Source organism: Paenibacillus sp. MZ04-78.2 (genome assembly GCF_024213375.1).
Classification (GTDB): Bacteria; Bacillota; Bacilli; order Paenibacillales; family NBRC-103111; genus Paenibacillus_G.
Genome location: NZ_JANAVJ010000005.1, coordinates 170578 through 214121 on the forward strand (window position 1 = coordinate 170578; position 43544 = coordinate 214121).

A 43544-nucleotide genomic window follows, 5' to 3' on the forward strand; every position below is an offset into this window, starting at 1 on the left:
GATCTATCATTACGATACGGCGCATCATCGTCTCGCGCTGCTGCGCCTTGGCGATTTTGACGCTTATTTGACCCGGGGGCTGGGAGACCGCTGCGACCTTTCGGCTTGCTTCGGCGCCGTGTTCGTGTCAACCGTATTCTGGAAAAACTTCTATAAATACAATAACTTCGGTTATCGTCTGCAAGGCCTTGACGCCGGCGCGCTCATCGGACAACTGCTGGAAACAGCCAAACGCTTCGGATATCATACGGGCGTGTACTTCCGTTTCCTCGACCGGGCCGTTAACCATTTGCTTGGCCTTGCCGAGCAGGAAGAGAGCGTGTATGCGGTCATCCCTTTATCGCTGCAGCCTTCCGGCAGCTGGTTCTATGGCAGCGGGGCTGAAGCGGGAGTATTGACTTCCCGCCAACTGTGCGCCGCGCTGCCTGCGATTCGGCACGAGCATTACGTCCGCTCGCTTCGCACCACAGAGTACCCGATGCTGCTTCGCATGAACGAGGCTTCGTTGATGGAAACAACGCAATCGTTCGGTCCGCTCGATGCCGCGGATATCGGAGGGACGACGACCGGCGGCGGGGAGTCGGTAGCGCTGCCCCGGATGCAAAGGCTGTCCTTTGATCTGGCTTCGGTCGTCCGCAAGCGTTATTCGCCGCACCTGGATTTTGTTTTTAGCACGATTGATGCTTATCGGACCGCCGCTTTATTGCACGAGGCAACGGCCTCGTTTCCTTATACCAACGATTTGGATACGGCAGGCCACGAGCCCAGGAAGCGGGTATCCATTTACGGCTGCTTGTACGGCATTGAAGGCATTCCCGACGGCGCTTACCGTTACGATGCCTTGGCTCACGAGCTGCGGATAATCCGTCCGGGAGACTATAGGATGCTGCTGCAGGAAGGAATAGCGCTAGGCAACGTGAATCTGTTTCAGACACCGCTTTGCCTGCACGTGGCCGCGGACAGGAATCACTATGCGGATGCGCTCGGTTTCCGGGGATACCGCATTCAGCAGATGGAAGCGGGAATGCTTGTTCAGCGACTGTTGATCGCCGGGGTCGCTCTTGGGCTTAACGGGCATCCGCTCCTTAGCTTTAACCCGGCCGATTGCGACAAAATATATAAGATGGAAGCGGAGGGCGTTACCAGTCTCATCCAAGTGCCGCTGGGAGCTTGCAGACCCAGCTCCCGGCTGGAGGGCGGGTTATACTCCTGAGAGAACGGCAAAAGACAGCAGCTCGAAGTCACATTCGGGCATGCTGTCTTTTTTCTCGTTAATAGTAAGGCGAAATTAACAGGTACACAAGAACTCCGGTGGAGCTTACATACAGCCAGATGGGCATCGTCCAACGGGCGATTTTCCGGTGCGATTCGATATTCATACTGAAGCCCCGGGTTACGGTAATTAAGGCCATAGGGACGTTCACGATCGCCAGCAGCACGTGGGTGATCAGGACAAACAAGTAAACGTATTTCAGCCATAGGCTTCCTCCGAATTTCGTCGGCTCGGTCAGAAAATGGTAAATGACATACGAAACGAGGAAGAACGCCGTAGTCACAAAAGCAAGAAGCACAAAGTTCCGGTGCGCCGCGATGTTCTTCTTCTTAATGAAATAAAGCGAAAGCAGCAAGAAAGCAAAGGTAAAGCAGTTAAAGATGGCATTCAGCAGTGGGAGCACCGTCACGTCAAAGCCGACCGTACCTTCATATTTCGGCATGAAAAACAAAGCGGCGATCACTCCGATAAGAATAATGGAAAAAACCGTAATCCATACGTTAAAATTGCGTGGTTTGTTCATGTTATCTCCCCTTCTCCTGGCATTCTGCAACTATCGTCCATTTAAGGATAGACATCCTTTTCTTCAAAAACAACGGGGTTTGTCCGCGTTTTGTTACATTTTATCGAAAGCTGGGTGAGGAACGAGAAAAGCTTCAACGACCGTTTCCTGAAGCGTCAGGACGATTTTCTCCTTCCCATTCCGGCAACATTATTCTCGCTGAGATCGTATAGGGAATGTAGGATAGGACTGGAAATGATGGGGAGGAACCATGCATGATTGTGGAACTGGATGTTAACGAATATTCGAAAATAACGCCTCTGCTATCGGAGAAGGATAAGGCGAATGTCACGCTGATGAGCATTGTGGCAGGCAGCAACAAGGGCAAAATTTTCGTGGATGCTCGCGATCGCCCGAGAACGGCTATGGTCTGGGCGATCGCGAGCATCGCTTTTTTCGTAGGGGATTGCCGCAATTCCGAATTTACAACACATCTGAATTCGTACATGGATCAGAAAATAAAGCAGGATTCCTTGGATATCATCGGGGGCACCTGGTTTACCGCCGCGGTTGCGGACGAAGCTTGGGATGAGGCGGTGAATGAAGCGTTAACGGACTATGAATTGGTTGAGGGCGAAGATTTGCAATTTGAATTTGCGGCGGATCGATATTCAAAGCTCAGGCAGGCGCAGTCGGAAAGCCGCATTCAGATTACGCCGCTCGATGTCGATCTCTTACACGATCCGGCAAACGACTTCGTTCTTGAAGACTTGAGTGAATTCTGGAATTCGACCGGCGACTTTATGGACAAAGGGTTCGGCTATTGCGTGTTGAAGGACAAGACTGTGCAGAGCGTTTGCTTCTCCGGCTATGTCTACGGGAACGGACATGACCTTGTCGTTCGCACCTATGAGGAAGAGGAGCGGCAGAAGGGGCTCGGAGCGGCGGTCACCTTCGCTTATCTTGATCATTGCGTACGCAATGGCTTGGTGCCTCATTGGACGACGGACGAGGAGAATGAGGCGTCCATTGCGCTGGCCAACAAATGCGGTTTCGTGCTGAAAGAGAAGTCGAAGGTGTACGAATTCGAATTTTAGCTTATCCGTAGGGCACGTAAGAGGAAGCATCGGTAAAACCGAAAGGCTTCCTCTTTTTTTCATGTCTTCAATGGGCGAGAAGTAGGTTTTCAGTCCATACATTGGAAAAAGGAAAAGTACGAATATTGTCGAATTTACAGTGTGATGCATGACTTCACGACTAAAAACATGCCAAAGTGGCGTTTGAGATATACAAATTATTGACTTAAAGATGAATCATAGTATAATAGGAAAAAATTACAAATCTCATTTTCATAGCTCTGTTTAGCTTACAGTCTATAGGAAAGAGCTTGGCGTGAAGGAGAAGTGTCCGGACATGCTAAGTTTTTAATTTTTTTAGCAAAGGATGATGGCGGGCCGTCTTCGAAAACGGCCATTTTAACAAAACATTTGTAAGCGTTTACTGGGAAATGACATTATTGGAAATGGGGTATTATTATATGGCTGGTGCTATCGAGGAAAAGGACAACCATCTCAAGCGTTCCATGAAAAGCCGGCATATGTTTATGATTTCGCTGGGCGGGGCCATCGGTACGGGCTTGTTTGTCAGCACGGGGTATTTGATCAATCAAGCCGGGCCGGGCGGTGTCGTCTTGGCCTATTTGGCCGGCGGACTTCTGATGTATCTGGTCATGCTGTGTTTGGCCGAGCTGGCGGTCGTGATGCCGGTGACGGGTTCTTTTCAGGCCTATACGACCAAGTTTATAGGTCCGGCTACCGGGTTTACGATCGGGTGGTTGTATTGGATTAACTGGATTGTTGCCGTCGGTTCCGAATGGGTCGGCGCCGGAATTCTGATGACCCGATGGTTCCCGAACGTGCCCTCGTGGGCGTGGATCGCGCTGTTCATTGTGCTGATGTTCCTGTTAAACGCCTTTTCCGCCACTCTTTTTGCCGAATCCGAGTTTTGGTTTTCCAGCATTAAAGTGACGACGATCATGCTGTTTATCTTGTTAGGGCTGGCCGCTATCGTGGGACTGATGCCTTTCGAGGGCTTGAATGCGGCTCCGATCCGCTCGGGCTTCGCCCATGACGGGGGGCTGTTTCCCCATGGGTTTATTCCCGTATTCATGACGATGGTCGCCGTCAATTTCAGCTATCAGGGAACGGAGCTAATCGGCATTGCTGCGGGAGAGAGCGAAAATCCCGAAGAATCGGTTCCAAGAGCGACAAGAAATACGATTTGGAGAATTTTGTTTCTGTTCGTCGCATCGGTCGTTGTCCTCGGTTCGCTGATTCCATGGCGGGAGGCAGGTTTGACGGACAGTCCGTTTGTGCTTGTATTCGATAAAATGGGCATTCCTTATGCCGCCGATATTATGAACTTTGTTATTTTGACGGCTCTGCTCTCGGCGAGCAACTCCGGGCTGTATGCTTCCTCGCGGATGCTGTGGGCGCTTTCCAAAAGCAATATGGCCAGCCCTTACTTAAGCAAGCTGACCCCTCAAGGCGTGCCGTTTCGGGCGCTTATCGTCAGCGCCGTTATTGCGTCGTTAGCCTTGATTACAAGCGTCGTGGCCCCAGGCACCGTATTTCTGTGGCTGAGCGGCATATCCGGATTCGCCGGAATCATGGTATGGATGGGCGTAGCCTTATCGCAATATGTGTTCCGCCGCCGTTTTATTGCCGAAGGGAATAGTGTTCACGATCTGAAATACAGGGTCAGGCTATTTCCTTTTGTGCCGATTCTCGCGATCATCCTGTGCATCGTTGCACTGGTCGGACTAGCCTTCGATCAGCAGCAGAAAATCGCCCTTTACTACGGGATTCCGTTTACGATTATATGCTATTTGGTTCATTATCTGTTTTACCGGCACAAGCACCCGAAGCAAGAGCAGACGGGGAGAAGCATATAAAAGGAGCCCCCAAAGGCCTATGGAAGAATGCCTTCCATAGGCTGTTCGTTTTGTCAGGACTACGGTTGGTGCTAGTCTCTCGCTTTACACGAGGTCATCGGTTTGCTAGAATAGGATCGATTGTTAACCAAGAATTATTTTTTTTAGGTTAACAATTAAAAACGATAGAGGCGGTGAACGGTCATGGAAACGGCCACAACCTGCGAAGAGCTTGCGGCTTGGAATAAGGCGTACTTATGGCATCCGTTTACACAGATGAAGGACTATGTTAAAGGCGAGCCTCTCATTATCGAACGGGGCGAAGGCATTATGCTTTACGATGTTCGGGGACGCGCTTATTATGACGGGTTTTCGTCGGTTTGGCTCAATGTGCATGGACACAACGTTCCCGAGTTGAACGAAGCGGTTGCATCCCAACTGGCGAAAGTCGCTCACTCGACTCTGCTCGGCATGGCCAATGTGCCGGCGATCGAGCTGGCCGCGAACCTGGTGCGCATCGCTCCGAAACGGCTGACGAAGGTGTTCTATTCCGATGCCGGTGCGACCGGCGTGGAGATTGCGCTCAAAATGGCGTTCCAGTATTGGCACAACCGGGGCATCGGCCGCAAAACAAAATTTATTACGATGAATCAGGCTTACCACGGAGACACGCTTGGGGCTGTTAGCGTCGGTGCGATTCCGCTTTACCATAACGTCTTCCGTCCGCTGCTGTTTTCCTCCTGCGTCATTCCGTATCCTTACGCTTACCGTAGCGAAGGCGGGGCTTCCGCAGCGATGGAGGCAACGTTGTCCGCGCTGCGGGAGCTGCTGGAGTCGCAGGCGGACGAGATGGCGGCTCTCCTTGTGGAGCCTGTTGTGCAAGGAGCAAGCGGCATTATTGTCATGCCGCAAGGATGCTTGCGCGAGATTGCCGCGCTGTGCCGCAAGCACGACGTGCTGCTGATCGCCGACGAGGTGGCGACGGGCTTCGGCCGCACCGGAGCGATGTTCGCCTGCGATTTGGAGGGCGTATCGCCCGACTTGATGGTCGTCGGCAAAGGATTGACCGGCGGCTATCTGCCGCTGGCGGCGACGCTGGCAACCGACGAGATTTATGCTGCTTTTTATGCGGACTACGCGGAGCAAAAAACATTTTTTCACGGTCACTCGTACACAGGCAATCCGCTTGGCTGCGCCGTCGCGCTGGCCAGCCTCCGGCTTCTTGAGGAACGGAATAGGATACATACGGTAAATGCAATGGCTGCATTTGCGGCGAAGAAATTGGCTCCGCTTGCCGATTGGTCGCATGTCGGCGAAATCCGGCAGCAAGGTCTGATGATCGGGATCGAGCTTGTCCGGGATAAAAAGTCCCGCGAGCCTTATGCCTGGACGGATCGTGTCGGCATCCGCGTCTGCGTGCGGGCGCGAGAGCTCGGGATGCTGACCCGCCCGCTCGGCAACGTGATCGTTTTGATCCCGCCTCTTGCGAGTACGGAATCGGAGCTGGATGCGATGACGGACATTTTGGCAGCCGCGATCTACGATGTCACCGAGGAAGGCTGGGGAGCGTGACCGGGGCGTACGTAGTGTCTGCACAGGGCGGCGAGAAGCTGTGCGGCTGGAATGCGCCCGGCCGGAAGCGGTGGCGCGGAATATTCGTCACGGGCACGGATACCGGCGTCGGCAAGACGGTGATTACGGCGGCAATCGCTGCCGCACTTCGCAGCGAAGGGCGGAACGTCGGCGTCTGGAAGCCGGTCCAGAGCGGGGCGCTTCTCGGCAAGGGAATCACCGACGCCGAACGGCTGCTGCGGGGGACAGGTATCGCCGACCGCCCGGAACAGGTCGCGCCGTTTACGTTCGCAGCGCCGCTGGCTCCGGCGCTTGCCGCCAAGCAAGCCGGGGTAACTATGACGACGGCCGGGCTTCTGGCGGCAGGAGAACCATTGGCCGAAAAGTATGACGCGCTGCTGATCGAAGGAGCGGGGGGCGCTGCCGTGCCGTTAACCTCCGATACCCTCGTAGCGGATTTTATCGCCGAGCTTGGCGTTCCGGCGCTGATCGTCGCCCGCTGCGGCCTGGGCACGGTCAACCATACGCTGCTAACCGCTGCGCTGCTGCGGCAGCGGGGGATTCCGGTCGCAGGCATTGTGATGAACGAGGTCGACCTCGCGACATCGCGCGATGACCCAAGCACCGCTGTGAATGCGGAGCTGATTGAGCGCTACGGCGGCCTCCGCGTGCTTGGGCGATTCCCGTGGATAAGCGGCGAAGCTACGATGGAGAAACTCGTACGAGCCGTGAAGCGGCATATCGACATTTCGCCGGTCCGACAAATGTTGATAAACGCAAGAAGTCAATAGGAGGAGAGGGAGATGGGGATGAAGGCAAACGTGTCTGGAATACCCGTAACACCCGAAACGGCTGCGGATTGGCAGGCGTTGGCTCAAAAAGCGCTGGATGGAGAACGTTTGTCCGTCGAAGAAGGACTCGCCGTGCTGGAGGCCGATAACGACGAAGTGCTGCCGCTGCTGCAGGCCGTTTTTCGGGTACGCAAACATTTTTACGGGAAGAAAGTCAAGCTGAACATGATTATTAACGCAAAAAGTGGCCTTTGCCCCGAGGACTGCGGCTACTGCGCCCAATCTATCGTATCCTCGGCGCCAATCGCCAAGTACCCGCTGCTGGAAAAAGCCACGCTGCTGGCCGGCGCACGCGAAGCGCTGGCCCGTCAAGCGGGAACCTACTGCATCGTCGCTTCCGGCAAAGGCCCGACGGACAAAGAATTGAATCAGGTCATCGACGCGGTCAAGGAAATCCGCGCGACGATGCCGCTCAAGATTTGCGCGTGCCTCGGCCTTCTCAAGGACGATCAGGCCGAACGCCTCGCGGAAGCGGGCGTACACCGCTACAATCATAACTTGAACACAAGCAGAGCGAACTACCCTTCTATCACGACAACCCATACCTACGATCAACGGGTCGAAAGCGTCGAAAAGGTGAAGCATTACGGCCTGTCTCCTTGCTCCGGCGTAATTATCGGCATGGGCGAGACGAACCGCGAAATCGTGGAGATGGCTTACGCGCTCCGGGAGCTTGATGCCGACTCGATTCCGGTCAACTTCTTGAACGCCATTCCGGGGACTCCGCTGGAACAAGCGGGGCGTACTCTCGCGTTGAAGGCGCTCAAGGTGCTGGCGTTGTTCCGCTTGATCTGCCCGTCCAAGGAAATCCGCGTAGCGGGCGGCCGCGAGGTCAATCTCCGGACGCTGCAGCCGCTTGGCCTGTACGCCGCCAACTCGTTGTTCGTCGGCGATTATTTGACGACGAAAGGGCAGGAGGCTGCGGCGGACTATCAGATGATCGAAGATTTGGGCTTCGAGATTGAAGCCTGCGCCCTGTAAGGCGGTGGCGGCATGAAATGGATCGAAGCCGAGCTTCAGAAGCTGGAAGATCAGTCGCTCAACCGCTCGCTGCATACCAGCGCCCGTGTCCCCGGCCGCCAAGGGTATGTGCTGCGTGAACAAAAAACGATGCTTGATTTGTCCTCGAACGATTACCTTGGATTGGCATGCCATCCGGCTATTGCTGCCGCCATGAACCGCGCGCTTCTCGCCGAGGGAGCCGGTTCCGGCGCATCGCGTCTGATCACCGGCAATCTGCCTCCCTATGGCCGTCTGGAAGAGGCTCTCGCCGCTTGGCAGCAAAGCGAGGCTGCGCTTGTTTTAGCCAACGGGTATATGGCGAACCTCGGCGTCATACAGGCGCTTGCAGGCCGCGGAGATGTCGTGTTCAGCGACCGGCTGAATCACGCGAGCATTGTGGACGGCATCGGGTTAAGTCGCGCCGATCACGTCCGGTACCGCCACAATGACATGGAGCAGTTGCGTCGGTTATTGTACAAGCACCGCGATGCAAGACGAAAGCTGATCGTCACGGACGCGGTCTTCTCGATGGACGGCGACCAAGCGCTGTTGGCGGAGCTAGTTGCCCTGAAGCGGGAGTACGGAGCCATCCTCATGGTCGACGAAGCTCACAGCGGAGGCGTTTATGGAGCGCGCGGCGAAGGACTATGTCATGCGCTGGGGCTACAGAACGGCATAGACGTACACGTGGGAACCTTCAGCAAAGCGTTCGGCGTCTACGGCGCCTACGTTTCCGGCAGCCGTACGCTCATCCGTTGGCTGGTCAATAAGGCGAGGCCGGTCATCTACTCGACGGCGCTGCCTCCGTCCGTGATCGCCGGGATTGCGGAAGCTCTGCATTTGGTGCAAACGGAACGGTGGCGGCGCGAACGGCTTGCCGCGTCCAGTCGGCAGTTCCGTTCCTTACTGCGCAAGGCAGGCCTCCAAGTCGGGCCCGGAGATTCGCCGATTGTCCCAGTTATCGTCGGAGACAACGCGACAGCCCTGCGTCTCAGCTCTGCGCTGGAAGCGGAAGGCATTGCTGCAGTCGCCGTCCGTCCCCCGACGGTCCCGGACGGAACGGCGCGCATCCGCTTCTCCTTATCCGCCGCGCATACTCCGGACGACCTGGCCGATGCCGCCCGCCGCGTCGAACAGGTCGCTCATCGGCTGGGGGTGCTGGCGCGATGACGGACCCGATTCGCATCTTCGCGAACAGAGCGGCGCTCGGCGCATCGACCGGAACGCCAAAAACCACAAAGCCGCGCGGCGCCGTTATCTTATGGCTGGCCGGATGGAGTATGCCGGAAACGGTATTCGCAGAGCTTCAATCGCATCTGCCGGAGTTCATTCATGTCCCGGTACGGCTGAACTGCGCCGAAACGCCGGAGCAGATGATAGCTCAGGTTGAAGCGGCTGCCATCGCTTGGATCGCCGAGTGGGACAGTACCCACCCGCGGTTTCCGACGACCTCCCGGAGAAGCAGAAAGCTTCTGATCGCCGGCTGGTCGCTCGGCGGATTGCTTGCGCTGCGTCTCGCCGCACAGGGATTCGCGGACGCGCTAGTGCTTTTCGGCGCAACCGCGCGATTCGTCCGCTCCGGGGAAGAGTCGGACCGCGGCTGGCCGGATGCGGTTCTCCGGCACATGGCGGCGGCCATCGCCAAGGACCGTCTGGCTGTAGAAGCCCAGTTCCGCGAACGGCTGCTCTCGGATGGGGAAAAGAAAGCGGGCCTCCTCCCGCAGCTACCCCGGACAGGAAGCTGGCCGACCGCAGCGCTGCTCGCTGGCATTCAGCTTCTGCGGACCGCGAATCATGTGCCGGATCTGCCGGAGATCGCTTGTCCGACGCTTCTTGTCCACGGCAAAGAGGACAAGGTGTGCCCGTACGGTGCGGCAGAAGAACTGTACGAACGGCTGCCGCAGGCGGACATCCTGCCGGTCGAAGGCGGCGGGCATATCCCGTTTCTTGCGCGGGAGGCAGCTATCGCCGAAACGATCAGGAGGTGGTGGCATGGAGCACAGGCTGCATTCGATTCGCCGCCGGTTTGACCGCTCTGCCAAGGCATCCTATGACGCGCACGCACGCGTACAACGCGTCATGGCAGACGAGCTTGTCCGGTCATTGGCCCGCCGGAAGCAGGGAAGCGGGGAAACACGGCCGCATCTGCTGGAAATCGGCTGCGGCACCGGCCTGCTGACCGAGATGCTGCTGCGCGATTGGCCCGATGCGGTCATTACCGCGCTGGATATCGCGCCGGCCATGCTGGAAGCGGCGGAACGGCGCATCCGCTCCAAGGCTTCATCGACGGCCGCAAACCAACGGCTTCCCGTCAACTTCCGTCTGGCGGATGCCGAAGCGTGGGCCGCCCAAGCGGAGCCGTTGTCGTTCGATCTCATCGTCTCGAACGCTTGCTTTCAATGGCTGGCCAGCCCGCAGGAAACGCTGCGGCATCTGCGGCTGCTGCTGCGTCCCGGCGGTCTATTGACGTTCACGACCTTCGGTCCGGAGACGTTCCGCGAGCTGCACGAATCGTTTGCCGCCGTTTACCGCTCCCGCAGTCTGGAGCCGCAGCGGCACGGCCTTGCGTTTCCCTCTGCCGGCGAGTGGCGGACCCTCCTTCAACATGCGGGCTTTGAGGAGGCTCGGGATGAGAGCGTCATCCGGACCGAAGGCTATACCTCCGTCAGCGAATTTCTGCACTCGGTCAAAGCGACGGGAGCCAGCGCATCGGCGGCCGACGCTTCGCGCGGTCTTGGCTGGCGTTCCTTATTCGCCGGTATGTTTCGGGAGTACGAAAAACGGTTTTCAGCCCCCGAAGGGATTTCAGCCACGTACCAGCTTCTTTTGCTCCAAGCGGAAGTCCCCTCATGACAAAATTTGCTGGAAACGGTAAAATGGAAAGGAAGTTACCGGAGGTGGATGGCGATGTGCCGTTATGCGACGACGTACAAAAATATTTACGCTTGCTTTTCGTGCCGCAAAGTGTTTAAGCAAAGGCCCGATTATGAACTGGGCAAAATCGAAGCGGCGAACAGACAATACAAATGTCCGCAATGCGGCGAAGTCATGAACGATATGGGACACGACTTTCATGCCCCGAAGCAGAAAGATATTAAACAGTGGAAAAAAGTCGAGGTCCTGTATGCTCACGGCTTCAGCTATCATTCCTGCGGCTGCGACGGACCGGGGTACCGGCCGGCGAAGCTGAGCGAAGTCGAAGCGTTTCTGGAGGCGAAACAAACGTTCAAGACCGAAGGAGAGGTTCTGCTGCAGAAGCTGTCGGTCAAGGCGTAGGACTGGAAATATTAATGAACGAAAAAAAGGCCGGGGATGCTTTCCCACAGGCCTTTTTTTGATGGCTTGACGGACCTTTCGGCCATTCGAGCCACTAGGTCTTAGTGTACCGTATTTTGGAAGTCGGTAGCAAGAGAACATTTGTTCGATTACATCGACTATATGAATACTTTTTACCAAATTTGAGCAATGTATCAGTAGAACCAGAGCCACTTACTTTAAAATGCAGGTGACGAAGGATGCGTTTCTTCAAATTAAACAGAGCCGGGAAGCCATGCGCAGCAGCGGCAAGCGACTGCATATAATTCCTTGAATTGGATATCTTAATCATTCAGGATCGTCCAACTCGGAGGCTTCGCGGATGAAAAAGTATGCTTTTAACGAAATTACGACTTGGCAATATGTATTTCTCATTTTCGCCTCGGAAATTGGCATCGGCGTCCTCCCGTTTCCTGCGAGTGTGACCCGGTATGCGGGGACGGACAGCTGGATATCGGTCATCTTGGGCTGGGTTCTGATTACGGCCGCCAGCTTGGCCATCATCCAAGCCATGAAGCGTTGCCCGGACGGGACGCTGCTTGATCTGCTGACGAATTATTGGGGCAAATGGGCGGGGGGAGCCGGCGCGATCTTCGTCGCTTTCTATTTTGCTTGTTTCACATATGCCTGTTTCTCCCGGACGGTGATCTACGTCAAAGCATGGCTGCTGCCGCAAACGCCGGAGTTCATGCTCGTCGCTCTGCTGATGATTCCATTCTGGTTCATTGCCCGCAGCGGCGTCCGGGTCCATGGCAGATTTGCGGAGTTCGTTGTTTTGATCACCTGTTGGATGCCTCTGATTTTTATCGACGTGCTTAGTGACGCCGAATGGCTTCATCTGCTTCCCGTGCTTAAGGAAGGGTGGGGACGGGTGCTGAAAGGTACGCCGGAGATGGTGTTCACTTTTTTAGGCTTTGAAATGACGTTTATACTGTATCCGTTTCTGCAAAAGAAAGACCGGGCAGCCATTGGGGTGATTGCCGCCAATACGCTGGCCTTGCTTGTCTACTTGCTGCTGGACTTTACTTGCCAGGTGTTCTACAGCCCGGACGAGATCTTGCAATACAACGAACCGGTGATCAGCTTGCTGAAGGTGGTCGAATTTCCCTTCATCGAACGTTTTGAAATCGTGTTCCTCGCCTTGTATCTTTTGCTTATCTCTTTGACGTGGATACCTTTTACGTACTGCAGCGTATATGCCACGAGCTGGATGCTGGGCAAGCCCGACCATCGGCCACATCTGATCGTATTTTTGCTGCTCCTCGTTGTGTCTTACATCTTTTATCAGCCGACGTTCCGCGAGAACGACAAAATGGTCGGTTGGATGGGCAAACTCGGAACAGGCTTTGCCGTCGTGTTTCCGTTTGTGCTATGGATGCTTGTTGCGGCGGCCGGCCGGCGCCGGAGGACGTCCGTTCATTGACAATGATAATCTTTATCAATATTATAAAATGGTAAGTTTATCTAGGGGAGTGATTTCATGTTTATTGAAATGAAAACGATTATCGTCAAAGAAGGAACCTCGGACCTGGTCGTTCAGCGCTTCAGCGGAGAGGGCGCCATTGAAAAATCCGAAGGCTTTATCGATTTAAGCGTCCTTGTCAAGAAGGCGAGAAAAGGCGACGAAGAGGTCATTGTCATGATTCGCTGGGAGTCTGAGGAAGCGTGGAAGAAATGGGAGACCAGCGAGGTTCATCTCGAAGGTCACAGACAAGCAAGAGGCAAGCCGAAGCCGGAGCATATCCTCAGCTCGAGCCACGGAAACTATGAAGTGAAAACGGTCAAAGGACCGTATCGGCAGCAAGCGCAAGCGTGACGGGCCCGCACCTGTCCGTTCTATCAATTCGGAAACGAAGCCTTCGGCTTAAGCTCCTCACAGCGCCGGAGGCTTTTTTTGCTGCCCATATGCTGGAAGAAACCCCTCTGGACAATCGGGGCGGGCTCCATTAAAGTAGAAAGGAATGACTTGACAAAAGGAGTACGGCAAATGAAAAGCAAGCTCAACAAAGTATTACTGCCTGCCATAGCGCTAAGTCTGATGATCATGGCTCCCGCTATTGCGGAAGGACCGTCCCGAACGGCGGGACAGCAGCAGCCGCTGCTTGAAGAAATCGCCTTCCAACTTCCGACGAACAATTACTGCAGCGCGGAACAGTCTCTGGATTTTTCGTTCCAATTATCCAACGCCGGCAGCACGCCCGCGGATATTACGGTGTCTTTTTATCAACAGGACGGCGGCAAGTTTACGACAGAAGGCACGTCCTACCAGCAGATCGGCTCCACGATCATCCCCGGCAAGCCTTTTACGCTGAAAGGCAATGCCACAGGGCTGTACCATATTAACTTTGGCAATCATCTCAATTGCAATGATCGCATATACCTGGGAAAAATCTCCGTCAACTCGGGCAAAGCCTCGCTGCTTGCGAGAGGCTGGGTGAATATGAAAGGAGCGGTTCAAAACATCGAGGTGAACGGCAATCAGACGTTCGAGTTGGCCGCTGTGCCAACGACATCCGAAGCGGCGGCGGCCAAAGCGGAGAAATAAGTCCCATAGAGGAGCGTCGGTTCGTTCTGCAGCCGGCCTCCTTTTTTTGTAGGATGCAGGATAGACCAACAGAAGCTTGCAGGAGGGATCGTTATGCGCGTCCATTGGGACGACGAGAGTATCGCGAGGGAAGCTTTAAAGCAATTCCCGGTTCATGGGGAGCGGCTTGTTTACTTGGGGAAGAGCGATAATGTGACCTTTCAGGTGAAGACGAAGCAGGAAAACTTGAACTATCTGATGAAGCTGCATTATGCTACAAAGGGAAACCATTCCAAAAAGACGGTCGAGTCGGAGCTGCTTTGGCTCGAAGCGTTAGCTGCGGATACGACCTTGACGGTACCTTCTCCGGTTAGAACCGGGACAACGGGCTGACCGCAGAAGTAGCCGTCAACGCATTCGGGGAAAGCGTCGTCGTCACGCTGTATCAGTGGGTGAATGGCGAGCTTCTGGACAGGGAGCCGACACTCGGAGAAGCTCGAAGCCTGGCGCAGCTCATGGCCGCGCTGCATCGGCATGCGATGGAGTGGAGCGCTCCCGCAGGGTTCACCCGCCCGGCGTACGATACGGACAACGTGTTGTCGTTGCCCGGTCCGTTAAAGCGGCTGCTGGAGCTGAACGTCATTTCGGGTGAAGCGTATGCTTGCCTCGAACAAACCGCACATAAAATCGCCGCCGGTCTGCAGCGGCTAACGGTGGCCAAGTCCGCGTGGGGACTGATTCACTCGGACCTGCACGAAAGCAATTATCTTTTCGATCAGGGCAGTCCGAGGCCCATCGACTTCTCCTCGTGCGGCTACGGCTTTTACCTGTTTGACGTGGCCGAGACGTTTTTGCATCTTTCACCGGAGAACCGGCGCGAATTTTTGTCCGCCTACCGGGAGGAACGTCAGCTGTGGGAGATCGACGCGAACAGTCTGGACCTGTTTTTCGTTTGGGCGATTCTGCGAAATTTCGCTTTTCTCGCCAACAACCCTGCGGAGCATGCATCGCTCTCCGAGCTTATCCCCAAAGTGACGAAAAGCTACTTTGAAAACTATCTGAAAGACGAACCGGTTCTGTAAATCTGGAGTAGTTAAGTAATAAGGGGGATATTATGTTACTTTTTGAAGCGATCAAAAACCGTTCGATGGAGGCGCTCGAAGCCGCAGCGTTAGCAGACGATGTGAACGGGCAAGACAAGTCCGGCCGCACTCCGCTGCACTACATCATTACGCAAAAAGCGCCGCTGGAGATGTTTGCGTTTTGCTCACCAAGGGAGCCGATCCGCAACTGGAAGACAAGCTCGGCTTAACGGTACTGGAAAAAGCGATCAAGTTCGGCAATAAGCAGGCGGTGGAGCTGCTGATCGCGCATGGCATCGAACTGGACCATCCGAAGGGCATTGCACATACGCCTTGGTTTAAGGCGAGAAATCAACCGGAAATTGCCGATCTTTTGCTTGGCACAAAAGGGGCCATCCGGTTAACGCTGACGGAGGCGGAACGCGAAATTGTCGATACTTTGCTCTATACCGAGACAGAGGAGCGCATGGCCCGACTGCATCTGTTGAATATGCCGGAGCTTATGCACGCTTATGTGCTGGAATTTAACTGGGATGACGACTTGGAGCCGATCGAGGCGATTTTACGGCACCCGGAGTGCCGGGAAGCGACGGCTTACGAAGTATGCGACCTCGCCGACGGGGAATACTGGCTGGAGCACGAGGGAGAGGACGATGACGAGCGGCGGTACATCGCGTTGATCCGTTATTTGCTGAAGCGATTTCCGCAAATTGAAAGTTACCTGGAGGAGAAAGCAGAAGCATGAGAGAGAGAGTCAAAGGATGGATCGGGCGCTGGGACACGCTGCTGAAGCGCTTTGAAGCGCAGGGCGCCACGGTGTGCGAACGGGGCGTCGAGCCGGATTCCGGAGGGCGAACCGGATCGCTGTGAAATTCTCCGTTTGCTGGATAAGGCCGAACAGGAAGCCGTGCTGAAGAAGGAAAAGGTAGCGGCGCATTGGCCGATTGGCGGTAATTGATAATCATGGAAGAGCCGGATGCGTTGACCCGCACGTCCGGATCTATGAGAGGCCTATGCGCTTGCGCATAGGCCTACTCGATATGGGGATATTGCGGTATCGGCCTGGAGACGATGGAAAACCGTGCATATACTCCTCCGTTTTATGGAAAGATAAGCGGGAATAGGAGAGGAGAAAGCTTGCAATGGAAACCGCAAAGCTGACGGACGATCTTGCCGCTAATTCCCGAATGATCATGAACGTTATCGGCCATAACCATGATGTCGTTCTTCGCGAGCTTGCAATCGGCAGTCGCGGGATTAAAGCCGCTGTTATTTATATCTCAGGCCTCGTAGAAAGCCAAAAGCTCAATGAATACGTGATAAAGCCGTTGTTATTAATGGAGATATCACAGGAAGTCGCCATGACCGGCAAGCTTAAGGAAGAGATGATGACTCATGTGGTCAAGCTGGAAGACGTGGGCGAGCTCAACGATTTAAACGGCTGCATTGAAAGCATTCTCGACGGAAAATCGGTCTTGATCGCAGACGGCGTTACGGGTGGTATCGTGCTGAATACGAGCGGAGGAACAAGAAGATCAATCAATGAGCCGGTATCGGAGACATTAGTGCGAGGCCCGCGGGAAGGATTTATCGAGAGTATAGAAACGAACATCTCTCTCCTGCGGAGGAGTATCAAAGATCCCGCTTTCACCATGTTGAAGACCACATTGGGGCGGCGTACGAAAAGAAGCGTCGCAGTAGCCTTTATGGACGGAATTGTTAACGATCATATAGTAGAAACCGTGATGCTCAGACTTGGAAAAATCGATATCGACGATGTGCCGGAGTCCGGATATATCGAACAGTTCATCGAAGACAATCATTACTCCCCCTTTCCGCAATCCATGTCTACCGAACGGCCCGATAAAGTAGTCAGCGCTTTGCTGGAAGGAAGAGTCGCCATTTTGTTGGACGGCACCCCTTTCGTTTTGGTTGTACCTGTCACATTCCCCATGCTGCTTCAATCTCCGGAAGATTATTATGAACGGTGGCCCATCGGTTCCCTGGTGCGCTTATTACGGTTCGTTATCGCCTTTTTTGCACTTTTTTTGCCTTCTATATATATTGCCTGTACTTCTTATCATCCGGGTTTAATACCGACCCGCTTGGCAATGTCCATTACCGCGAGCCGGGAAGGCGTTCCTTTTCCTACCTTAGTCGAAGCGCTGATTATGGAAGTAACGATTGAAATTTTGCGCGAAGCGGGAATCCGCTTGCCTAAGCCGATCGGTCAAGCCGTAGGGATTGTCGGGGGTCTCGTTATCGGGGAAGCCGCTGTACGAGCCGGCATTGTCAGCCCCATAATGGTTATCGTCGTAGCCGTCACGGCCATTTCTTCATTTGCGCTTCCTCAGTATGGAATCAGCATTTCAATCCGGATTCTCAGATTTTTTATGATGTTTGCCGCTGCCGTATTCGGTCTTTACGGGATCATGCTTGTTTTTCTGCTTGTTTGTTCCCACGTCATGAAATTGAAAAGCTTCGGAGTCAATTACGCGGGTACGTTCGTTCATTACCGGTTGAACGATTGGAAAGACACGTTTGTCAGATTCCCGCTTCAGTTGATGAGAAAACGTCCGGAGTTTCTGAAACCGGGGGAACGTAAACGCGCCAAGCCATAAGCCAATGGAGGTACGACATGAGCGTGAGCGGACAGGAACAGATATCGACTTCCCAGACGGCCTTGAGTATTAGCTCTTATATTATCGCTGAGGGCTTCATTGTAATGCCCCGATTCGCAGCGATGGAGCTGGGAACCCCGGACGTTTGGCTTGCGATGCTGCTGGGTGGAATGATATGCCTGATTGCAGGTGGCGTAGGTGCCAAATTGAGTCAAAGATTTCCAGGTCTGACGTTTTTTCAATACACCGGTCTCATCGTCGGCAAACCGGTCGGATGGCTGATCAGCTTGGTGATGATCGCTTATTTTGTCGGCACTGCCGCTTTGGAACTCCGAATACAGGCGGAGGTCATGAATCACTACCTGCTGAATCAAACTCCGATACAGGCCATGATGATCGCATTTATGGCTGTCGGTTTGTATTTGGTCATGGGCGGAGTCAATCCGACCGTTAGGCTGATGGAACTATTTTTGCCGATAACGATTATAGCTATTGTGATCGTCTTCATCGTTGCTTCGAAAAACGTTGATCTTAATAACCTGCGTCCGGTGCTTAGCGAGGGTATAAGTCCCGTTATAAAAGTCATCAAAACGACGGCTCTGCCTTATTCGGGTTTTGAAATTATTTTGTTACTTACGGCATTTATGAACAAGCCCCAAAACGCAGTGAAGGCGGTTGCCGTAGGCATATCCATACCGCTCCTGTTGTATGTCGCGAATGCCGTCGTGGTGATCGGAACGTTCGGGATAGATGAAGTTACAACGTTAACATGGCCGACGATGGAGCTTGCCAGGAGCATTGAATTTCCCGGAGGATTTTTTGAAAATTTCGAAGCGATCTTTTTCGTTGTGTGGGTCATCGAATTTTTTACGACGTATGTGCTTCCCAGCTATTTTGCCAGCCTTGGACTCAGTCAACTGCTGAATAAAAAAATTGTCTATTTCCATTTTGGTTTGCTGCCTGTCATCTACTGGTTGGCGATATCTCCACCGGATATAAACGCGGTATTCCAATTAGGGGACAGGGTTGGAATGACGGCGATTTTTATCGCCGGAGTGATACCTTGCGTCTTGTTCCTTATCGCATTGGCAAGGAGGAGGAAATGATGATCCTGCATCGGACAATGGCTATGTTTCTCATCCTCTTGGTCATTCTATTGTCGGGATGCTGGGATCGCCGCGAGATCGAACTAATCGGTATGGTCGTCGGAATAGCCCTTGATAAGGCGGAGTCATCGTCAGAGAATGAAATCATAATGACCCAACAATTTGTCAATACGACAAAGGGAGGCAAGGAAGAAACGGTGAAAGCCTATAATAACATTACCGGCCAAGGCAAGAGCATATTCCAAATCATACGCGAAACATCGAATAGAACGGACAAGTCTCCCTACTTCATGCATCTGAAAGTCATTGTCATTAGTGACAAGCTTGCTTCCACACTGGACCTGACCGATCTTACGGATCTGTTTCTTAGGGATCATGAAGTCAGGCGTACGGTTCAAATCTTATTTGTCCCCGGGAATGCGAGAAAAGTGCTTGAAATGAAATCGGATAAAAAGGGAATACCTTCTATAGTTCTGTGGGGAACGACAAAAAATGATTATAAAACTTCGGAAATGCCGCGTTTGGTGACATTGGGCGATTTGTCCGAGAACTTGACTGCCAAAAAAAGTTTTCTGGCTCAAAAACTCATCCCGCTTCGGGAAGAGGTGAAATTGCGAGGAGCCGCTGTCATTTCAGGAAAGAAGAAAACATGCATCGGTTGGCTCAGCGCGGATGAAACTTCCGGAATCAACTGGATTCTGGGCACGAGGCACGGCAGCAGGGGAGGTATCGTGAAAATTGTCGATGAGAATAGCCGGAAAGAACTTGTTTACGAGATTGACTATATCCGGTCAAAGATCGTACCGGTTGTGAAGCGGGATCGGCTTTCATTTCGCGTTTCGATCGATTCGGAAGGATATTTGGGGGAAAACTGGACCAAAGAAAGCTCCTTCGAACAAGATTTCATTCATAAAGTGAATCAATTGACGGCAAAGCAAATCAAACATCTCGTTCTTAAAGCGCTTAACAAAACAAAGGACACGTATAAGGTCGATGTGGCCGGGTTTGCCGAGCAATTGAAAATACATAACTACAATACATGGAAACAATATAAAGACGATTGGGACGAGAAGTTCAGCGAGACTAAAGTCGACGTTGATGTCAAAGTAAGCACCCGCGGGTTCGGAACACGGGGGAGCAAAGTGACTAAAATTGAATAAAGGAAGAGTCTATCGTTTATTTTAGTTGGCCCGGCAGGTAGCGGCGCATTTGGCCGATTGGCGGTAACGGGGCGGGGCGAATGCATTGTCCCATTTGTTCGCGCCGCGCGATTAGCACTGTTGACATTTGGTCGAAACTGGTGTACAACTGTAGTAATTAAATCGCCTGTAAAATTCATTGACGAGAACGAGTACGCTAATCCCTTGTTCCCTAGAGAGTTGGCCTTGTGCTGAAAGCCAACGTTCAAGAATTAGCCGAACATCCTCTCCGAGAAGGAATGCTGAAGTTTTAGTAAGCAGCCCCGGGGTTCCGCCGTTACAAGGGACGCGTATGATGGTACGTCGTGGAGGTGCCGCGGGATCATGTTTCATGATGATCGCTGCGGAACAAGGGTGGTAGCGCGAGAACGAATCTCGTCCCTTACGGGGCGGGATTTTTTGTTTTTCAAGAAGAAAGGATGAGACCTGTGAGAAAAATTGACGTGAAAGAAAAAGCGAGAGTTCGCGAGCTTCGCGTGCTGGAGCAGTGGAAACGGGACGAAACGCACCGCAAATCGATCGAAAACCGGACCGGACGGCCGAATTTCGTATTCTACGAAGGGCCTCCTACAGCCAACGGCTCGCCGCATATCGGGCATGTGCTCGGGCGCGTTGTAAAAGATTTCATCTGCCGCTACAAAACGATGTCCGGCTACCGCGTCGTCCGCAAAGCCGGCTGGGACACGCACGGTCTTCCGGTCGAGCTGGGCGTCGAGAAGCAGCTCGGCATCTCGGGCAAGCAGGAGATCGAGAAGTACGGCGTGGCCGAATTTGTGGAACAATGCAAAAGCAGCGTGTTCGAATACGAGAAGCAGTGGCGGGAGCTGACCGAGGCGATTGCGTATTGGACGGATATGGACCATCCGTATGTCACGCTGACCAACGAATATATCGAGAGCGTCTGGCACCTTTTGTCCGTGATCCACGGCAAAGGTCTGTTGTATAAAGGCCACCGGGTCAGCCCGTACTGTCCGGACTGTCAGACGACGCTCAGCTCCCACGAAGTGGCGCAAGGCTATGAGGATGTCAAGGACTTGAGCGTAACCGTAAAATTCAAAAGCAAGCGCGGGGACGAAATCTTCCTCGCCTGGACGACTACCCCGTGGACGCTGCCGTCCAACGTGGCGCTTGTCGTGAATAAAGACATCGACTATGCGAAGGTAAAGTATAACGGCGAAGTATATGTCGTCGCAGAGAAGCTCGCCGAGAACGTGTTCAAGGCGGACTACGAAATCGTGTCGGTGCATAAGGGATCGGAGTTCGTCGGTACCCCTTACGAGCCGCCTTTCGGCTATATTCGTCCGGATAAAGGGCATATCGTCGTCGATGCCGACTACGTGAGCGATACGAGCGGGACCGGTATCGTCCATACGGCTCCCGCGCACGGGGAGGACGACTACCGTACGATCCGCAAGCACGGGCTGGATTACGTCAACCTCGTGAATCAGGCCGGCCGTTACACCGAGCAGGTGACGGCATTTGCCGGTCGCTTCGTCAAGGATTGCGACGTCGATATCGTGAAAAGCTTGTCCGAGCGCGGCCTGCTGTTTTCCAAAGAGCGCTACGAGCACAGCTACCCGTTCTGCTGGCGCTGCAAATCGCCGCTGCTGTACTATGCGATGGAAAGCTGGTTCATTCGGACGACGGCGGTCAAGGACCAATTGATCGAGAACAACCGCAGCATCAACTGGTATCCTTCCCACCTGCGCGAAGGTCGCTTCGGCAAGTTTCTCGAAGAGCTCGTCGATTGGAACATCAGCCGCAACCGCTACTGGGGGACGCCGCTGAACGTCTGGGTGTGCGGGGATTGCGGAGAAGAGCATGCGCCGGGGAGCCGGAAAGCGATGCGGGAGCGGGCGATTCAGCCGCTTGACGAGAGCTTGGAGCTGCACAAGCCGTATGTCGATGAAGTGAAGCTGCGCTGCGCCTGCGGCGGCACGATGGAGAGAACCCCGGAAGTGATCGACGTCTGGTTCGACAGCGGCTCGATGCCGTTCGCGCAGTACCATCATCCGTTCGGCGACGAACGGCAGTTCCAGGAGCAGTACCCGGCGGATATGATCTGCGAAGGGATCGATCAGACGCGGGGCTGGTTCTTCAGCCTGCTGGCCGTCTCGACGCTGTACAACGGGCAGTCACCTTATAAAGCTGTCATTTCGACCGGGCACGTGCTGGACGAGAACGGGCAGAAAATGTCCAAGAGCAAGGGCAACGGCATCGATCCATGGGAAATCATCGAGGAATTCGGCACCGACGCGTTCCGTTGGGCGCTGCTGGCGGACAGCGCGCCGTGGAACAGCAAGCGGTTCTCCAAGCAAATCGTCGCCGAAGCGAAATCGAAGGTGATCGACACGCTCCATAACGCGCATGCGTTTTATGCGCTGTATGCGGCGATCGACGGCTATAAGCCGGAGGAGCACCCGACACGGACTTCCGCGAACGAGCTGGACCGCTGGATTTTATCGCGGCTGAACAGCACCTTGTGTCAGGTCGTGAAGGGGCTGGACGACAACGACTTCCTGAATCCGGCGAAGCAGATCGAGGCGTTCGTCGACGAGCTGAGCAACTGGTATATCCGCCGCTCCCGCGACCGTTTCTGGGCCAGTGGCATGACCGAGGATAAAGTGTCTGCGTACCAGACGCTTCGCGAAGCGCTCTTGACGGTTGCCGCCATGATCGCGCCCTATGCGCCACTCATTGCCGAAGATATCTACGGCAATCTTGGCGGCGAGGGAAGCGTTCATCTCGCGGATTACCCGAAAGCGAACGATTCCGCGGTGGACCCGACGCTGGAGCGGGACATGGAAACCGCGCGGCAAATCGTCGAGCTGGCGCGCAGCGTCCGGAACGAAACCGGGATCAAAACCCGCCAGCCGCTGGCGGAGCTGATCGTTTCGCTGGACCGGGACTTCGAGCTGAACCGGTATGCGGATATCGTCAAAGAGGAGATCAACGTCAAAGACATCCGCATCGAGCAAAGCGACAGCGGGTTCGTGGACTTCAGCTTGAAGCTGAACCTGAAAGTGGCGGGCAAAAAATACGGCAAATTCGTCGGTCCGGTGCAGGGCCTTCTGAAGCAGCTGTCCGCCGCGGAAGCGAAGCAAGCCGTCACCGCGGGCTTCCTGGATGTGACGGTCGACGGAGAAACGCTTCATCTTACGCTCGACGAGCTGCTCGTGGACAAACAAGCCAAAACCGGCTTCGCCTCCGCGTCCGGCTACGGAATCACCGTTGCTTTAAATACGGCGATCACCGAGGAGCTGGAGCAGGAAGGGCTTGTCCGGGAGGTCATCCGCGCCGTGCAGGATTACCGCAAAAAGCTGGAGCTGCCGATCGAAAAGCGCGTCGCGCTCGTGCTCGACGTCGATCCGCAGCTCAAGGAAGCGCTGGAGCGGTTCGATCATGTGCTGCGGGACAATGTGCTGCTGTCCGGCGTCCGGTATGCCAAGGAAACAGGGATGGAATCCGTTTCGTTAGGGGAGCGGACGATCGGCCTGCGTATTGAATAATCCTGCTGCTTTTGCTTGAAGCAGAGGGGACATCTACGGCACAAAGCATCAAGATGCGAGACGTCTTGACGCTTTGTGCCGTTTCTTTTTTAGCGGGCCCCTTGAATTATTGATGGTGGGAAAGTTTTAAATATGACGTAGGTTGACAGGTTTACTTGTTTACAATGAGGGAGTATTCAACGACCGAGGAGGAATCATCGATGAAGTCTTTGCATGGAAAGGTGGCTTTGGTTGCCGGCGCTACGCGCGGTGCGGGCCGAGGCATCGCAATTGAATTGGGAGCGTCCGGAGCCACGGTTTATGTCACCGGCCGTACGACCCGGGCGATACGCTCCGAGTATAACCGGCCCGAGACGATCGAAGAGACGGCCGAGCTTGTCAATCGCGCGGGCGGCAAAGGGATCGCGGTTCAAGTGGATCATCTCGAATCGGACCAGGTCCGGGATCTGGTCTCACGCATAGAACAAGAGCAGGGGCGGCTGGACATCCTTGTCAACGACATTTGGGGCTCCGAGTACTTGATGCAATGGAACGTGCCCGTTTGGGAGCATTCCCTCAAAGGAGGGCTTCGCATGCTGCGGTTGGCTGTCGATACGCATATCATTACGAGCCATTTTGCGCTGCCCTTATTAATCCGCAGCGGCAACGGACTGGTCGTTGAAATGACCGACGGTACGGAGGAATACAACCGTCAAAATTACCGGCTGTCGCTGTTTTACGACTTGGCCAAAACATCCGCCATTCGCATGGCCCGGTCTTTGGCCCATGAACTTGCGCCACACCAATGTACGGCGGTGGCAGTGACTCCCGGTTGGATGCGCTCTGAAATCATGCTGGAGCATTTCGGGGTGAACGAAGAGAACTGGCGCGACGCCGCTTCCAAAGAGCCTCATTTCATGATCTCGGAAACGCCGCGGTTTGTAGGCCGGGCCATTTCCGCGCTGGCTGCCGACCCGAAGGTTTCCCGGTGGAACGGCCAGTCCTTGTCCAGCGGCCAGCTTGCGCAAGTGTACGGGCTCCATGATCTTGACGGGTCCCGGCCGGATTGCTGGCGGTATATCGTCGAGGTGCAGGATGCAGGCAAAACGGCGGATGTTACCGGGTACCGTTGATCGGTTATAATGAACAGCATCATACGGAAAAAAAGGATATTTGAGGATGCTCCTCGAATACATTTCCTTGTCACACGCTAATCAATGCCGACAAGGAGTGAAGTTGAAACAATGATCGATCGCCACCATGATGTGAGGCCCGAAGTAAGCGCTTATCTGAAGCGGATCGGATATGACGGTCCGCTGGACGGAAGCGCGGCTGTGCTGGCCGAATTGCAGGAGCGTCATATTCATACGGTGCCTTATGAAAACCTGGATATTGTACGTCGCATTCCGTTGTCATTGGAAGTTGAAGATCTTATCGACAAAATTGTCGTTCGCCGCCGCGGCGGATACTGCTTCGAGCTTAACACGCTCTTCGGCTGGCTGCTGCGGGAGCTCGGGTACACGGTCACGGATTTCGTGGCCCGCTTCTGGCGCGACGAGTCGAGCCCGCCCCCCAAGCGCCGCCACCAAGTCTTGAAGGTCGAGGCAGGGGGCGCGACGTATCTATGCGATGTTGGAGTAGGAGGGATTGTGCCCCGCCAGCCCGTCCAACTGATCGAAGGGCTGGAGCAGCAGCAGGGAGACGAATGCTACCGGATGGAGCGCGACCCTTATTACGGTTGGGTGCTCAGCGAGCTTAAGCACGGGCAATGGAGCTGGTTATATTCCTTTACCGAGGAGCCGCAGCTGCCTAAAGACTTCATCATGGCGAGCTATTGGTGCCAGAACGCTCCCGACTCGGTCTTTATCAGCGATGCCATAGCCGCTATTCGTACCCGGGACGGGCGCAAGACGTTGTTCGGCAAGGAGTTTCGGATTTTCACCGCCGAGGGCGTCCAAACGTTCACACCGCAGTCCGAAGAAGAGTACGACGAAGCGCTTCGTACTCATTTTGATATCGTGATAAATAATTAACGATATTAATAATTAATGAAACGAAAAAGAACTGCCGTACCGCTAAGAAACGAGGCCGGCAGTTCTTTGCTTTCGAAATGGGCGTAGAAGTAAAATATTTATTCATCTATGATGTCATTTGGTGGACCTTTCGTCTGGATTTTGCGGAGCAGCATGGCCGGAAGCGGATGCTCCGTCAACAAAAATCCACATTTGCAGAACCCGCATCAGGACGCAGACGGGACCGGATTTGCCCCGAAAATCACCCGCAGAACCCCGATCAAGCCATGAGCATTAGTCTTGACAAGCACAACATCTTGTTATAGATTTGAATCTATCATCTACATATCGTGATTGGACAGGCGCCTTTCCGCTAGAGACGCGGACTGGCTTAATAGGGAAGTCCGGTGCAAAGCCGGCGCGGTCCCGCCACTGTAAGGAAGAGTGTCCCTCCGAGTTCGCCCACTGGTCTTGACGCAAGAATGGCCGGGAAGGGGGAGGGAGCGATGAATCCGAGCCAGGAGACCTGCCCGTTCATTCGACACCCGCCCTACGGAGATAGGAACGTGTCCGGCATCGTGCTTAGACAGCATGTTTTATTTACATGCTGTTTTTGAGGCGCGTTCGGTCCGTTCCGTGGGCTGGCGGCGTCTTTTTTTGCCGCGCCCGGGACGTCGGTGGGAGAGAAAAAAGGAGACGAAGACCCATGCTGATTGCGTACGATTCCAGAACGGGGAATGTGCGGAGATTTATCGGGAAGCTGAATATGCCATCGGTTCAAATCGAGGAGAACATGCAGATGGACGAGCCTTTCGTCCTTGTTACTTATACGACCGGCTTCGGGCAGGTTCCGGAGAGAACGGCCGCTTTTCTTGAGCGCAATCACAATCGGCTGCTTGGGGTCGCCGCCAGCGGCAACCGCAATTGGGGCGACGGCTTCGCCAAGAGCGCCGATCGGATTGCATCCATGTACGGCGTGCCGGTCCTGAGCAAATTCGAGCTTGCAGGAACGAAGCGGGATATAGAAACGTTTAGAAGCGAGGTGGACACCGTTGCGGCATATTGAATTGAACAACCAGCTGATGCGGCGGGAAGCGGACGGATTTTTTCAACTGGAGAAGGACCGGGAAGCGGTCCGGGCGTTTATGGAAGAGGCGGAGCGCAGCAGCATTCGTTTCGCCGATACGTCTGACAAGGTCCGTTATATGATCGAGAACGACTACTACGAGAACGTGTACGACCGCTATTCGCCGGAAGAGGTCGAGGACATCTACCGGATTACACACAGCTACGGCTTCCAGTTCCAGTCGTACATGGCGGCGTCGAAATTTTATACGGATTACGCGATGAAAAGCAATGACCGCTCGCTCTATCTGGAGCATTATCCCGACCGCGTGGCGATCGTTGCGCTGTATCTCGGACGAGGCGATGCGGACACCGCACGGGCCTTGGCGGCTTCGATGATGGAGCAGCGGCTGCAGCCGGCGACGCCGACGTTCCTCAATGCCGGAAAAAGCCGGCGCGGCGAGATGGTGTCGTGCTTTTTGCTGGAGATGGACGATTCGCTCAATTCGATCAACTACGTGCTCGCCACGTGTATGCAGCTGTCCAAGATCGGCGGCGGCGTGGCGGTGAACCTGTCCAAGCTGCGCGGACGCGGAGAGCCGATCAAAGGCGTGGAAGGCGCCGCCAAAGGCATCATGCCGGTGCTGAAGCTGATGGAGGACGCGTTCTCGTATGCCGACCAAATGGGGCAGCGCAAAGGCTCGGGCGCGGCCTACTATAACATTTTCGGTTGGGACGTCATGGAGTTTCTGGACAGCAAGAAGATTAATGCGGACGAGAAAAGCCGGCTGAAGACGCTCTCGATCGGGCTGATCGTTCCGAACCGGTTTTACCGGCTGGCTGAGGACAACGAGCCGCTTCATGTGTTCGCGCCATACTCCGTCTGGAAGGCCTACGGGACGCATCTCGACGACATGGACATGGACGAGATGTACGACCAGCTGATGGCCGACGACCGGGTGCGCAAGAAAGCGGTCATGAGCGCGCGCGACATGCTCGTGAAGATCGCGACGGTGCAGCTCGAATCCGGGTACCCGTACATGATGAACAAAAGCAACGCCAACCGGGCGCATGCGCTTAAAAATATCGGCTCGATCAAAATGTCCAATCTGTGCACGGAAATTTTCCAGCTTCAGGAAACGTCGGAAATCGCCGACTACGGACAGCCGGACATCATCCGGCGCGATATCAGCTGCAATCTGGCTTCGCTGAACATCGTCAACGTGATGGAGCAGGGCAAAATACGCGAATCGGTCCGCGAAGGAATCATGGCGTTAACGGCGGTCAGCGATATGACCCATGTCGCTAATGCGCCGGGCGTGGCGAAAGCGAACCGCGAGATGCATTCGGTCGGGCTCGGCGCGATGAATTTGCACGGCTTTCTGGCGAAGAACAAGATCGCGTACGAAAGCGAGGAAGCCAAAGACTTCGTCCGGAGCTTCTTCATGATGATGAATTTCTACTCGCTGGAAGCGAGCATGGAGACGGCGAAGAAGACGGGCGTTACGTTCGCAGGCTTCGAGCGGTCGGATTACGCCGACGGCAGTTATTTCGCCCGTTATACCGATACGGATTACCGGCCGGTGACAGAGAAGGTCAAGGCGCTGTTCGGGCAAATGGCGGTTCCTTCTCCCGAGGATTGGCGGTCGCTGCAGGAGGCTGTTCGCACGCATGGATTGTACCATGCCTACCGGCTGGCGATTGCCCCGACGCAAAGCATCTCGTATATCCAAAATGCGACCTCCAGCATCATGCCGATCGTGGAGCCGATCGAGACGCGGACGTACGCGAATTCGACGACGTATTACCCGATGCCGTACATGAACCGGGACAACTTCTTCTATTACAAGTCCGCTTACCAGATGGATCAGTTCAAGGTGCTGGATCTGATCGCGGAAATTCAGGCGCACGTTGACCAAGGCATCTCGACCGTGCTGCACGTCAACAGCGACGTGACGACGAGGCAGCTGGCACGATATTACATTTATGCGGCCCGCAAAGGCTTGAAGTCGCTGTACTATACCCGGACGAACCGGTTGACGATGGAAGAATGCATTAGCTGCTCCGTGTAACGAGACAGCATCCGAGCAAGGCAAGTGAGAGGAGCCGATGGTATGAGCGTGTTGAAGGCGGTCAACTGGAACCGTCCGGACGACGATTTTACGATAACCTTCTGGAACCAGAACATTATGCAGTTCTGGACCGACGACGAAATTCCGTTGTCCGACGACAAGATGAGCTGGCTGACGCTGAACGACGACGAGCGGGATCTGTATATGAAGGTGCTTGGCGGCTTGACGCTGCTCGATACGGTTCAGGGCGGCGTCGGGATGCCGAAGCTGCTGGAGCACGTCGAAGGGCTGCAGCGCAAGGCGGTGCTCGGCTTCATGGGCATGATGGAGCAAATTCACGCCAAATCGTACAGCAGCATCTTTACGACGCTGGCGACAACCGAAGAGATCGACGGCGTGTTCCGCTGGGTGGAGCAAAATGTGTTTTTGCAGACGAAGGCGGAGACGATCTCTCAGTATTACAACCACATCCGGACGCCGAAGGAATTATACTTGGCGATGTGTGCGTCCGTCCTGCTGGAAAGCTACTTGTTCTACAGCGGCTTCTTCTACCCGCTCTATTTGGCCGGGCAGGGGAAAATGACAAGCAGCGGCGAAATCATTGATCTCATTCTGCGCGACGAGAGCATCCACGGTCTGTATGTCGGCGTGCTCGCGCAGGAGGTGTTCGCCGGGCTGAGCGAGGAGGATCAGGAGGACGTCACCGAGACGCTGCTTGGACTGCTGCGCTATTTGCACGGCAACGAGGAGCGGTACACGGAGCAGCTGTACGCCTCCGTCTGCTTGGTCGACGAGGTAAAGGCGTTTCTGCGCTACAACGCGAACAAAGCGATGATGAATCTGGGCCAAGACCCGCTGTTCGAGGAGGAAGAGATCAACCCGATCGTCTTGAACGGCATCAGCACGCGGACGAAGCAGCACGATTTCTTTTCCAAAAAAGGAAACGGCTATGTGCGCACGATTCACGTCGAGCCGCTGACCGACGACGACTTCCGGTTTGACTAAACTGAGTTCCTCACCAGTGTAATTTAAGAATCTTAATGAGAGGTGAGGTGTTCATTTTATAAAGTGGGAAAGTTTTACATTAATTCGTATTCGGGATGTTTTGATGTCCCCGGAAAAAAATCCAGACACGTGGTTTTTTCTCCCGCCAAATCAAGCTGAATGGAGTTTGGATACAGAAGGGGTATTTGAATTAGATAGTTATGATTTTTCATCTGATTCTGACGAGTATTTGCCAGAACAAGCTAAAAAATATGGTTGGGAAGAAACATTAGATGGTGCAAGTATTGAAGATGTGGTAGAAAATGCAAAAGCTCAGTTGGACAAACCATCATTAGACCAGTTATTTTGTGCATTTATTTATTATTTTGAGAATGATGCGTTTCTTGAGTTTTAAACAGATCTGGTAGGGCTGTTGCCCAGAGTGCAAAGCAGTCTACTTTAAGAAGAGAAGCACGGTTTGCCACCCAGGCATTCGCTTGAAGCGGATAGGATGGCGGACCGTGCTTCTGTTTGTTATGACGCGATTGACAATGTATAGTTTATGAGCTAAACTAAAATCATGAAAAAACCACATACCGATTTACCGTACGATAAGCAGGGCGACAGAGGGGAAGGGCATCCGCTCGGCAGATTGATTTTGGAGATTCGGCGGCTTGAGCGCGATCCACGCCATTACGGCGGAGTCGGCCCGCTGACACCGACCGAGATTCATACGATTGACGCGATTGGCCGGGAGGAAGGCATCCTCATGAGCGAATTGGCCGCCAGACTCGGCATCACCAAGGGAGCGGCTTCGCAAATGATCGGACGGCTGGAGGCGAAAGCGCTCGTTCGCCGCACCCCTCATCCGAGCGATTCGCGGAGCGTCATCGTCTCGCTTGAGGAGCAGGGTAAAGTCGCCCACAAAGCGCACGAGGAGCTGCATAGAAGCTTTTATGATCAGCTTCGCTCGGAGCTGGGCGCCGAAGGGATAAGGACGTTCGAGGAAGGGATAGAGAAATTTATTTATTTTTTGAGAAAGTAATGCTTTCTCTCTTTTTTTGTTCATTTAATTTAGTTTCTAAACTAAATTAAATGAACGTCTCAGCTGGAACAGTCCAAGCAGCAAGCAAAACGAATGAGGTGACGATCGAATGGACTTCAACGAGCATTCCAACAAACAGTTCAAGCCCAACCCATGGATGAAGCTCTCGATTTATATGGGGGCCTTTATTTCGCATTTTACCGCGGGCATCGTGAACGTGGCGCTTCCCGGACTCGCCGGAACGTTTCAAGCCGATCTCGCAATCGTGCAGTGGATTACAACCGCCTATCTGCTGGTCATCAGTCTTTGCCTTCCGTTGATGGGCCAATGGGGGGACCGGCTCGGGCACCGAACCGTCCATAACCTCGGCTACTTGGTATTCACGGTTTCCTCCGTGCTTGTCGCATTTGCGCCGCACGTTACCGCGCTGATCGTTTACCGGGTCATGCAAGCCGTCGGCGCTGCCATGTTCCAGTCCACGAACATGGCGCTGCTAACGGTACATCTGCCCAAGGAACAGCGGGGCCGCGCATTAGGGGTATTAAGCACGGCTGTTGCGCTGGGCGCTATGACGGGACCGATTGCCGGAGGGCTCATTACGGAATGGTTGACGTGGCGCTGGCTGTTTCTCATCCATGTTCCGGCAGCCGTTATAGCGACGTTTTTGGCATATCGCTATATTCCGTCACGGCAGATCACGTGCAAGCCGCATTCGTTTGACGGCGTGGGAGCGGTCTGCTTTGCCGCTGCCATCGGCTTTCTGATCTACGGGGTTTCCACTGTAAGCAGCGGGAACGATTGGGGATCGGCACAAACCTGGATACCGTTCGTCGTCTCGGGAATGAGCTTGTTGATTTTGCTCCGTTGGGAATCGCGGCACCCGGCGCCTTTTTTGCCGGTTCACCTGATGCGCAAGCCGATGCTTGGCGTCGGTCTGACCGTCAGCTTGCTTTCCTTCGCGCTTGCCAATGCCGTGCTGGTTGCGGCCCCATTTTATTTAATGGCCTTTGCCCGGATCGACCATGCCATGATCGGTTACGTCATGACAGCATACCCCATTTTGTTGGCGGTGACCGGTCCTTTGGCCGGGGGCTTATCGGACCGCTACGGCCCCAAGCGGCTGATCATCTCGGGCTTAGGCGCCATGGGGGCGGGATCGCTGCTTATGGTCTTGTTCTTGAACAGCTTGTCCCTGCCGGGAATGATTGTGGTATTGGCTTTGTTCGGAACGGGCATGGGGCTGATCGCTTCCCCGAACAACAGCTTTATGATGAATCATACGCCAGCCGCATACAGCGGAGTTATGGGCAGCATGATCGCGTTGACCCGGAATATGGGCATGGTGCTGGGGTCCGCTATCGGGCTCGGGCTTTTGAGCGGTCGGGCCGGGAGCTTGCAGCACGAAGCGGACGCTTTTTACATGATATTTATGCTAAATCTGATCCTAAGTCTTGTTGCGCTTGGCGTGTTCGTGCTAGTGACTTTAAAGAGAAGACGGCTTGCGGCGTCCGGCATCGATTCCTAGAAGGATCGGTTAAGCGAAAGAAATAATCCCTCCAGTGTTCGGCATGCTCCGCAGGACGGCGGACACCGGCTTCCGTTCCCTCTACAATTAGGAAACGAAACGGAGGGAGGAATCGTTAGATGCGTGCCAAATCTATTATTTTTACTTCGGTGCTGACCGGTTATGTCGGTCTGGGCATTCTCAATCCGCTTGTCGCTCCATTGATCCGTGAGCTCGGACTTTCGGAAACCGATGCCGGCTGGATTGTAGCGGCTTCCTCGTTCATGGTGCTGCTCACCTCGGCGTTCTGGGGAAGCTGGAGCGACCGCATCGGACGCAAGCCGGTGCTGCTGATCGGACTGATCGGAATGGCCGCCAGCTTCGGCATGTTCGTCGCGGTGACCGAGCAAGGCCTGAACGGAAAGTTCCAGCCTGCCATATTGTTTACGCTGCTGCTGATCTCGCGCTTGCTGCTGGGAGCCGCGTTCCCGGCCGTTCTGTCGTCCAGTCAGGCATATATGGCGGATATTACGACCGAGAAGGACCGCGCCGCCGGGATGTCGTTAATCGGCGCAGCCAACGGTCTCGGGCTTGTCGTCGGTCCTGCGGTCGGCGCGCTGCTGACCGCCCTAAGCCTGCTGGCCCCGATCTACCTCGCGGTAGCTCTGCCTCTGCTCGTCATGCTCTGGGTCGCCTTCGGCATGACGAATTTCAAGCCGCAGGCCCACGGGCAGCAGAAAAAAACGCTGCGCAAAGGAATATTTCCTTATCTTGCGGTCGCCATGATCGTCATGATGGCGTTGATCCAGACGCAGGTGACTGCCGGATTTTATTTTCAGGATAAGCTCGGCTTGTCGGCGACCGAAACGGCGCAAGCGGTCGGCGCAGCCCTGTTCAGCATCGGCTTCATGATGGCGCTGGTCCAGTTCACGGTTGTCCGCAAAAACCGGCTGACGCCCTTAAAATTGCTGCAGCTGGGTGTCTCGGTCTTCGCTATCGGTCTTGCGCTGCTCGTAAGCTTCAGCCATCTCGCGCTGTTCTTTGCCGCTTTTGCCCTGATGGGGATCGGGGTGGGGCTGGCGATTCCCGGCTTCACCTCGGGGGCTTCCTTGGCTGTAGCCAAGCATGAACAGGGCGCTGCCGCGGGGATGATCGCCGCAGCCATCGGGATCGGTTCGCTGCTCGGTCCGTTGAGCGGCACGTTCCTGTACCGGATTAGCCCGGAGACGCCGTTCTGGCTGTTGATCCTGCTGCTTGCGCTGCTCACGGGCTATGTGTGGGGCAGCCGGGGAATCCGGGAGAAACAGCAGGCCGTGGTTGACTAAATGATTGAGAATCATTATCATTTAAGAGGAGGGATGAACGACTACGGAGTGAGAGGATTCAGGTGCCAACGATGATAGCTGCGGATTTTCATCAAATCTATAATGCGTTTTTCGACGGCTTTCAATTGTCGCGTCGTTATGCCGATCAGACCGAGCAGCTGCCCGTTCCGCGTCAGTCCGGAGAAGGCGCGCTGCGCCGGTTTGTGCCGCGTCCGGATTTGGAGATCGTCATTTCGGACTATACGCTTACGCGGAACCGTCAATTTCAGCTGCGTACGGATTCGGCGATGGTCGAGCTCAGCTTTTGCCTGCAAGGGAAGCGGGAGCTTCATATTTCCGGTACGAGGCATGAATTTCCAAGCCGCCAGAGGAAATTCCTTTGGCGGTTTTTGCCGCGCATAAAAATCCCGGAAACCGTAGAAAAAATCCGTGCAGGGGTGGACTATAGCGCGCTGATATTGTAGCATACCATTTGTTGATAATGAAAATCGTTATCAATTCATCCAGTGCACAAGCACCGTAAGGGCCGGCGGCAAAAACAAAGGAGGGCCAAAAAACATGTACAGACGAACTTGGTTATCGCTTCTGCTTCTGGTTGTGATGGCAGGGGTGATTGCGGGATGCACAGGAAGCAACCCGGGAACCGGCGCTTCAGGGGATCAGAAAAAGTCCGAGGGGACGGCGGCGCAAGCATCTTTTCCGAGGACGATCAAGCATTTCAAAGGGGAAACAGTGATCAAGGAGCGGCCGGTAAAAATCGCGGCGCCTTATATCACTTATCTCGACAACTTGGTCGTTTTGGACGAAATACCCGTGGCGGCCCAAGGGATGGCGATGATGAGCACCTTCCCGAATTTGCAGAAAAAGCTCGAAGGGAAGTCCGTGATCGATCTGGGCAAAGAAGTGAGTATGGAGAAGCTGCTCGCGTCGCAGCCGGATCTGATTATCGCCTCCGACGATATGGCCGATAAATATGAGCAGCTCAGCCAAATTGCGCCGACGGTGATTTTTCCGTATACCGAGGATTGGAAAGGCACGCTGCAGTTGATTGCCGGGGCTATCGGTAAGGAAGAGAAGGCGGCGGCCTTCCTGGCTGAATTCGAGCGCAAGGCGAAGGAATACAAAGCGAAGCTGGCGAGCCGCAGCGGGGAGACGGTCTTGTTCGCGATGTACGGCGGAAAGGAATTCATCACCTTCAATGAGGAGCGCGTTGCCGCCTTTTACAAGGAGCTCGGACTAAAGCCGGTGCCCGGCACCGAAAAGGGCGGGTCCTTGTCCCTCGAAACGCTGGCGACGATGAACCCGGATCATATTTTTATCGTCAACAACTGGGCTTCGCCGATCAAAAAGGGCGTGAAGGAAACGCTGAAGGAGAACACGATCTGGAACGGAATGAAAGCTCCCAAAAGCAATCATGTCTACTATCTCGAGGATACGTCCATCCTCGGACCGATGCCGCTTGGCAAAATGATCGCGATCGAAGAAGTGATGAAGGCGATGGGGAATCCATAGAGGTTTAGAGCGGCTGGGCGAATAAAAAATAGAACCCCGTGATTACGGGGTTCTTTGCGATTTAAGGATAAGTCGCTTCACGAAAGTAATATCCGGCTCGAACCATCGTTTGGCGTAGGTTTCGACCCATGGCTGCGACAGCAGCCAGACGATGCCGAACCCGGCGATAATTGCCAGCCCTTGGCTCCAAGGGGTTTGCAGGTAGACGTAAACTCCTGCCGCCAGCAGCGATTTTAGAATGAAGGCATGGAGCAGAAAGACGTACCCCGTTCGTTTCCCCCAATCCGTGATCCGGCCGGCCGCCCAGGGCACCAAGCTCAAAAAAGCGATCGAAGCGGCCGCCTGCACTCCGTACATTCCCAAGCGATATATTCCGGCATACCACTCCGGATGACCGGCCTCGGCGTAGGTGAAGCTGCCGTACAGCCAGCGCGGATCGATTCGTCCGCCCAGCCAGAAGTAGCAACTTACGGCTGCGCCGAGAAGAACAGCAGGCATACGCAGCCTTTTGACTATGGTTTCCCAATGCTGCGGCAGGAAGTATCCTGCAAGGAAGAATGGAAAGTATACCAATGTCCGCGATACGCTGAGCCAAGCCCCCGACCAAGGGAGATAACCGACGGCGACGCCGAGCAGCAGCGAAACGATCAGCGGATGGCGCATATGGACGAACGCGCGCAGCAGTAGCCTCCAGCAAAAGTGGCTGAGCAAAAACCAGAGCAGCGAATAGGGCATGAAGAACGAATGGATCACGCCTTTGGCTTGAAAGAAGACGATATCCGCCAAGCTGTACAGCGTCTGGAACAACACATATTGATACGCAATCGTATAAAGCCCGTCGATTCCGGGCCGGTCGAGACGGAAGCTTTTGGCAAAGTAGCCCATCGCCAGAGCGAACATCGGAATATGGAACGCGTAGATCGTCTCGTAAAGAGTGAACAAAGGCGAGCTTCGATCGATCATCGGCTCGATGGCGTTGGCTGTGACGACGCAAGCGATAAGCAGAAACTTCATATTAAGCGCATAAGTGTTAAGCGATGGTGCGGAAGCCATTCCCACGGGAAGTCACCTCGATATGTGTTCTGTGCTGACTGCCGGCTCTTTCGCCGCTTTGGAGCGCGTGCTGCCGGCTCCTCGACTTGAGCATACCTCTTTCGATTCGCCGGAACAGTGAGAAGGATCACGACCTGTTGGTGATCCAAATCACAGACATTTCGCAATCACAGAAATTCAAGCCGAATAACGCTGCCAAGCTTCACCAAATCTTCATCCGATCCTCATGTTCTCTTCATGAAAGAAAGGCAGGGCGATGCTACAATCAGTATATGAATTTAGACTTAATCTAAGTATAAAATTCGAGGAGGAATCATCCATGAATGAACAATTAACTGCGCTGTTGAACAACCAGATCGCCAACTGGTCGGTCCTGTACGTCAAGCTGCATAATTACCATTGGTACGTGAAAGGTCCTCAATTTTTCACGCTGCATACGAAATTCGAGGAGCTGTATACGGAAGCGGCGCTGCATGTGGATGAGTTGGCCGAGCGGCTGCTGGCGTTGGGTGGCAAGCCGGTCGCGACGATGAGCGGAAGTCTCCGGCTCGCCACGGTTCGCGAGGCGGAAGGCGAGGAGACGGCGGAACAGATGGTGGCTTCGCTGGTGAACGATTTTAATCTGATCGTCGCGGAGCTTAAGATAGGCATGAAATACGCCGAGTCCGTTCAGGACGAAACGACGGGGGATCTGCTGCTGGCCGTTCATTCGAGTCTGGAAAAGCACGTCTGGATGCTAAATGCGTTTCTGGGCCACTAATTCAAGCGGTAAGATCAACTATCGTAGTCTTGTGGCTCTGCCTTCCGTGCGCGGCTTGGACAATCGGCTTGCTTCTATGATAAAGTCATAGATTATGGAAGAAGCTGAATTGGAGGAGATCAGAACGATGAAGCCGCGTTCTAAAAAGATAGGGTACTTGCTCGCCGGAACGGCTCTTGCCGCCTCTTGTGCGGTACTGGTTACGTACGGCGGCGAAACCCCTGCATGGCTGCTTGCGTCCGGGAAGGGCGCTGCGCCGGAGGTTGCCGAAAAACAAGCCCCGGTCCGACGCGAAATTCTCGATTTTCGTATGACCGATCTGGATAAAGGCTGGATTCGTTATGCGGACGGCACAAGCAGCGTGACGGAGGACGGAGGAGCTCATTGGACGGAGCAAGCTTCAGGTCTTCCGGATGCAGCGGCATCCGGTACGAATAGGCCAAGCGCTTCGACAGCCAATGTCAAAACGCTCACAACGGTTGCTTACCAAGCGAAAGAATACCCCGTGAAGCAGGCGCAATTTGTAACCGACCGGGCCGGCTGGGCGCTTGTCTCGGCCGGAACGGGTCTGGCCAACCCGCTGCTGGTGACCACGGACGGGGGACAAACCTGGCATGCCGAGGTGACGCCTGCGGTGAAGGATGCGCTGCAGGAAGAAAAGCAGCGTCAGCAGCGGATTAGCCGGGAAACGGCTTTGTATGCTTCGCCCGAGCAAGCCAAGAAGGCGATGGATTCCGCTTGGACGCTCCTGCCGGATACGGCCAGTCCCGGCGACGTCGTGCTGGTGCGGCACGATAAGCCCGGCGAAGTCGCTTGGCAGGGGAAGACGTATAAGCTGCGGCCGTTCGAAGCCGGGTATTTCACCTACCTTCCGGTGCCGATGAAGACCAAGTCCGGCTCGTACCCGATTGGCGATCAGATGCTGAAGATCAAGGATAAAAAGTTCGAAACGCAGCAGCTCAAGGTAACGAAGAAGATGGAAAGCATGCGTCAGGATACGAAGCGAATCGAAGCCGACCAGAAAAAAATCGATGCCGCGCGAAGCAAGTCGGAGCCTGGGTTCCTGTTCTCCGGGTCCTTTATTCAGCCGATCGAGGGGAGATTGACGACGCCGTTCGGCCATACCCGCTATGTGAACGGCAAGTTCGCCAGCTCCCATATGGCCATCGACTTGGCGGCCAAAGAAGGCACCCCGATCAAAGCGGCGAATGACGGCATCGTAGCGCTGGCGGACAACTTTTATTTGTCGGGCAATACGATTTATATCGATCATGGAATGAATCTGTTTTCCCAGTACTCGCATTTGTCCAAGCTTCAGGTGAAAACAGGGGACCGGGTGAAACGGGGCGATATTATCGGGCTGGTGGGCTCGACCGGATTCTCGACGGGACCGCACCTGCACTTTACGTTCTGGGCGCACAACGTTCCGGTCAATCCGAATCTGTTCTTTAAGACGACTCCGTTTCAATGGCTGAAACAGAAGCCCCAATCGCGCTAAGCCGCAAGCGTTGCTGAACTGGTTAGGGCATTCGGCTGCGGTCAAAACCGTCCCGACTTGAAAATCGAAAGCAGCAGCCCTAGAAACATCAGTGTGGCGACGCAGAAGCCGATTTCAATGACGGGAAAATTCCACAGTAAGGTCGATTGTCTGCCAAGCGACGAGCCGATAATAAGACCGGCCATAATAATGCTGAAAGCGAGCAGGACGATGCTGAACGATAGCCGGTTGCTGATGCGGTCCATTTTTCGCATCAAGGCATCCAGCTCGGCGATCGATATTTCAAAGCGCAGCTTGCCTTTCTTCATCATCCCGAGCAGCTCGCGCAGCTTCATCGGCGTCTCCGTCAGCAGGGCGGCAGCCTCGTTTATCTGATGCCGCACGCTGTCGGCCACATTGCGGGGACTGAACCTTTCGGCGAACAGCTTTCGTCCGAACGGTTCGGCGATGCTAATGATGCTGAAGGTCGGGTCCAGCGAAGTGACGACGCCTTCAAGCGTCAGAATCGCTTTGCCGAGGAGTGTTAGGTCGGCGGGAATGCGGACACGGTGTTCGTAGGCGACGGCGAGCAGATCGTTGACCGATTCGCCGAGCTTGACGCGGCTGAGCGGCACGTCGTAGTATTTCTCCCGCAGCTCGTCCACATCCGCGCGCAGAGAGTCCATGTTGACATCGTCGGGAATGATGCCGATGCCTTCAATCGCCTTGATAATGCCGTCGGTGCTGTTGCGCCGCAGGGCAATAACAAGCGAGCCGAAATGATATTTCATCATCGGGGTAAGACGCCCGACCATGCCGAAGTCGATTAGTCCGATCGATCCGCCCGGGAGCACGATAATATTGCCCGGGTGCGGATCGGCATGAAAGAAGCCTTCCACAAAAATTTGTTGAAAAAGAATTCGGGCAATCGTTTCGGCCAGCTTTTTCGGTTCGTACCCCAGCTCTTGCAGACGTTCCGTTTCGGTAGGCTTTACGCCTTCCAGATACTCCATGGTCAACACGTTGCGGCTCGAATAATCCCAATAAATCGCCGGTATGCATACATCCGAATCGCGCTCGAACGGCTTCGCCATCCGCTGCGCGCTGCGGCCTTCGTTCGTATAGTCCAGCTCGGCGCGCAGCGACTGGGACAGCTCGTACACCATGTCGCGCACCTGATATTTGGCCGCCCAGTCGAGCCGGTGCTCGGCCAGGCGGGCCAAATCGTCCAAAATTTCAAGATCCGTTTCAACGATGGAACGAATGTTCGGGCGTTGAACCTTGACGGCGACCGGCTCGCCCGTATGCAGCCGGGCAAGATGGACTTGCCCGATGGAAGCCGCGGCAATCGGCGTCTCTTGAAATTCCGCGAACAGCTTCTCGAAGGGCTCGCCGAGCTCGCTTTCCAGAACTTCGCGCACTTGTTCGAAAGGGAAGGGCGGAACCCGGTCCTGCAGCTTGACGAGCTCGTCGATAATATGAGCGGGCAGCAGATCGGGACGCGTGCTGGCGATTTGGCCGATTTTGACGAAGGTCGGGCCAAGCTCCTCCAGAAACGTCCGGATGCGCTCGCCGATCGAGCGCGACCGGGCCTCCCGCCGTTCGTTCAAGCCGATGCGCGTTCCCGCAAGCAGATCGGGCAGTCCAAGCTCTTTGACGAGGAAGCCGAGACCGTTGCGGGCGAACGCTTTGGCAATGTCGCGGTACCTCTGCAGGTGCCGGATTTTCCGTCCGAGACTCATGAGCTTGCGGGAGGTAAGGTTTGGCCGGCTTCGGGCTGCTTGCCTTCCAGCTCGGCCACGCGGCGCTCAAGCTCTCCGATGCGCTGCGTTAGCCGGACGTAATCGTCTTTGGTCGTCAAGTTCATCTCATGCAGCGCCTGACGCATATAGCCGCGCACCTTCTCCTCCAGCGTGGATTGGGCTTCCTCTCCTTTGCGTACCAAGTCATCCACGAACTGCTGCGACTCTGCCTTGTTCAGCTCTCCTTTTTTGACCAGCTCGTCGACGAATTTCTCCGCCTGCTCTTTGCTGACCACGGCAAAGCCCAATCCCATCGAAACTGCTTTTCCCAACAAATCTCTAATCATCTCTTTCCCTCCTGTTCGTTTCCGTATAGGGTGATTTTACCATAGCGGGCCGCAAACGCCAAAACGGACACCGGGCCTAAATAAAATGCGCCGCTGGGCATGGATGATCAAAAAAGCGGTGCATTTTGTTGTACAATACATTTGATTATCAACAATATGCGTCAACGGTCGATTTTTGACCAAAGATCAGCTACAATAATCAAGGCATCCTGAATTGAAGTCGTGAAGGAGAGTTACTGTTGACGTTATCCCATGAACGCGGCTTGGAATCCCCGTTTCCGCTCCGGCATTATCTTACGCTGATTACCGTAGTCATTATCGCCGGGATGAACCAGGGGCTTCTGCTGCCGCTGCTTACTCTGCTGCTTGACAAAACGGGGGTCTCGACCGGGGTGAACGGTTTGAATGCGGCCGCTCTGTACATCGGAACTTTTGCCACGATGTTTTGGATTGAGAAGCCTGTGCGCCGTTTCGGCTACAAACCGGTGATCGTCGTCGGCATCCTGCTCGTGCTTGTCGCGCTGATTTTATTCCCGGCATTCCCTAATTTCTGGGTATGGCTTGTGCTCCGGTTTTTGGTAGGCGTTGGAGACAGCGGTCTGCATTATGCAACCCAGCTTTGGATCGTGTCCCGTTCCCCGGCGGATCGGCGAGGCCGGTACATCTCGTTCTACGGGATGGCTTACGGGGCGGGATTCAGCCTGGGGCCGCTTGGCATCAACTTGCTGCCGTACGGCATGTGGGCGCCTTTTCTGGCGACGATGCTGTGCGCGGCCGTGTCGCTGCTGTTCGTGAGCCGGCTGCCCAATGCGCACCCGGAAACGGGGAAGAGGGAACAGGGGGCGCAAGCTAGAGTCACCTATCCCATTGTGTTCCGGCTGGCCTGGTACGCTTTGCTTACCTCTTTCCTGTACGGATACATGGAATCGTCCATGAATAGCAATTTTCCCGCTTACGGTTTGCGCACGGGTATCTCCGACACATGGATTTCCTTGCTGCTGCCGGTCATCGGGATCGGTTCGCTGATCCTCCAGCTGCCGCTTGGCATATGGAGCGACCGGTGGGGCCGCAAGCCGATCCTGATCACGGCTGGCCTGATCGGCGGGGCGGCCTTCGCAGCCGTCCCGTTCGTCGCGCAGGGGAATCTGCTGTTGATGCTAATTCTGTTCGGCCTGGCTGGCGGGCTTGTCGGCTCGTTCTTTACGCTGGGGCTTGCCTACGCGGCGGATGTGGTGCCGAGAGTGATGCTGCCCCGTACGAACGTCATCGCCTCCGTACTGTTCAGCATCGGGAGTATCGCCGGGCCGAATATTGGCGGCTTCAGCATGCAGTATTTCTCCGTCCACAGCATGTTTTATTGGCTTGGCGGCGCGTATGTCTTATTTGCGCTGCTCGGAATTTGGTTCCGGCCGAAGGTTCCGTAAATGGAATATGAGTTTTGAATCCCCGAGTCAAGCAAGCAAACAAAGAAGGGCCGCGTCATGCGGCTCTTCCGGGAATCATCGATGTTCACTTGTCAGCTGGAAACAATTTCGTGGCCTTACCTGAAATGCTGAAATGAAGTCTTGCACGTATCACGGTTCATACGAGCTTCGAATCGAAATACATTGGATAGTAGATCAATTATTTTAAGGAAGGTGATTCGAAATGAATACGACGACGGCTTTGACCGACAGTTCCAGGAAGATCATCGAAGTTTCGGGCGAAGGAATGGTTGCTGCGGCCCCGGACCGGGCGCTGATTACACTGGGGGCAATCACGGAGAAGGCGAGTCTGAGCGAAGCGCAGACCGAGAATGCCGCAGCGGTGTCAGGCATCCTCCAATCGCTTTTCCAGCTTGGGATTCCGAAGGAAAAGGTGCAGACGGTCCAGTACGGCATCGAGATCCAATATAACTACAAGGACGGGGTTCAAATGTTCCGTGGCTACAAAGTCACCCACCTTCTGCGAGTGACCGCGGATAAGATCGAGCAGACGGGAGTTATTGTGGACACGGCGGTTCGCCATGGGGCGAATACGGTATCCGGCATCCAGTTTGCTTCGGCTCATCCGGAGACTTATTACCATCAGGCGTTGACGATGGCAGTCCACAGCAGCCGCCAGAAGGCGGCGACCCTTGCGAAAGCGATGGGCGTAGCGCTTCATCCTACCCCGCTTCGGATTCAAGAGATGTCGCATGGCATCGAACCGCACCCGTACCAGATCGCAACTTTTGCCGCTGCGCCCTCCACTCCCATCCAGCCGGGGGAACTGAACATTTCCGCCGCCGTCAAAGCTTTTTATTCTTATTCTTGACGATGCTTTGGATCGATTGAGAAAGTGGACGTCAGCCCGGCGAAATCCCCGGCCAAGCTTGCCAGCGGCTTCAAGTTCTCCGTTGCTATTTTAAAGTTTCCTGCATAGGCGGCGGAATCCACTTGTACGCGCTCCACGATTCCAAGAACCAGATGATCCCCGCCTACGGGAATAATTCGATCCAGCTTCAGTTCGAACGCAATCGGCGCTTCAAGCACCGCCGGCACATCGACGCTCTTGCAACGCTGCGGCGTGACTCCCGCAAGCTCGAACTCGTTCTTCTGCGGCCCGACATTAGCGGACGAAAGCAGCATCGCCTCGCCCAGAGGCTCGGAAACCACATTAATGACAAAATCACCGACCTCGCGAATATTGGTCAGCGTATCCTTCACCGTACCTTCCCGTTCACCTACGCCCGGTCCAATGGAAATCAGCAGCGTGGGCGGGTTTCGGGAAGCGACTGTAAAAAAGCTAAAGGGCGCCAAATTAAGAACGCCGTCCTTGCTTTTGGACGAAACCCACGCAATGGGCCTCGGTACAACCGAACCGATCATCAGCTTGTACATTTCCTGCTCGCTTAAATCGCCCGTATGAAACGCGAGCGCATCATGCCTCGGCATCGTTATCATCCTTTCCTTGTTGCCTTGCCTGCGCCTGCCGCATCGGTTTACACCGTCCAACGGGAGAGTTACAATGTAGTTCTGCCCCTGCGTAACCTGAACTCATATGGCGGCCCGCCGGACACGGTATTCTTAAGTATAAACGCATCCCGGATAAAAAATAGTACGCACTTTAAAGTTAGTACTTCACGCCTGTTGATTAACCAAAATAAGGTATTCAAAAATTGAAAAAAGGCCACTCTTTCGATAAAATCGATTCTACCA

42 protein-coding genes, 1 riboswitch and 1 other annotated feature (1 of these 44 running past the window's edge) are annotated in these 43544 nt (G+C 54.6%); of the genes, 37 read left to right on the top strand and 5 right to left on the bottom strand.

Annotation, left to right across the window (positions count from 1 at the left end):
* Positions 1–1213, top strand: partial view of a SagB family peptide dehydrogenase gene (locus NLX71_RS06400; protein ID WP_254362654.1) — the 3' portion only. The gene continues 383 nt to the left of window position 1, outside the view; only the last 1213 of its 1596 coding nucleotides appear in the window; the start codon falls outside the window, past its left edge; it ends in the stop codon at positions 1211–1213.
* A 58-nt stretch (positions 1214–1271) separates the two neighbouring features.
* On the opposite strand, the gene NLX71_RS06405 is transcribed toward NLX71_RS06400, so the two are convergent.
* Positions 1272–1796 (bottom strand): DUF420 domain-containing protein, encoded by a 525-nt coding sequence (locus tag NLX71_RS06405; protein WP_254362655.1) that lies wholly within the window; start codon positions 1794–1796, stop codon positions 1272–1274.
* Between the two features lie 254 nt (positions 1797–2050).
* Between NLX71_RS06405 and NLX71_RS06410 the strand changes: the two genes are divergently transcribed.
* From NLX71_RS06410 to NLX71_RS06560, 32 genes are all read left to right on the top strand, one after another.
* Entirely contained in the window at positions 2051–2872 is an 822-nt protein-coding gene (locus NLX71_RS06410) for a GNAT family N-acetyltransferase (protein WP_254362656.1), read from the top strand.
* Positions 2873–3312: 440 nt separating this feature from the next.
* Positions 3313–4728, top strand: a complete 1416-nt coding sequence (locus NLX71_RS06415) for an amino acid permease (RefSeq protein ID WP_254362657.1) — start codon at positions 3313–3315, stop codon at positions 4726–4728.
* Between the two features lie 183 nt (positions 4729–4911).
* Positions 4912–6279 (top strand): adenosylmethionine--8-amino-7-oxononanoate transaminase, encoded by a 1368-nt coding sequence (gene bioA / locus NLX71_RS06420; RefSeq protein ID WP_254362658.1) that lies wholly within the window; start codon positions 4912–4914, stop codon positions 6277–6279.
* Positions 6276–7070, top strand: a complete 795-nt coding sequence (gene bioD, locus NLX71_RS06425; protein WP_254362659.1) for a dethiobiotin synthase — start codon at positions 6276–6278, stop codon at positions 7068–7070. Before bioA ends, bioD begins: the two co-directional genes overlap by 4 nt.
* An 18-nt stretch (positions 7071–7088) precedes the next feature.
* The gene (bioB, locus tag NLX71_RS06430; protein WP_254362702.1) at positions 7089–8111 is read left to right on the top strand and encodes a biotin synthase BioB; all 1023 of its coding nucleotides are present in this window, start codon (positions 7089–7091) and stop codon (positions 8109–8111) included.
* 12 nt (positions 8112–8123) lie between these two features.
* Complete coding sequence (gene bioF / locus NLX71_RS06435) at positions 8124–9302, top strand: 8-amino-7-oxononanoate synthase (RefSeq protein ID WP_254362660.1); 1179 nt, start codon at positions 8124–8126, stop codon at positions 9300–9302.
* On the top strand, positions 9299–10162 hold the full coding sequence (locus NLX71_RS06440; RefSeq protein WP_254362661.1) for an alpha/beta fold hydrolase: 864 nt from the start codon (positions 9299–9301) through the stop codon (positions 10160–10162). Before bioF ends, NLX71_RS06440 begins: the two co-directional genes overlap by 4 nt.
* On the top strand, positions 10125–10985 hold the full coding sequence (bioC, locus tag NLX71_RS06445; protein WP_254362662.1) for a malonyl-ACP O-methyltransferase BioC: 861 nt from the start codon (positions 10125–10127) through the stop codon (positions 10983–10985). The genes NLX71_RS06440 and bioC overlap by 38 nt, the downstream gene beginning before the upstream one ends.
* 54 nt (positions 10986–11039) lie before the next feature.
* The gene (locus tag NLX71_RS06450; RefSeq protein ID WP_254362663.1) at positions 11040–11408 is read left to right on the top strand and encodes a hypothetical protein; all 369 of its coding nucleotides are present in this window, start codon (positions 11040–11042) and stop codon (positions 11406–11408) included.
* A 361-nt stretch (positions 11409–11769) separates the two neighbouring features.
* On the top strand, positions 11770–12870 hold the full coding sequence (locus NLX71_RS06455) for a GerAB/ArcD/ProY family transporter (RefSeq protein WP_254362664.1): 1101 nt from the start codon (positions 11770–11772) through the stop codon (positions 12868–12870).
* A gap of 57 nt (positions 12871–12927) precedes the next feature.
* A complete protein-coding gene (locus tag NLX71_RS06460) occupies positions 12928–13263 on the top strand; it encodes an antibiotic biosynthesis monooxygenase family protein (RefSeq protein WP_010497341.1) in 336 nt (111 codons plus the stop codon).
* Between the two features lie 171 nt (positions 13264–13434).
* A complete protein-coding gene (locus tag NLX71_RS06465) occupies positions 13435–13992 on the top strand; it encodes a hypothetical protein (protein WP_254362665.1) in 558 nt (185 codons plus the stop codon).
* 93 nt (positions 13993–14085) lie between these two features.
* On the top strand, positions 14086–14364 hold the full coding sequence (locus NLX71_RS06470) for a hypothetical protein (RefSeq protein ID WP_254362666.1): 279 nt from the start codon (positions 14086–14088) through the stop codon (positions 14362–14364).
* 59 nt (positions 14365–14423) lie between these two features.
* Positions 14424–15053, top strand: coding sequence for a phosphotransferase enzyme family protein (locus NLX71_RS06475; protein WP_254362667.1), 630 nt, complete (start codon positions 14424–14426; stop codon positions 15051–15053).
* 32 nt (positions 15054–15085) lie between these two features.
* Positions 15086–15283, top strand: a complete 198-nt coding sequence (locus tag NLX71_RS06480) for a hypothetical protein (RefSeq protein WP_254362668.1) — start codon at positions 15086–15088, stop codon at positions 15281–15283.
* Positions 15235–15798 carry a DUF4274 domain-containing protein gene (locus NLX71_RS06485; protein ID WP_254362669.1) on the top strand — a complete coding sequence of 188 codons (564 nt, stop codon included), beginning with the start codon at positions 15235–15237 and terminating at the stop codon, positions 15796–15798. Before NLX71_RS06480 ends, NLX71_RS06485 begins: the two co-directional genes overlap by 49 nt.
* Complete coding sequence (locus NLX71_RS26525) at positions 15795–15923, top strand: hypothetical protein (RefSeq protein ID WP_302058099.1); 129 nt, start codon at positions 15795–15797, stop codon at positions 15921–15923. Before NLX71_RS06485 ends, NLX71_RS26525 begins: the two co-directional genes overlap by 4 nt.
* Positions 15924–16195: 272 nt before the next feature.
* Positions 16196–17674, top strand: coding sequence for a spore germination protein (locus NLX71_RS06490; protein WP_254362670.1), 1479 nt, complete (start codon positions 16196–16198; stop codon positions 17672–17674).
* A gap of 17 nt (positions 17675–17691) precedes the next feature.
* Positions 17692–18780, top strand: coding sequence for a GerAB/ArcD/ProY family transporter (locus NLX71_RS06495; RefSeq protein ID WP_254362671.1), 1089 nt, complete (start codon positions 17692–17694; stop codon positions 18778–18780).
* Positions 18777–19940, top strand: a complete 1164-nt coding sequence (locus NLX71_RS06500; protein WP_254362672.1) for a Ger(x)C family spore germination protein — start codon at positions 18777–18779, stop codon at positions 19938–19940. The genes NLX71_RS06495 and NLX71_RS06500 overlap by 4 nt, the downstream gene beginning before the upstream one ends.
* Positions 19941–20109: 169 nt before the next feature.
* Positions 20110–20365, top strand: a binding site (T-box leader).
* Positions 20366–20407: 42 nt separating this feature from the next.
* A complete protein-coding gene (gene ileS / locus NLX71_RS06505) occupies positions 20408–23488 on the top strand; it encodes an isoleucine--tRNA ligase (RefSeq protein ID WP_254362673.1) in 3081 nt (1026 codons plus the stop codon).
* 200 nt (positions 23489–23688) lie between these two features.
* Positions 23689–24600, top strand: coding sequence for an SDR family oxidoreductase (locus tag NLX71_RS06510; RefSeq protein WP_254362674.1), 912 nt, complete (start codon positions 23689–23691; stop codon positions 24598–24600).
* Between the two features lie 111 nt (positions 24601–24711).
* Entirely contained in the window at positions 24712–25500 is a 789-nt protein-coding gene (locus tag NLX71_RS06515) for an arylamine N-acetyltransferase family protein (protein ID WP_254362675.1), read from the top strand.
* Positions 25501–25822: 322 nt separating this feature from the next.
* A riboswitch (cobalamin riboswitch) is annotated at positions 25823–26027 on the top strand.
* A gap of 158 nt (positions 26028–26185) precedes the next feature.
* Positions 26186–26545, top strand: coding sequence for a class Ib ribonucleoside-diphosphate reductase assembly flavoprotein NrdI (gene nrdI / locus NLX71_RS06520; protein ID WP_254362676.1), 360 nt, complete (start codon positions 26186–26188; stop codon positions 26543–26545).
* Positions 26532–28616 carry a class 1b ribonucleoside-diphosphate reductase subunit alpha gene (gene nrdE, locus NLX71_RS06525; RefSeq protein ID WP_254362677.1) on the top strand — a complete coding sequence of 695 codons (2085 nt, stop codon included), beginning with the start codon at positions 26532–26534 and terminating at the stop codon, positions 28614–28616. Before nrdI ends, nrdE begins: the two co-directional genes overlap by 14 nt.
* A 42-nt stretch (positions 28617–28658) precedes the next feature.
* The gene (gene nrdF / locus NLX71_RS06530) at positions 28659–29621 is read left to right on the top strand and encodes a class 1b ribonucleoside-diphosphate reductase subunit beta (RefSeq protein ID WP_254362678.1); all 963 of its coding nucleotides are present in this window, start codon (positions 28659–28661) and stop codon (positions 29619–29621) included.
* A gap of 88 nt (positions 29622–29709) precedes the next feature.
* Entirely contained in the window at positions 29710–30015 is a 306-nt protein-coding gene (locus NLX71_RS06535; protein WP_483874623.1) for a DUF7716 domain-containing protein, read from the top strand.
* 165 nt (positions 30016–30180) lie between these two features.
* Entirely contained in the window at positions 30181–30645 is a 465-nt protein-coding gene (locus NLX71_RS06540; protein ID WP_254362680.1) for a MarR family winged helix-turn-helix transcriptional regulator, read from the top strand.
* Between the two features lie 109 nt (positions 30646–30754).
* Positions 30755–32170, top strand: coding sequence for an MFS transporter (locus NLX71_RS06545; protein WP_254362681.1), 1416 nt, complete (start codon positions 30755–30757; stop codon positions 32168–32170).
* A gap of 119 nt (positions 32171–32289) precedes the next feature.
* Positions 32290–33474 (top strand): MFS transporter, encoded by a 1185-nt coding sequence (locus NLX71_RS06550; protein WP_254362682.1) that lies wholly within the window; start codon positions 32290–32292, stop codon positions 33472–33474.
* Positions 33475–33536: 62 nt separating this feature from the next.
* Positions 33537–33938 (top strand): hypothetical protein, encoded by a 402-nt coding sequence (locus NLX71_RS06555; protein ID WP_254362683.1) that lies wholly within the window; start codon positions 33537–33539, stop codon positions 33936–33938.
* A gap of 94 nt (positions 33939–34032) precedes the next feature.
* The gene (locus NLX71_RS06560) at positions 34033–34986 is read left to right on the top strand and encodes an ABC transporter substrate-binding protein (protein WP_254362684.1); all 954 of its coding nucleotides are present in this window, start codon (positions 34033–34035) and stop codon (positions 34984–34986) included.
* 42 nt (positions 34987–35028) lie between these two features.
* On the opposite strand, the gene NLX71_RS06565 is transcribed toward NLX71_RS06560, so the two are convergent.
* Positions 35029–36039 carry an acyltransferase family protein gene (locus NLX71_RS06565; RefSeq protein ID WP_254362685.1) on the bottom strand — a complete coding sequence of 337 codons (1011 nt, stop codon included), beginning with the start codon at positions 36037–36039 and terminating at the stop codon, positions 35029–35031.
* 319 nt (positions 36040–36358) lie between these two features.
* Between NLX71_RS06565 and NLX71_RS06570 the strand changes: the two genes are divergently transcribed.
* Positions 36359–36799, top strand: a complete 441-nt coding sequence (locus tag NLX71_RS06570; RefSeq protein WP_254362686.1) for a Dps family protein — start codon at positions 36359–36361, stop codon at positions 36797–36799.
* Between the two features lie 127 nt (positions 36800–36926).
* Complete coding sequence (locus tag NLX71_RS26530) at positions 36927–38297, top strand: peptidoglycan DD-metalloendopeptidase family protein (RefSeq protein WP_302058101.1); 1371 nt, start codon at positions 36927–36929, stop codon at positions 38295–38297.
* Between the two features lie 41 nt (positions 38298–38338).
* Here the strand turns inward: NLX71_RS26530 and NLX71_RS06580 are convergent, their stop codons facing one another.
* Positions 38339–40018, bottom strand: a complete 1680-nt coding sequence (locus NLX71_RS06580; RefSeq protein ID WP_254362687.1) for an ABC1 kinase family protein — start codon at positions 40016–40018, stop codon at positions 38339–38341.
* Entirely contained in the window at positions 40015–40365 is a 351-nt protein-coding gene (locus tag NLX71_RS06585) for a phasin family protein (RefSeq protein WP_254362688.1), read from the bottom strand. Before NLX71_RS06585 ends, NLX71_RS06580 begins: the two co-directional genes overlap by 4 nt.
* A gap of 239 nt (positions 40366–40604) precedes the next feature.
* Here NLX71_RS06585 and NLX71_RS06590 point away from each other — a divergent pair, with 239 nt between their 5' ends.
* Both NLX71_RS06590 and NLX71_RS06595 read left to right on the top strand, forming a co-directional pair.
* A complete protein-coding gene (locus tag NLX71_RS06590) occupies positions 40605–41789 on the top strand; it encodes an MFS transporter (RefSeq protein ID WP_254362689.1) in 1185 nt (394 codons plus the stop codon).
* Positions 41790–42012: 223 nt separating this feature from the next.
* Positions 42013–42660, top strand: coding sequence for an SIMPL domain-containing protein (locus NLX71_RS06595; protein WP_254362690.1), 648 nt, complete (start codon positions 42013–42015; stop codon positions 42658–42660).
* On the opposite strand, the gene NLX71_RS06600 is transcribed toward NLX71_RS06595, so the two are convergent.
* On the bottom strand, positions 42651–43280 hold the full coding sequence (locus NLX71_RS06600) for a flavin reductase family protein (RefSeq protein WP_254362691.1): 630 nt from the start codon (positions 43278–43280) through the stop codon (positions 42651–42653). The genes NLX71_RS06595 and NLX71_RS06600 overlap by 10 nt on opposite strands.
* Positions 43281–43544 lie beyond the last annotated feature (264 nt).

Coding starts and splice junctions, on each gene's coding strand:
- NLX71_RS06405 (WP_254362655.1), bottom strand. CDS start 1,796: ATGAACAAACCACGCAATTTTAACGTATGGATTACGGTTTTTTCCATT.
- NLX71_RS06410 (WP_254362656.1), top strand. CDS start 2,051: ATGATTGTGGAACTGGATGTTAACGAATATTCGAAAATAACGCCTCTG.
- NLX71_RS06415 (WP_254362657.1), top strand. CDS start 3,313: ATGGCTGGTGCTATCGAGGAAAAGGACAACCATCTCAAGCGTTCCATG.
- bioA (WP_254362658.1), top strand. CDS start 4,912: ATGGAAACGGCCACAACCTGCGAAGAGCTTGCGGCTTGGAATAAGGCG.
- bioB (WP_254362702.1), top strand. CDS start 7,089: ATGAAGGCAAACGTGTCTGGAATACCCGTAACACCCGAAACGGCTGCG.
- bioF (WP_254362660.1), top strand. CDS start 8,124: ATGAAATGGATCGAAGCCGAGCTTCAGAAGCTGGAAGATCAGTCGCTC.
- NLX71_RS06440 (WP_254362661.1), top strand. CDS start 9,299: ATGACGGACCCGATTCGCATCTTCGCGAACAGAGCGGCGCTCGGCGCA.
- bioC (WP_254362662.1), top strand. CDS start 10,125: ATGGAGCACAGGCTGCATTCGATTCGCCGCCGGTTTGACCGCTCTGCC.
- NLX71_RS06450 (WP_254362663.1), top strand. CDS start 11,040: ATGTGCCGTTATGCGACGACGTACAAAAATATTTACGCTTGCTTTTCG.
- NLX71_RS06455 (WP_254362664.1), top strand. CDS start 11,770: ATGAAAAAGTATGCTTTTAACGAAATTACGACTTGGCAATATGTATTT.
- NLX71_RS06460 (WP_010497341.1), top strand. CDS start 12,928: ATGTTTATTGAAATGAAAACGATTATCGTCAAAGAAGGAACCTCGGAC.
- NLX71_RS06465 (WP_254362665.1), top strand. CDS start 13,435: ATGAAAAGCAAGCTCAACAAAGTATTACTGCCTGCCATAGCGCTAAGT.
- NLX71_RS06470 (WP_254362666.1), top strand. CDS start 14,086: ATGCGCGTCCATTGGGACGACGAGAGTATCGCGAGGGAAGCTTTAAAG.
- NLX71_RS06480 (WP_254362668.1), top strand. CDS start 15,086: ATGTTACTTTTTGAAGCGATCAAAAACCGTTCGATGGAGGCGCTCGAA.
- NLX71_RS26525 (WP_302058099.1), top strand. CDS start 15,795: ATGAGAGAGAGAGTCAAAGGATGGATCGGGCGCTGGGACACGCTGCTG.
- NLX71_RS06490 (WP_254362670.1), top strand. CDS start 16,196: ATGGAAACCGCAAAGCTGACGGACGATCTTGCCGCTAATTCCCGAATG.
- NLX71_RS06495 (WP_254362671.1), top strand. CDS start 17,692: ATGAGCGTGAGCGGACAGGAACAGATATCGACTTCCCAGACGGCCTTG.
- NLX71_RS06500 (WP_254362672.1), top strand. CDS start 18,777: ATGATGATCCTGCATCGGACAATGGCTATGTTTCTCATCCTCTTGGTC.
- NLX71_RS06510 (WP_254362674.1), top strand. CDS start 23,689: ATGAAGTCTTTGCATGGAAAGGTGGCTTTGGTTGCCGGCGCTACGCGC.
- NLX71_RS06515 (WP_254362675.1), top strand. CDS start 24,712: ATGATCGATCGCCACCATGATGTGAGGCCCGAAGTAAGCGCTTATCTG.
- nrdI (WP_254362676.1), top strand. CDS start 26,186: ATGCTGATTGCGTACGATTCCAGAACGGGGAATGTGCGGAGATTTATC.
- nrdF (WP_254362678.1), top strand. CDS start 28,659: ATGAGCGTGTTGAAGGCGGTCAACTGGAACCGTCCGGACGACGATTTT.
- NLX71_RS06540 (WP_254362680.1), top strand. CDS start 30,181: ATGAAAAAACCACATACCGATTTACCGTACGATAAGCAGGGCGACAGA.
- NLX71_RS06545 (WP_254362681.1), top strand. CDS start 30,755: ATGGACTTCAACGAGCATTCCAACAAACAGTTCAAGCCCAACCCATGG.
- NLX71_RS06550 (WP_254362682.1), top strand. CDS start 32,290: ATGCGTGCCAAATCTATTATTTTTACTTCGGTGCTGACCGGTTATGTC.
- NLX71_RS06560 (WP_254362684.1), top strand. CDS start 34,033: ATGTACAGACGAACTTGGTTATCGCTTCTGCTTCTGGTTGTGATGGCA.
- NLX71_RS06565 (WP_254362685.1), bottom strand. CDS start 36,039: ATGGCTTCCGCACCATCGCTTAACACTTATGCGCTTAATATGAAGTTT.
- NLX71_RS06570 (WP_254362686.1), top strand. CDS start 36,359: ATGAATGAACAATTAACTGCGCTGTTGAACAACCAGATCGCCAACTGG.
- NLX71_RS26530 (WP_302058101.1), top strand. CDS start 36,927: ATGAAGCCGCGTTCTAAAAAGATAGGGTACTTGCTCGCCGGAACGGCT.
- NLX71_RS06580 (WP_254362687.1), bottom strand. CDS start 40,018: ATGAGTCTCGGACGGAAAATCCGGCACCTGCAGAGGTACCGCGACATT.
- NLX71_RS06585 (WP_254362688.1), bottom strand. CDS start 40,365: ATGATTAGAGATTTGTTGGGAAAAGCAGTTTCGATGGGATTGGGCTTT.
- NLX71_RS06595 (WP_254362690.1), top strand. CDS start 42,013: ATGAATACGACGACGGCTTTGACCGACAGTTCCAGGAAGATCATCGAA.
- NLX71_RS06600 (WP_254362691.1), bottom strand. CDS start 43,280: ATGCCGAGGCATGATGCGCTCGCGTTTCATACGGGCGATTTAAGCGAG.